This window comes from Williamsia sp. MIQD14 (assembly GCF_051025635.1).
Classification (GTDB): Bacteria; Actinomycetota; Actinomycetes; order Mycobacteriales; family Mycobacteriaceae; genus Williamsia_A.
This window is the reverse complement of the sequence record NZ_JBPFDG010000002.1, coordinates 115,344-171,797: the sequence shown is the minus strand read 5'-3', so window position 1 is coordinate 171,797 and position 56,454 is coordinate 115,344. Positions and strand designations below refer to the sequence as shown.

Genomic DNA, 56,454 nt, shown 5'->3' with positions numbered 1-56,454 from the left:
GCGTTGACGATTCCGACGACGTCGGCGACCGCGCGGGCGAGTCGCCGATCGTCGGTGGCGCGTACGTCGACGGTGAATTCCGCTGTGCCGGGAACGACGTTCACCGTTCCCTGCCCGAACGTCATTCGGCCGATCGTTATCCGGAGTTCTCGGTGCTCGTGGGCGTATTCCTCCAGCCGCAGCACCGCCTCGGCGGCCCCGGAACCCGCATCGCGCCGGTCGGCGATCGCCGAGGCGGCGTGAGCCGGAGCCCCATGCAGGGTCACGGTCATGCGGACCGCTCCGGCGATGCCGGACACCACGCCGAGCGGCTGGGCGTCGCGCTCGAGGCACCTGTCCTGCTCGATGTGCGGCTCCAGATAGAACGCAGCGTCGACACCCGACGGGGCATCCGCGAGAGCATCGGGGTCGAGGCCGAAACCCACCATCGCATCGGCGAGCGTCACGCCGTCGCGGTCGCGTAGGTCCGCCCACGCCGGATCGACGCTGCCGGCGGCGAACCTACTGGTCATCAGCGTCGCCGGGAAGCGGGCGCCTTCCTCGTCGCCGAAGGCCACGACTCGGAGCGGGTGCCGCATCATCGCGCGCAACGGCGCCATCACCTCGGCGACCTCGATCCCCAACAGCACTCCGAGGACCCCGTCGTAGCGGCCGGCGTCGGGGACGGTGTCCAGGTGTGACCCGATGACGATCGGTCGCTCGGTGGTAGGCGCGGCCGACCCGGTCTGACCCCACTGTGATCCCAGGCGGTCGCGCCACGTCGTCAAGCCCGCCTCCCGCATCCAGCGATCGACCCGGCGGTTCGCCCGGTCGTGCTCCGGCGTCAGGAACAGACGATGAATGGCGTCCGGCCGCGCCGAATCCCGCGCGAGGACGTCGCACCGGCGCATGACCCGACGGGCACGAGCGAGGTGGATCGGATCGGCCACGGCGATCACCGGTTCCGGGGGGCGGAGGCCAGGTGTCGCCCCCACCATTCGACGATGGTTGCCAGCCGCGCCACCCTGTTGACGGGATCGCCGGTGCGGGACAGCTCGTGTGTCTCACCCGCGAAGGCCACCAGCTCGACGGGCTGTCGTCGGATCCGCATCTCGAAGAGCAGTCGCCGCGCCTGCTCGAACGGACAGTGTCCGTCCTGCTCGGAGTGCATGACGAGAAGGGGGAGCGCAATGTCGTCGGCGAATGTGACGGGGCTCTGATCGGCCCATGTCGTCCGGTCCGTGCCGTACAGCGCGCAGGCGGTGTTCCATCCGTCGTCCCCTGCGGCCGCGAAGCTGTCGATGTCGTACACACCTCGCTCGCAGATGCCGGCGCGGAACAACTCCGGGGCCTTTGCCGCGAGCCAGGCGGTCATGTACCCGCCGAAGGATCCGCCCATCACACCGACGCGGCCGGGGTCGAGTCGATCGTCGGTGGCCATCGCGTACGTCACCGCGGCGAGCAGGTCTCGCTGGGTGGACTCGGCGAGCGGCCAGGCGGCCTCGCCGTGTGCCTGTCCGTAGCCGGACGTTCCGCGCGGGTTGACCAGGATCGTCGCGATGCCGGAATCGGCGTACACCTGCGCGTCGTCGAGCGCCGCCGGGCCCTGCAGTGTGTATCCGAACTGTGTGAAGGGGCCGCCTTTGATCGTCAACACCACCGGGTGCGGCCCCGGACCCTCCGGCAGCACCTTCCACCCCTCTATCTGGTAGCCGTCGACATCGGCCACGAATCGCTCGGGTTCGTAGATCGGGCATCGTGTGGTCAGAGCCGACCCGAACGCGGTGATCGCGCGCTCACCGTCGTCGTCGGCGATCACCACGTCGCCGGCCGTCGCGGGGGAGGTCACGACTGCGGCAACCCGCACTCGCCCGTCGGGGCGTGCGACGGCGAATCCGTTCACCTGCCGTCGACCGCCTATCAGCGTCGAGATCACTGCGCCGGTCTGATCGAATCGGACCAGTTCGGTGGCGCCACGGCTGTCGATGCCCGCGACGAACCCTCCCGGAACAGGCCGCTGCGTCTGGCACGAGAACCCGATGTGGTGCGGTTCGGCATCGGTCAGACGACTCACCAATCCGGACGCGACGTCGACGCTCCACACACCGAAACTCGCCGCAGCAGAGGGAACGCCGTCAGCATCGAGGACCTCGGCCGCGAACAGCACGGTCGATCCGTCCGCGGTGAATTCCGGGCCACCCTTGACGGTGTCACCGGCGACGATGACCCGGCGATCGGCGCCCGAGACATCGACGATCGCGATGGCGTTGCGCGCGTTGAGATCGCCGTCGGGCGAGGTCGATACGACGTACGCCAGCGCGCGTCCGTCGGGGCTCCAGGCGGGTGCGGTCGCGTCCTCGGTGCAGGGAGCGAGCGCCCATGGTGTCGGATTGTCGGCGAACGGCGCGACGGCCTCGATGCGCCGTGGCCGGTCGATCGTGGCACCGAAACCGTCGGCGAATCCGCCGACCCCCAGGTAGCGACGGTCGGTGGAGACGCGGCCGCCGGTGTACGCGCCCGTGAGGTCGGTGCGGGTCACATACGCGACGGCGTCGCCCTGAGGACTCCACACACCCGAGTTCACGCCGAGTTCGGCGGTGGTGATCTGTGCGTGGACCGACCCGGCGAGGTCTGCGACGAACAGCTGCGATGGCCCGCCGTCGTGTGGTGCTCGCGCGAACAGGACCCACCGGCCATCGGGGGAGACCTGGGGCGACGACCCCGACGAGTCACCGGCACAGAACAGTTCCTCGGCCTGTGCACCGTTTCGTGAGATCCACATGGTGCACCGGTAGGTGTTGCTGCTGACGTCGGCCTGCAGGACGTGGAAGACCACAACGTTTCCGAGGTCATCGATCGACGGGGTTCCCACGATCGGCATGGAGTCGATACGTTCTGCGGCCCGGGCACCGTCGAAGCGAATCCTGCTCGGCGGCGCGTCGGTGTCCGATTCGACGAGTAGAGACATCGGGTTCCTCCTGGTTGGTGATGGTTCCGACATACGGACCGCAGCCCGATTCGGTGTGGGGGATGGGGTGGCGACGGGTGTCACACGGATGCGGCGAGGGTTCGAGCGGACTCGAGCCGCTGGTCGACGTCGGCGAGGTGATAGGTCTCCGACAGGCTCACCAGGCCGGCACGTACCTGCTCGAGCAGTTCGATCACGCGGCCCCGATCGCCGCGGATGCGGGCGATGTCGGCGAGCGAATCCAGAGCCGCCAGTTGGGACTTGGTGGCACCGCAGGTCGAGGCCATGTCTGCAGCACGGGTGCAGCTGACCTCAGCCTCGTCGAGGCGTCCGAGCTCCGCCGCGTAGGACCCGACGGCGTTGAGGCAGTCGATGAGTCGAGTGTGCGAATCGCCTCGTTCGGCGGCGTCGAGTCCCAGTCGTGCCATGGCGTAGGCGCGGTCGAAACCGCCACGTTGCTCGGCACACCAGGCGTTGATGTAGTAGGCGTCGGAGAGCACGTCCGTGCGTCGACTGCGCTGCGCTTCGAGGATCGCGGTCGCACCCAGCGCACGAGCCTCGGTGTGTTGCCCGACCCGTGACAACGACTGGGCCAGGAAGCGTCGGACGATGGACCTGCACACGTAGTCCTCGAGCGACACAGACTCGACTGCCCGCCATATCGTCAGGACAGCGTCGAAGCGGCCGGCGTCGACCTCCACGGAGTTGATCGCCATCGCCACGCCGACGAGTTCGGGCTCCGACAGCCCCAGAGAGCATCCGCTCTCCATGACCCGGTCGAACAGCGCGTGACCGGCAGGCACGAGCTCTCCCAGGCGGGACAGCGAACACCGTCGTGGCAACTCGTCGGGGACCTCGAGCAGGTCGACGGGCATCGCCCAGCTCTGAGGACGGGCGCGACGGTAGACGCCGTAGGTGTGTCGGGCGAATCGCCGGCACTCGTTCGGCGATGTGACCATGAGACGTCTCACCATGTCATGACCTCCTCGGCCAACTCGATGACCGGCCGGGGATCCCGCGCCGGTGGGGTGGTGGATGATTCGGACTCGAGCCGAAAGGCACCGCGGCCCAACAACGTCGGAGGCACCGCACGCCGTACGTCTGGTGCCGAATGCGACCCCGACGAACGTCGGCGCTCGAGTTCGTGCGTGGGCAGCGAGTGATCCCAGTACCCCGCCCAGTGCGCCATGAAATCAGCACGACCGCTGGCGGCCGCAGTGGGATGCCGACGTGCCGCGGTGACGGCCGCGGCCAGGCCCATCAGGTCGGCCGCGTCCTCTCGGACGGTACGACCAGTGGTGTCACCGGTGTGGCGGGCGTACTCGCGTGACACCTGGGCCAGCCACCGCGACGGACTCCAGGGCGCACCCCCCGCCGGGTCGTCCGAGCTTCCTGCTGCGCCGTGCCGCGGGACCACGCAGTGCGCCAGCTCGTGGCCGATGACGAAGCCCAGGCGGGCGAAGTCGGCTGCAGTCGACGACTGGTACTCGCGAGCAGTGAGCAGACGTGGGGTGTCGATGAGCCCGATACCGATGTGGACGGTCAGGGTGCGGTGATCGAAGAATGCGATGTCCCACGCGGGCAGGGGTTCTCGGATGCGCGCGGTCAGACCGGCGGGATTGACTGCGCGGATGCGCTCGAACAAGGACTCCGCCGACAGGTCGGTCGTGCTCGCAATGTCGTCGTGCTGCCCCAGGTGCGTGGTGGTGGCCAGCGTGGTCGCCTCGAGTCGTTGCGCGATCTTCTCGGTCCCGCCGGTCGGGTCCATGGCGCGAACGAGGTCGGCCATCGCGGACCGAATCGACCCGAACATGTTCTGCACCACGTCGTCGGGTGCCGCCGCGTGTCGTTCGCGGAGTTCGGCGGCGATTTCAGAGGTGAATGCTCGCTTGCAGAAGCCGGTGGCCCGATGTGCCGGTGTCCGCGGGATCACCGCTCCGGATGCCTGGCTGTGGTAACCGAAGTTCAGCGCCGACAGGGCCGGGACGAACGGAGCGCTGTGGTGAACCGCGCCCCACGTGAGGAGATCCTGGAGAACCGGTAGTGGGGTGGATTCCAGCCAGTTGCACACGCCATCATCAGCAGTCGTCTCGATCGCCCGGAAGGATGCACCCGCGCGGCGTAGTGCGGCTGTTCCGACCGCTGTGAGAACGGGGTGGGTGCAGCGCTGTGTGGCAACGGATGTGGCGCGAGATCGTGCGTCGAGGAACTCGAAGTCGACGACGCTCGGCGCGACATCTGTCTCGACGCCACATGCGGTCAGCAGAGCCAGCACATGGGTGCCGAAGCGTTCGCGCTCGGCGTGTGTCGATTGAACTCCCCGGCCGTGTGTCGGACTGCTGAACCCGATGTGCAGGCGTGCCAGTCCTCGTGACAACCCACCCTGCAGCGTGACCGCGATGGGATAGCCGAATCCGTCGGCGCTGGCTCTGCCCATCTCCTCGAGCAGCCCACGCCGGTCGGCGCACGCGACGCGCGTGGTTCTCCACGCGACAATCCGTTCGGTCGTGGTCTCGATCGGCTCCCCGCGGACGAGGTCCGCGTGAAGCTCGGCGATCGACTGCGAGCGGGCGGGGTTGCTGACCCACGAGTGCGGGTCGGTGAGAATCGCGGTCAGCTGATCGTCGATGTCGGCGGCGCTTCGACCCAGCGACGACTCGTGCCACTCGCTGACGCTGCCGTTGATGGTGGGTGCCGACATCACGCGCTCATCTGTTGCTGGTGCCGCGTCGTGGATCCGCCGGCCGTCCGAAGCAGAGGGGAGGAGACCACCGCGAGTGTGCCGAGCACCAGGACGGCTGCGACGAGAAAGCCGGTCCGGGGTGTGACGACCGACAACAATGCTCCACCGACGAGCATGCCGAAGGCGGGGCCGCTGTTGGACACCATTCCCAGTGCGGCAAACGCCCGCCCTCGAAACTCCTCCGGCACAGAGGTGTTGAGGTACACGTGGGTCGCGGTGGCGCCCGCCCCGTTCCCGAGGCCGCCGATGAAGTAGAAGGGGAGCAGAACCCAGACTGTGGGGGACATACCGGCGCCCAGGATGCCGAGGCCCACGAGCGCGAACGATGCGAGCAATAGGCGTTCCGGACTCGCTTTGACCCGCCCCACGAGCAATGCGCCTGGGATGAGTCCCGCCATCCACGCCGAACCCACGATCCCGTACGAGGTGGCCGATCCGCCCAGTGTGTCGCGGACCAGGAACACGATGTAGACGTTGATCGTGCTGGCTCCCAACATCAACACACCGTTGGCACTGAGCACCGCCACCAGCCCACGATCGGACAGGATGCGGTATCGGCGTCCCGGTTCGGCGCTGAGATCAGTCGATGTCGCTGTCGTCTTCGACCTCTGCCCGGAGGCTCGCCCCACCGGTTCACGTAGGAGGACGGCCCCGAGGACGACGACTGCGAACGAGGCGGTGTTGACGCCGAACGCGGCCACGACGCCGAACTGACCGAAGAGCAGCGCTCCCAGAGCCGGCGCGCACAGCATGCCCGCCATCGCCGACATCTGGGACAGAGAAGCTGCTTTGGCCTGTTGGTCGGAACGCATCAGCGTTCCGGGCAGCGAGCCGAACACTGGGTGGGAGAAGGCGACACCTGCTCCGAGACCAGCAATGATCGCTGTCCAGACAAACCTGTCCGAGGTGAAGAGCATCGCGGCCGACAGCACGAGTTGGAACAGGGCTGTGGTCATGAGCACGGACGTCTTCCCGAACCGATCGACCACGCGCCCGGAAATCGGACCGAGGAGCACCGGCGGCAAGGTCGCGGCCAACAGGACGCTGGCGATGGTGAACCCGCCGTAGCCCCGTGACTGCAGCGAGAGTTCGACTGCGGTGGCCGCGGTGATGTCACCGAGGAAGGTGAGCCCACGCATGGTCGCCACCACGCGCATGGCATGCCAATCGCCGGCGTGCGGCGTGGGTTCGGCGATCGGGGTGTCTGTCTCAGGGCTGGAGCTGATGGTCATGATGTCCTCTCGTTGGACCGGCGTTCGAGGATGCCTGCGCGTATCAGGGTCAGGGCGGCCGCACGATTGCGGTCACGGCCGCTGTGCGGCAGGAGAGTTGCCACGTCGATCGAGGTGTCGGTGGGCAGCGCGTCGAGATCTGCGGCCAGTGCGGCACTGACCGCGGTTGTGCCGCGCCGCCCGATCAACCGGACGCGTCCCGCGCCGTCGGCGGTCGCATGAAAGCGTGTGGAGCTGGGTAGGACGACGGCGTCGTCGTCGTCGACGGTGATCAGTGAGGCAAACGTCGGCGCATCAGGGTGGTGTGCGGCCGCAGGCACGACAGAGTCGTTCAGATGCGCGAGCACGGTCTCGACGACGCGTGACGGTGTGCGGGTTCGTGCGTCGAGATCCACGCCGGCGTCGCGGGCTGCGGATTCGATGATGGAGACGAGCAGATCGCGTACCGACGGGCGGTTCACCATGATCGACAGGTGCACCGACCCTGCCTGGGGCACGGCCAGAGCGCGATGGGGTGTGCCGGCCGGCACGAACATGACCGCACCGACGCCGAGTACGTGCGACCGGGTGGGGTCGATGCCGGCCAGCTCGGTCTCTAAGGTCCGCGCCGTGAGTGCACCGTCATCGGCCGAGGTACCGTCCCAGAGGTCCCAGCGTTTCGCGCCGGCCAGCTGTATGACCACCACGTCCACGTCGTCGACGTGCACGGGAAGTCCGGAGTGGCCGTTGGGAGTGGCGAAGAGCGCCATGTCCACACTCGTGACCGCCAGCTCTCTACCCAGTGTCCGAGTCAATTCGGCCAACGCCGGCTGTGCGCGGGCGACGTTGTCGATGATGACCGTCGCCCCGGCCGCGAACAGGTCGACGACCTTGGCAGTCGAGACCTGCTCGCGGACATGGCCGGTGGCGTCACGCGCTGCGGTCGTGTACGCCCGTGGGTGCACCGGACCGCTGGTGGCGTTCAAGCGGACATCCACGGCATCGGTTGCTCCGGAACGGATCACCTCGTCGAGAAGATTCCTGTGGGTGGGGATGGCGGTGCGCAGAGCGGACTCTCCGATGTCGACCGGGATGGTCGACACGGCGGTGACCGCCCGGGCGATCTCGGCCGCGAGCCTGGTGACCGACATCGGTCAGACTGTTCCGCGCACCAGGTCGAGGCGTGCCAGCGCCTTCACCATCGCGAGTCGACGTCCCGAATCATCGGAGGGCAGGATGATGTCGTCGAGCGGTACCGTTGCACCCGGCTCGACCGCCGACAGCAGCTCTGCGACGGAGCTGGGCATCGCGATCCGGCTGCCGTTGACCGACACCGTTGCCCGGCCGTCGATCACGTCGAGAACGGTGATACCGACACCGGTCCGCACCAGCGACTGGGCTGTGTGAAGTGCGTCGGCCGCGACGACCGACTCGAAGGTCGACCGGCGCCCGTGGCCTCCCTGTGACGCGGGCAGCGCGCGGAGTCGGTCGAGCTCGGACGTGGAGATCCGGTCGGTCAAGGCTTCGGTGAGATGCGTGGTGAGCTCGGTCAGCTGTGCGAGCATCTCGCCGGACTTCGACCGGGCGAGCGACGGATAGACGTTGTAGCGGTTGTCGGAGGCAACGATGTCCTTGACGAGGTCGAGGATCAATTCCGACCACATCCGGGGTCGCATCATCACCGAGAGGTGCAGCGAGGTCTCGTCTTCGGCGGCAGCGGCATGGGGTGTGCCGTAGGGAAGGTACAGAACATCTCCGGGGGCCATCACGAACTCGTCGCTGGGAGCGCCGAGTTTCTCCAGCGTGTACGACTCGTTGTCGCCTTTGCGGGGCTCAGGCAGGTCCCAGAGCTTCCACCGCTTGGTCCCGGACAGCTGCACGATGAACAGGTCGACCGGATCATGATGCGGCGGATAGCCTTTGCGTCCCGCCGGGGTGAGGAATGCGACGGGGTCGGTGCGCACCGACAGCTTGTCGTTCACGACGTCGGCGAGCCGGCGCATCGTGGGGAGGATGTGGTTGAGCGAACACCAGGTGACCGTCGCGCCGGCCTTGAACAGCTCATAGACCTTGTCGGCGACCACCGTGTCGGTCACGTTCACGCCCTGTACCACGACACTTCGGGTGTAGCCCTTCTCGGGCACGCCGGACCCGTTGAGGTTCACCTTGATGTACGGGGGGCGAATCGACTCCAGGCTCAACAGGTCATCGAGGTCCCGTGCGCTCAAGAGCGCGGTCGGGTCGTCGACCGCCCCGCGGCGTAGCAGCGTGCGTCGGCCGAAGTACTCCTCGTGGAATCGTGTCTCGTCGCCGACCAGGTCTTCGAATGTGATCATGTCGCTCTTCCGTCGCTGAAGTTGTGCGTTGATATCGATTCTTGCAAGTCTCGAAACGTATTCCAGGTGGCACCCAGAAAATGATTTCCTGGGTGCCACCTGGAAAATGATGTCACTGATTCAGGAAATGAGTCACTGAATGTTGACGTAGTACGAGGTGGCGAGAAGCTCCGGCGACGCCTCGATGAATTCGATGTCCGCGAAATCCATTGCCTCGTTCATGGTGATTCCCTTCTTTGGTGGATATCGCCGATTGGCGATGAACTGAAGCTACCCACGGCTGCGGGGGTGAGGGAGGGCCAGGCGACCTTCGGAAACAACCCTTTATCGAAGGTCATGTTTACGTAACCTAACGAATAGGCGCGTAACCTGCCGGTGAGGTTTGGCGTTACCTGTCACGTCGGCAAGCCCGCTAGCAGCACTGTTTCGGTTCGTATGTCGCAACGTGATCCGGCGTACGTGACTCCGGCGGTCCGGGGCGGGTCGGCAGGTACTCGTCGAGGACGCCGTCGCCGATTGTGAGCGGGTGTGGCGGTCGGGTCGGTCTGCGGACCGGTCATGAATCGTCGACATGGTTGTGCGAGTTCTTCGACGGCGCTGGGCGCAGCTGTCGGCGACGGGCGACAGCTGCCGTGGTCGGTGTATTCTCCAGCAGATGAACAACCACGAGAATGGGTCCGACGCCGTGGCCGGTAGTGATTCTTTCCGGAGTCTTGATGCCGCGATCGCGTATGGCTTCGACGCGCGTGATCGAGAGAACATGGCGCCGACCATCGAATACTTTTCTCGACTGCTCGACGATTATCCCGGCCATCCCGACGTGTTGTATGAATTGGGCGGATCGTATGACACAGCGGGCGACGGCGCGCGAGCCGAGAAGCTGTATCGAGACGCCATGGCGGCCGGCCTGGCTGGAGATCGGCTGCGTCGCTGCCTGCTGCAATACGGGAGCACACTGCGCAATCTGGAGCGCACCACGGAATCGGTGGTGGTCTTCGACGACGCATGTGAGAGGTTTCCGCGGTCTCCGGCGCTGAAGGTGTTCCGGGCGCTGAGCCTGTTCGCCGACGGTCGGGGTGCCACGGCGCTGGCAAGCCTTCTGGTGCTCATCGCCGATGACCTCGACAGTGACGACATTCGCCGATACGAGGCGGCAATCAGAGGTAACGCCGAGTATCTGAAGACCATCGACACCGACGCGACCGCGCAATAGCGCGGCGCCGATCGCGGTGGTTCAGTCGGACTTGGGCACCACGATCATCGGTGCGGTGGTGTTGCGCAGGATGCGAGCCGCCGTCGAACCGAGGAACGCGCGACTCGGCGGTCCCAGTCGCGCCGAACCGACCGCGACCAGATCACCCTCACCCCAGCGGAGACCGTCCAGTGCCTCGGAGAGGGTGTCGCCGTCGGCGACCACCGACTCGACCGCCAGCGTCGACGGCGCGCGCCGCGTCGCCTCGTCGAGGATCTCGGTCGCCGCGGCGATGTGACGCGCACGGGTCTGCGCCGACGTCTCGACGTCGAGATCGCCCGCGTCGTCGAGGGACACCAGCGACACCAGGCGCAGTGCCAGCTGTGCCCGTTCGGCGAGGGCCACCGCGAACGGGAGTGGGTTGTCGCTGCGACCGGTGGTCGGCACCGCGACGGTGAGTGAGTCGAGCGTGACCTCGCCCCGCTCGGCGTATCCCCGGGGTGCCAGGGCGACCGGCAACGGCGACCAGTGCACGAGTTCGGAGCTGATGGAGCCGAGCGTGTGTCGCCCCAGCAGCCCGTCCCGCGTCCCGCCGACCACGATCAGGCGTGCGCCCGAGTAATCGGCGAAGTCGATCAACCCCTCTGTGAACGACTCCGCGACCGGTGTGTGGACATCGACGGTGAGGTCGGCCGGCACGAGTTCCGCACCGGCGGTGACCCATTCGCGGGCGCGACGGATCAACATGTCCTGGTACGCGGCTCGGCCCGGCGTCCCGTCGGGCTCCTCCGACCGCACCACGCACACGAGATCGATGCAGGCGCCGGTGGCGCGAGCCAGGGCGACGGCGAGTGCGACACCGTCGTCGCCCGACGCGGTGGCCAGATAGCCGACGGTGATGCGTGCAGGTGTCGCCTGCGTGTCGACGGAGTTCGTTGCGTCAGTAGACATCGGGGACCTTCACCTCCGTGTCGGCGTTGAGCGAGCGGCCGCTGAAGAACTCCCGGCCGCCGGCCACGCACAGCAACATCAGGGGGATGCCGAGCACCAGCATCCCGACGCCCAGGATGAACACACCGCCGATGCCACCGAACGACGTCGACCCGTAGTCGGGCTCGATCATGTCGATGGCGCTCTGCACGAACGCCCACGTCATGGCGAGTGCTCCGAGCAGCGGGAACAGTCCGCGCATCAGGAAGTTCCGCAGCGAGGCGAACAGGGTCCGCCGGAAGTACCAGACGCAGGCGTAGGCGGTGATGCCGTAGTAGAACGCGACCGCCAGCCCCAGCGAGGACACCGAATCGCCGAGTGTGTCCTCACTGGCCAGGGCGAGTACGAGATAGAAGAACAGCGCCGCGCCGCCCATGACCGCGGTACCGAACGCGGGCGTCATGTACTTCGGGTGGATACGGGCAAAACGTTGCGGCAGAGCCTGATAGACCGCCATCGACAGGGTGCCACGCGCCGTCGGCAGGATCGTCGACTGCGTGGACGACAACGCCGAGATCGACACCGTCAGCAGCAGCAGGGACGACATGACCACTCCGGCAACGGGATCGCCGAGGATGGTCAGGACGTCGTCGGCGTTGTCGGGGTTGTTCAGGCCGATACCGGTCTCGCCGAAACCGGCGAACGACTGCACCGCGTAGGCGACGAGTACGTAGGTGCACACCAGGATCAGCGTCGTGAGGACGGCCGCACGGCCGGGGGTCTTCGTGGAGTCCTTCGTCTCCTCGCCCACGGCGAGGCAGGCGTCCCACCCCCAATAGATGAAGATGCACAGGATGATCGCGGCCGCGAGTTGTGACGAGGTGACCCCGCTGGGCCACAGCCAGTCCCAGCTCGGCGAGATCGCCTGCGGTCCGGCCTTGTCGAAGCCCACCTTCACCAGCGCGATGACGCTGGCCACGATGAGCACCCCGAACTGGACCGCGATGAGGACGTTCTGCATCCGCTCACTGATGAGGATTCCGCGGATGCTGACCCAGGTCATCGCGATGATGAAGAAGCAGCCGACGCCGACCTTCACGAGCAGGTTGTCGGCCAACGACTCGAGGCCGAGGAACTTGAAGAGGTAGATCGCGGCGATCTCGGCGACGTTTGCCAACACGATGATCGCCGACACGGCCAGGCCCCAACCGCCCATCCACCCGATCCACGGACCGAACGCCTTCGTGGCCCAGGTGAACGTGGTGCCACAGTCGGGGGTGTCCTCGCCGAGTTCACGGTAGGCGAACGCGATGAGCAGCATCGGGATGAAGGCGAGGACGAACATGGCCGGCGCTTTCGTGCCGACCTCGGCGACCACGTAGCCCAATGTCGCGGCGAGGCTGTAGGCCGGCGCCACGGCGGAGAGTCCGATGACGACGTTGCCGACGAGCCCCAGTGAACCGGCGCGCAGGCCCTTGTCGGACGCGGGTGCCGGGAGCATGGGCGACGGCTTCGATACTGCCATGTGGGCACAGTACGGTTTCGGTCGAGATCACGCGTGACAACGACGGATTTGTTTTCTGTGCGGTAACACAACGACTGATTCAGTCGTCTCACGACCTGTGACCAACGGTTCCGTCCGCCGCATCCCGGCGCGGCTACTGTCTATGGGTGATCGATGCACTCGTCGAATGGCTGCTCGACCTCCCTCCGTGGGTGGCGCTCGGCATGGCCTTCCTGTTCCCCGCCCTCGAGGCATCGATCTTCGTCGGCGTCGTTGTGCCCGGGGAGATCGCCGTGCTCATCGCCGGGGTCATCGCCAACGGTGGTCGACTCGAACTGTGGGAGGTGCTCGTCGCAGCCACCGCAGGAGCGATCATCGGCGACTTCATCGGGTTCGAGGTGGGTCGCCGATGGGGCACCACCCTGCTCGCGAAGCTGCCCGAACGACTCGTGAAACCCGAGCACGTGGAGCGCGGTCGGGAGGCGTTGCGCAAGCGTGGCGCCGTCGCGGTGCTGTTCGGTCGATGGATCGCGGCTCTCCGGGCTCTCATCCCGGGGCTGGCGGGCATGAGCGAGGTCCGACTGCGCACCTTCGTGATCGCCAACGCCATCGGCGGGACCATCTGGGCGTGCGTGGTCGGATCGCTCGGCTACATCGCAGGCAAGTCCTACAAGACGGTCGAGAAGGACCTCGGGTACACCTCGTACGTCTTCATCGCGCTGTTCGTCGTCGCCGCCGTCGCCCTGTACGTCCGGCACCGGATGCGTGCCCGCCGCGCGCCGCGGTCCAGTGGGAGCGCACCCGATCAGTCGAAGAGTATGACCTGACGGATCGCCGTCCCGTCGGCGAGTGCGTCCATTGCGGAGTTGATGTCGCCCAGACGGATTCGCGAGGAGATCAGCTTCTCGACCGGTAGTCGCCCCTCACGCCACAGCTGCTCGTACACCGGGATGTCCCGCGCGGGGACCGCCGACCCGAGGTAGCTGCCGACGATGGTGCGCGCACCGGCGACCAGGCCGAGGGGAGCGATCGACGACCTCGCATCGGGCGACGGAAGGCCCACGGTGACGGTGATACCGCCGGGGGCGGTCGCGGCCACGGCCGTCTCGAACGCCCTCGCGTTACCCGCCGCCTCGATGACGATCGGCGCGGTGATGCCCTGCTCGGCGACCTCGGCGGGAGAGTAGACGGCGGCGGCACCGGCGGCGGTGGCGGCGGCCAACTTCTCGGGCAGCGAGTCGACGGCGATCACGTCGCCGGTGTCCAGCGACAGCGCGGTCAGCACCGCGGCCATGCCGACGCCGCCGAGCCCGACCACCATCACCGACTGGCCCGGCTCGGGTTTGCCTGCGTTGATGACGGCGCCGCCTCCGGTGAGCACGGCGCATCCGAGGACGGCGGCGATCTCGGCGGGTACATCGGAGCCCACGACGACCGCGGATCGGCGATCGACCACCGCGTGGGTCGCGAAACCGGAGACCCCGAGGTGGTGGTGCACCGTCGACTCGGGATCGTGGGGGTCGTGGAGGCGGCGGTCGCCCTCGAGGAGGGTGCCGGCGTTGTTGGCCGCCGAACCCGGTCCGCAGGGCAACCGGCCATCGGTCGCGCACTCGGCGCAGTCCCCACAGCGGGGCAGGAACGCCATGACCACCCGGTCGCCGATCGCGACGTCGTCGACGCCGTCGCCCAGGGACTCCACGATGCCCGCGGCCTCGTGTCCCAACGCCATGGGCAGGGGACGCAGGCGGTTGCCGTCGACGACCGACAGATCCGAGTGGCAGACGCCCGCCGCTTCGATGCGGACACCGATCTCCCCGGGCCCCGGGTCGTCGAGGTCGAGTTCGCGGACCACCATCGGGGTCGAGTCGGCGTAGGGCCGCGATCGGCCCGACTCCACCAGAACCGCTGCGTCGATCTTCATCGGTCGTCCCTGCCTCGTGCGTCGGAGTTGTCAGGAGTCGTCGTGCGTCCGCTGATGTCGGCGGTGGCCAACAGCTCGCGGATGTCGTCGGGGATGGGCACGGGTCGACGGGTGGTGGTGTCCACGTACACGTGCACCCACCGCCCGCGTGCGGCGATCGTCGGTGACGCGCCGTCCGTCGGTCCGGCGACGAGCCCGAGATCGTAGGTCACGCTCGACGATCCGAGGCGGGCCACGGCGATCGCGACGGTCACCGGTTCGGGGAACTGCACCGACTCGAAGTAGCGGCAGCCGGATTCGACGACCACGCCCTGTGCTGCCGACGCGATCGGGTCGGTACCGGTGGACTCGATGATCCAGGCGTTGATGGCGGTGTCGAAGAGTTGGTAGTAGACGGCGTTGTTCAGGTGGCCGTACATGTCGTTGTCGGCCCACCGCGTCGTCATCGGTCGCGTGACGGGGAAGTGGTCGAGTGTGGGCCTGTCGTCGCTCGTCACCTGTCGCGCTCCTCGTCCCCGCTGCGGTCGTTCTCGGCCAACCCGATTTCCACCCGGTCGGTGCCGGTGGGACGATATGCCGTGATGAACCCGCCACCGACACCCGCCGCCGATCTCGAACCCGAGGATATCGGTTCCCGGATCGACCCCGTGCTCGCCCGCAGCTGGCTGCTGGTCAACGGGATCGCCGCCGACCGATTCCAGGCCGCCTCGCATTCCCGCGCCGACATCGTCGTGCTCGACATCGAGGACGCCGTCGCGCCCAAGGACAAGGTCGCCGCGCGGGAGAACGTGATCAGGTGGCTCGACTCCGGTAATCGCGACTGGGTTCGGGTCAACGGGTTCGGCACCCAGTGGTGGGAGGCCGATCTCGCGGCGCTGCACGGCGTCGGCGACAACCTCGGGGGCGTCATGCTCGCGATGGTCGAATCGGTCGACCATGTCACCGAGACCGCGAAGAGGCTGCCCGGCATCCCGATCGTGGCGCTGGTGGAGACCGCCCGCGGCCTCGAGCGGATCGGGGAGATCGCCTCGGCGAAGGGCACGTTCCGGCTCGCGTTCGGGATCGGTGACTTCCGGCGCGACACCGGCTTCGGGGAGCACCCGGCCACCCTCGCCTATGCGCGTTCGCGTTTCACCATCGCGGCGAAGGCCGCGCATCTCCCGAGCGCCATCGACGGGCCCACGGTCGGGTCGTCGGCGTTGAGGCTCAGCGAGGCCACCGCTGTCAGTCGAGAGTTCGGCATGACCGGCAAGATCTGCCTCAGCCCCGATCAGTGCGCCTCGGTGAACGAGGGACTGTCACCCTCGCAGGAGGAGATCGCCTGGGCGCGTGAATTCTTCAGCGAGTTCGACCGTGACGGTGGCGAGATCCGGAACGGCTCTGACCTGCCGCGCATCGCACGTGCGACGAAGATCGTCGACCTGGCGCGGTCGTACGGCATCGAGGTGCACGCCGAGTACGACGACCCCGATCACGCCCCGGCGCCGTCGGACACCTACCACTACTGATTCTCGCCGATCGCGTTCGTGCGCATCGGCATCCGCCGGTGGGATCTCACCGGAACCGCATCACCGCGGTGTCGCCGCCTGCGACGGTCACGCGGACCGGTGCACCCGCATCGGCGATCTGTCGGCCGGTCCAGAGGTCGGTGACCGACCCCTGCGTTCCGATGACAGTGCGATCGATGACCACCGTCCGGGCGTCGGCGGACGGGTTCGTGATCGACACGACCGTCGAGCCGTCGGACATCCGCCGGGTGCGCGTCCAGCCGTCGACCGACACCGCTCGCGCCGCAGCGCTCGGGTCCTGATCGACCGCGAGGATGCCGGGCGACGCGAGCAGTGATCGTGTCGCGGAGCCCATGCGGGTCAGGTCGTTCCCGGCGATCAGGGGTGAGCCTGCCATCGCCCACAGCGCGAGATGCGAGCGCTGCTGGGCCTCGGTGAGGGTGGTGCCCACGCCGATCTCGAGCATGTCGAGGTCGAGCCACCGACCCGCCCGGACCTCGGCCGATGCGCTCGCCGACGCCGCGGCGATGTCGAGGACACCCTGATATCCCGCGACGCCGGCGGCGGTGCTCCACTGCGCGGTGATGTCGTTGGTGAGGCGCGTCATCGTCGCGACACCACCCCAGTCGTACGCCGCCCCGGGCACCGCGGCGGCACCGGCCTCGGCGGGCAACCCGATCCCGCTGTTGGGGTTGATGCTGTAGACCATCGGCCGCCCGGTCGCGCGGATCGCGTCGCGCATGGCGACGAAGGCGCGGCGCTGATCGTTCGTGTCGGACTCCGACGAGCACCAGTCGTATTTCACGTAGTCGACGCCCCACGACGCGAAGGTCGCGGCGTCAGTCGTCTCGTGGCCGCGGCTGCCGGTGGCGCCGGGATAGGTTCCCGACAACTGCGCGCACGTGCGGTCGCTCGCGCCGGCGTAGATGCCGAATGCGAGACCTCGAGCGTGCAGATAGGCACCGAGGGCGGCCATGCCCGACGGGAAACGCGTCGACGAGGCCGTCAGCCGACCACCCGCGTCACGGGTCGGGGTGTACCAGCAGTCGTCGACGACGACGTAGCGATACCCCGCCGCGGCGAGTCCCGACGAGATCAGGGCATCGGCCTGCGCGCGGATCGTCGTCTCGTCGATGTCGCACCCGAAGGTGTTCCAACTGTTCCAGCCCATCGGTGGTGTGGTCGCGACGCCGGCGATGGCGGGTTCGGCGCCGCCGAGATCGTGGGGGAGTGCGGTCGCGCATCCGGACAGGACCGCCGCCGACATCAGTGCCGTCGAGACGGCGCGACGGGTGCGGTGGGTGGTCATCGACGGCGAGTGTAGGGAGCCGACCTGGCAACCGACTGCGATGCGACTGTGGGGCCTCTTATAGCGTGGTCATGTCCACGGCGGATCGGCACTGCAGACGAGGGGTGGGAGTGTTCAAACGGCTCGACGCCCTGCAACGCCGCAACCGCGGAGTGGGCTTCGTCTTCGCGGTGATCTACAAGTTCGTCGACGACCAGGGCGGGTATCTCGCGGCGCTGGTCACCTACTACGCCTTCCTCTCGCTGTTCCCGCTGCTACTGCTGTCGACGACCATCCTCGGCTTCCTCCTCGCCGGCGATCCCGGACTCCAGGAGCGGTTGCTCAACTCGGCGCTGGGCGAGTTCCCCATCATCGGCGACCAGCTCGGCGAGCCGCGTCGCCTGGGCGGCGGTTCGACCGGCGTGATCATCGGTGTGATCGGTGCCCTCTACGGCGCCTCGGGGATCGGCCAGGCGACGCAGAACGCGATGAACACCGTGTGGGCGGTGCCGCGCAACAGTCGCCCCAACCCGTTCCTCGCCCGCATCCGCAGTGTGCGGTTGCTGCTGGTGCTGATCGTCGCCCTCGCCGGGACGACGACATTGTCGTTGCTGGGCAACATCTTCGACTCGTTCGGATCGCTGTGGACGGCCGTCTCGGTGGTCGCGGCCGTCGTCATCAACGCCGTGGTGTTCGCCTACGGATATCGCATCGGGACATCGCGTGATCTGTCGATGCTTCAGGTGTTCCCGGGTGCGGCGGTCATGGCCGTCATGTGGCAGCTCCTGCAGACGTTCGGCGCCTACTACGTCGAGCGGGTGGTCCGGAACGCCAGTGCCACCAACAGCGTCTTCGCGGTGGTGCTGGGCCTCATGGCGTTCCTGTATCTCACCGCCATCTCGGTGGTGTTCACCGCCGAGATCAACAGCGTGCGCGTCGACAGGCTCTACCCCCGAGCCCTGCTCACCCCGTTCACCGACGACGTCGTGCTCACCCGCGGCGACCGCCGCGCCTACACCAACCAGGCCAAGGCCCAGCGCGCCAAGGGTTTCGAACAGATCGACGTCACCTTCGACAAGCGCCTCCCGCCAGAAGACCCCGACGACGACACCCCCGGGGCCTGACCGGCGGTGTCGTGGGCGTCGGAAACACACGATCCCGGCGACCTGAACGGTCGCCGGGATCGGGTGGGAGAACTCGAGTCGTCTAGCGCGAGAACATCAGTGCGCGCTTGACCTCTTGGATTGCCTGGGTGACCTGGATGCCACGGGGGCACGCGTCGGTGCAGTTGAAGGTGGTGCGGCAGCGCCACACGCCGTCGACGTCGTTGAGGATGTCGAGACGTTCGGCGGCACCCTCGTCGCGGCTGTCGAAGATGAACCGGTGTGCGTTGACGATGGCGGCCGGCCCGAAGTAGCTGCCCTCGTTCCAGAACACCGGGCAGCTCGTGGTGCAGCACGCACACAGGATGCATTTGGTGGTGTCGTCGAAACGCGCGCGATCGGTCTGGCTCTGGATGCGCTCACGGGTCGGCTCGTTGCCACTGGTCATCAGGAACGGCTTCACGGCGCGGTACGCGTCGAAGAACGGCTCCATGTCGACGATGAGGTCCTTCTCGACCGGCAGGCCACGGATCGGCTCGACGGTGATGGTGACCTCTTTGCCCTCCTTGAAGGCGCCATCTTTGTCGGTCGGCAGCATGTCCTTCATCAGGAGCTTGCAGGCGAGTCGGTTCACGCCGTTGATGCGCATCGCGTCACTGCCGCAGACGCCGTGGGCGCAGCTACGACGGAACGTCAGCGTGCCGTCGAGGTACCCCTTCACATACAGCAGGAGGTTGAGCATGCGGTCGGTCGGCAGTGCCGGCACGCGGAAGCTCTCCCAACCGTGCGCATCCGGGTTCTCCGGATCGAAGCGGGCGATCTTCAGGGTCACCATCGTCGCCTCGTCGGGGACGGACGGCAACGGCGGATCATCGGATGCGGGGGTCTTCGAGACCTCGGGTGCGATGGTCATCAGTACTTGCGCTCCATCGGTTCGTAGCGGGTCTGCACCACGGGCTTCCAGCCCAGTTCGATGTCCGAGAGCAGCTCGCTGCCCTTCTTGTAGGCCATCGTGTGGCGCATGTAGTTGGTGTCGTCGCGATCGGGGTAGTCCTCGCGGGCGTGTCCGCCGCGCGATTCCTTGCGGTTGAGCGCACCGACGACGGTGACCTCGGCCATCTCCAGCAGGAACCCGAGCTCGATGGCCTCGAGGAGGTCGCTGTTGTAGCGGGTGCCCTTGTCGTGCACCCGGATGTGGTTGTACCGCTCCTTGAGACCGTGGATGTCGGTCAACGCCTGCTTGAGCGTCTCCTCGGTGCGGAACACCGACGCGTTGGCGTCCATCGACGCCTGGAGCTCGGTGCGGATGTCGGCGACACGCTCGTGGCCGTGCTCGGACAGCACCAGCTCGAGCCAGTTGTCGACCATCGAGGTGGGGTTCTCCGGCAGCGCGACGAACTCCGCGTTCTCGGCGTACTCCGAGGCGTAGATGCCGGCGCGACGACCGAACACGTTGATGTCGAGCAGCGAGTTGGTGCCGAGACGGTTGGCGCCGTGCACCGACACGCAGGCACACTCACCCGCGGCGTACAGACCCTTGACCACGGTGTCGGCGTCGGAGAGAACCTCGCCGCGGATGTTGGTCGGGATGCCGCCCATGGCGTAGTGGCACGTCGGGAAGACGGGGACGTACTCGGTGACCGGGTCGACACCCAGGTAGGTCCGGGCGAACTCGGTGATGTCGGGGAGCTTCTCCTCGAGCACCTCGGCACCGAGGTGGGTCACGTCGATGTAGACGTAGTCCTTGTTCGGTCCGGCGCCGCGTCCCTCGAGCACCTCCAGGACCATCGACCGCGCGACGATGTCGCGGGGCGCGAGGTCCTTGATGGTGGGGGCGTAGCGCTCCATGAACCGCTCGCCGTCGGCGTTGCGGAGGATTCCGCCCTCGCCGCGGACGGCCTCGGAGATGAGAATGCCCAGACCCGCGAGACCTGTCGGATGGAACTGGTGGAACTCCATGTCCTCGAGCGGGAGGCCCTTGCGGAAGACGATGCCCATGCCGTCACCGGTGAGGGTGTGGGCGTTCGACGTCGTCTTGTACATGCGGCCCGAACCGCCGGTGGCGAGGATGACCGACTTCGCGTGGAACACGTGGATCTCGCCGGTGGCCAGCTCGTAGGCGACGACACCGGTGGCGACCTGCTCGCCGGCCTCGTTCTCCGACAGGCACAGGTCCAATGCATAGAACTCGTTGAAGAACTCGACGTCGTTCTTGACGCAGTTCTGGTACAGCGTCTGCAGGATCATGTGGCCGGTGCGGTCGGCGGCGTAGCAGGAGCGGCGGACCGGGCTCTTGCCGTGGTCACGGGTGTGCCCACCGAAGCGACGCTGGTCGATCTTGCCCTCGGGGGTGCGGTTGAACGGCAGCCCCATCTTCTCGAGGTCGAGGACGGCGTCGATCGCCTCCTTGCACATGATCTCCACGGCATCCTGGTCGGCGATGTAGTCGCCGCCCTTGACGGTGTCGAACGTGTGCCACTCCCAGTTGTCCTCCTCGACGTTGGCCAGTGCGGCACACATGCCGCCCTGAGCCGCGCCGGTGTGGCTGCGGGTGGGATAGAGCTTGGTGAGGACGGCGGTCCGAGCGCGAGGGCCGGCCTCGATGGCTGCGCGCATACCCGCGCCACCGGCACCGACGATCAGGACGTCGTAGCGATGTTCTTGCATGATGGGTTCCCCTCTGGAGCCTATGGCTGGTGGGTGGAGGTTCGAGTCGCTAGACCGAGCTCGCGTCGAAGGTCAGGATCGCGTACGTGCCGAGTCCGACGGTCAGGATCATCGACAGCGCGAGGACCACGTTCAGCCAGAAGCGGGTCGAGTCCTTGCGCGAGTAGTCGGCGATCACCGTGCGGACGCCGTTGCCGCCGTGCAGCTGGGCGAGCCACAGCATGCTGAGGTCCCAGATCTGCCAGAACGGCTGGCTCCACCGCTGGGCGACGAACGAGGCGTCGATGCGATGCACGCCGCTGTCGAGCGTGAGCATGATCGTCATGTGGCCGAGCGTCAGGAAGATGAGCGCGATGCCCGAGAAGCGCATGAACAGCCACGCGTTCTTCTCGAAGTTGCCGCTCTTCGGTCGCCGAGGCGACCGCGGGTTGTCGAGGCTGGCGGGGCGGTCGTGGGCGGTGCCGACCGTCTTGGCGAGCTTGGGAGCTTCTGAGGTGGTCATCGTTGTCCTCCCCTCCTATGCGTGATCGATCAGGATCGCGAGCAGCCGGACTGCGGCTGCGGCGAAGACGACGAAGAAGATGCCGAGGATCGTCCACAGCATCTGGCGCTGGTACTTCGGGCCCTTCGACCAGAAGTCGACCAGGATGATCCGCACGCCGTTGAGTGCGTGGTAGAGCACGCAGGCCACGAGCCCGATCTCCATGAGACCGATGATCGGCGACTTGTAGGTGTCGATGATCTGCGTGTAGGTGTCCGGGTTGACGCGGATCATCGCGGTGTCCAGGACGTGGACGAAGAGGAAGAAGAAGATCGAGACGCCGGTGATGCGGTGCAGCACCCAGGACCACATCCCTGGATCGCCGCGGTACAGGGAGCGGCGGCGGACCGGCTCCGGCGCGACCTCGGTGTGAGTACTCATCGAAAAAATGGCCTCCAACATCGGCGGTGGATGCGATGAACCCGGCATGCTCCGGCTCTATCGACGACCTACCTCATCGACTTTAAACCTAAGCTGACGGCGGTAAGAATCGGTATGAGTCGAAGCGCGAACAGCGATGTTGGCGAATAAGGCTTGCCTTACTTGAATTTCGGCGCCGGGAGTCGCCCCGGACGCCCCGCGAAGGCCGGACGGGGAGGGCCCACGGTGACCGCAGAAATCGACTGGAACCTGTTGCGTAGCAAGGCGACAGAGGTCATGCACACGGCATACGCCCCGTATTCGGACTATCCGGTCGGGGCGGCCGCACTCACCTCCGACGGACGGTTCGTCGTCGGATGCAATGTGGAGAATGTCTCATACGGTCTCGGTATCTGCGCGGAGTGTTCCCTGGCCGCGGACCTGCATCGAACCGGAGGCGGGCGTCTGAGAGCGGTCAGCGTCGCCGATGGGCGTGGTCAGATCCTGATGCCCTGCGGTCGTTGCCGACAGATCCTGTTCGAACACGGCGGGGGCGAGCTCCTCGTCGACCACCGCGCAGGGCCACGTCCGCTCGCGGCCCTGCTGCCCGACGCGTTCGGCCCCGACGACCTGTCGGCCGGTCGCGCGACCGACCCCGCCTCCACCGACCCGGCGACCGACGCATGACGGCCCCCGACGCCGTGTCGGTGATCGCGGCCAAGCGCGACGGCCACGTACTGACCGACACGCAGATCGACTGGGTCGTCGACGCCTTCACGAGAGGCGAGGTCGCCGGCGAACAGATGTCGGCGCTCGCCATGGCGATCCTGTTGCGCGGGATGGAACGCCGGGAGGTCGCACGGTGGACCGCGGCGATGATCGCCTCCGGCGAACGGATGGACTTCTCCGGTCTACGGCGGGGCGACCGGGCGTTGGCGACCGTGGACAAGCACTCGACCGGCGGTGTCGGGGACAAGATCACGCTCCCGCTCGCGCCGTTGGTCGCCTCGTACGGGGTGGCGGTGCCACAGCTGTCCGGCCGGGGTCTGGGCCACACCGGCGGCACGCTCGACAAGCTGGAGTCCATACCGGGCTGGCGGGCGGACCTCACCACCGACGAGATGATGACCCAGCTGCGTGACGTCGGGGCGGTCGTCTGCGCGGCGGGATCGGGACTCGCGCCCGCCGACAAGAAGCTCTACGCGTTGCGCGACGTCACGGGGACCGTCGAGTCCATCCCGCTGATCGCCTCGTCGATCATGAGCAAGAAGATCGCCGAGGGCACCGGCGCACTGGTCCTCGACGTGAAGGTCGGGACCGGTGCGTTCATGAAGACCCTCGACGACGCACGCGAGCTCGCCCGGACCATGGTCGAACTCGGCGCCGACTCGGGCGTGACGACAGTCGCGTTGCTGACCGCGATGTCGACACCGCTGGGCCGGACCGCCGGCAATGCTCTCGAGATCGAGGAGTCCCTCGAGGTGCTCGCCGGCGGCGGACCCGCGGACGTCGTGGAGCTGACGGTCACCCTGGCACGCGAGATGCTCGCGGCGGTCGGCGTCGACGCGGATCCCGCCGAGCATCTGCGCGACGGCCGGGCGATGGACACCTGGCGGTCGATGATCGCCGCGCAGCACGGCGATCCCGATGCCGCGCTGCCGACCGCGCGCCACACCGAGGACGTGCTCGCCGACGCCGACGGCGTCGTGACACGACTCGACGCGATGGCCGTCGGGGTAGCGGCCTGGCGACTCGGGGCCGGGCGCGCACGCCAGGGTGCGCCGGTGCAGGCCGAAGCCGGTGTCCGGTGGCATGTGGTGCCGGGTGACCGTGTCCGGCGCGGCCAGCCGCTCATGACGATGGCGACCCAGACCCCCGAGCGATTCGACGCCGCCCGAGCGGCTCTGGCCGACGCCGTCGACGTCGGGTCCGTGCCCACCGCCGACGGTGCGATGTCGGCCACGATCGGCGGGCCCCTGATCATCGAGCGGGTTACCGTCGGATCATGACCGCCGCCGCAGATCCGTCGTTCTCACCCACCCCCGCCGCGCTGGATCTGTCGTCGGTGGCGTTGGCACCGAAAGTGCTGCTGCACGACCACCTCGACGGCGGCCTGCGCCCGGCCACGGTCCTGGAACTCGCCCGGGAGGTCGGGTACACCGAGCTGCCCGCCGACGACGCCGACGGGCTCGCCCGCTGGTTCCGTGAGTCGGCCGACAGCGGGTCGCTGGTGCGCTATCTCGAGACGTTCACCCACACGGTCGCGGTGATGCAGACCGCCCCTGCGCTGGCGCGGGTGGCGCGCGAGTGCGCACTCGATCTCGCCATGGACGGCGTCGTGTACGCCGAGATCCGCTTCGCCCCCGAGCAACATCTGACGACCGGGCTGAGTCTCGACGAGGTCGTCGAGGCCGTCCTCGAGGGCTTCGCCGAGGGCGCCGCGCAGGCCACCGAGGCGGGACGCCGCATCGAGGTCCGCTGCCTCGTCACCGCGATGCGTCACGCCGCGCGGTCCCGCGAGATCGCCGAGCTGGCCGTGCGGTTCCGCGACCGCGGGGTGGTCGGCTTCGACATCGCCGGCGCCGAGGCCGGATACCCGCCGAGCCGACACCTCGACGCCTTCGAGTACATGCGGGCCAACAACGCGCCCTTCACGATCCACGCCGGCGAGGCGTTCGGACTGCCCTCGATCCACGAGGCGATCAGCTTCTGCGGCACCGATCGTCTGGGACACGGGGTGCGGGTCATCGACGACATCACCCTGCCCACCGGGACCGATCTCGCCGCCCACCAGTTCGGTGGCGCGGAGCTGGGCGTGGTCGCGAACTACGTGCGCGACAAGCGCATCCCGCTGGAGCTGTGTCCGAGTTCGAACGTGCAGACCGGTGCGGTGGCGAGTATGGCCGAGCACCCGTTCAACGTGCTGGCGCGTCTGCGGTTCCGCGTCACCGTGAACACCGACAACCGACTGATGAGCGACACGTCGATGAGCAAGGAGTTCATCACGCTGCACAACCAGTTCGGTTACGGCTGGGCCGATTTCGAGCGGTTCACCGTCAACGCGATGAAATCCGCGTTCGTGCACTTCGACGAGCGTCTCGCGCTGATCGACGACGTGATCAAGCCCGGTTACGCCGTGCTGATCGGCTGATCGATCCCGGTGACGGGACCCGTCACTTGACGGTGAGGCGGTCCTCGAGCTCGTGCACCAGCGCACGCCACGCCTCGGACTCGTTGTCGAACGGGCCGCTGGGGGCCAGTCGCTTCGGGTCGGGGTTGATCGCGTAGTTGACGAACCACCCCAGCGGCGTGGTGGACCCCAGGGCCTCGGACACCGAGTCGTCGTCGGCGAAGTCGGCTGCGTCGTTGAGGAGTTCGACGGCGAGCTCGAGCTGCTTGCGATCGATGCGTCGCGGCCCGTCGGTGATGTCCTCGGCCAGCCCGGGGAGCACGTAGACGTTCTCGTCGAATACGTCGACCTCGAGGGAGCCGTCGGTGGCGGCGACCTGGATCTCGGGGTACGTGCTCACCTCCGACAGCTCGTGGTCGTCGTTGTCGGCGAGGTACCGCACGAGGGCACGCTCGGAGGTGAACACGTAGATCGATCCGTCCTTGCCCAGGAAGATCGGGTCGTCACCGAGGTAGCACCGCAGCGTGTAGTACTCGGAGGCGTCGGTGACGATGCGGATCGGGTCGATACCGACCCCGCTCCAGAAGTCGTCCTCGAGGTCCTGCTCGTCGGCGTCGGCGTCGTCGTCATCGTCGTCGGCGGCAGCCACATGGCGGCCGCGCGACGCCGTCGTGTCCGGATCCTCACCGGGGGCGACGATCTCGACGTCGTCGTCACCGGGCTCGTCCTCGTCCTCGGCGCTCGCCGCGGCCTCGAGCTCTGCTTCGGCGACCGACACCGCCGACGCGTCGACGTCGGGAGTGGAGATCACGTCGTCGATGGCGTCGACCACGTCGTCCCAGTGCTTGTCGATGAGGCCGCCGATGCGCCCCCAGAGCTCCTGGCCCTCCTTGCCGATGAAGTTGCGTGTGCCGGTGGTGACCGCACCGAGGATCGGGTTGCCGTTGAAGAACTTGGTCACGGTGGTGAGTTCGCAGACCTCACCGATGATCCGCACGATCTCGAGGACATCCTCGAGCTCGGCGATCACCTCGGGGGAGGGATCCTCGGACGCGAGCTCGGGCACACCGATCAGGTCGTAGGACTTGTCCTCGGCGGGAACCAGTTCCTCGGCCTGCAGTCCCACGACGGTCTCCCAGGCGGGGTGCTCGACGAGGTCGTTGTCGTCGTTGGTCCGGATGAACGCCACCAGATGGGCGACATCGGCGAAGCCGTAGAGGTCCTCGTCGAGCCCCAGGAAGGCCTCCCACTCGTCGTCACCCTCACGCCACCGAGGCGCCCACAGGGTGAAGGCGTTCCCGTCGGTCAATCCGAGTTCGATCGGTACGATGTCTCCGGCCATGGGAACGAAGCCTAGCCACCGATTCTGATGAGCGGCCACGTGCCCTGGTGAACATCGCGTGTGCGTCTCGTTCGCGCCCTGTGACCGGTCATCGCGGACGGTAGAAGCCCTCGAAGGTCTGATCGAGGTTCGTGGTCCGGATCGCCGACACCTGCACGGGGTCGCCCGCCTCGATCATCTGGTTGTTGCCGACGATCATCGCGACATGTCCCGACCAGACGGCCAGATCGCCCGGGAGCAGCTCGGAGCGGTCCACCCGGAACCCGGCCGTGTCCTGGTCCTGGGCGAGTCGGGGCAGCTCGACCCCCGCCTGCCGATAGGCGTACTGGGTGAGCGCGCTGCAGTCCAGTCCGCGACCCGGCGTGGTGCCGCCCCAGGCGTAGGGGACACCGCGCTGACCCAGCGCAGCGCGAACGGCCGTGGCGGCACGCTGGTTCGGGGCCCAGGCCACCGATCCGTCCGGGAGGGTGATGGGTACCGCGCCCGGTGTGGGTGGGCGTCCGGCGGCAGCGGACGGATGTCGATCGCCGGCCGACGCCGAGTGGGTGGAGGCGCCCGAGGTGGCGGTGGGACGGTCGGACTTCGGGGACGGTCGCGACGACGACCGCCCCGCGGTGGCGCCGGCTCGTTTCATCAGTGCGGTCAGATCGGGTGTCGATGCCGGTGCGGCCCGGCGCCCGAGGCGCTGCGCCCGACGGGCCAGCACAGCGAGCCGGTCGTGGGTGCGTCGCACCACTGCGAGCGCACGGTGCAGATGCTCCACGGCGACCGGGATCAGGGCAGCGACACCGTTCGGTGTGTACACCGACGGCCCGAGAGCATTGGCTGCGGTGACGAACGAGTCGAGAACGGTGCGGAGCTCCCGGGCGGCTGCGGCGACCTCGGCGCGGCCCTCGTCGATGAGGTCGGCCGCGTCGGCGCTGTCGTCGGCGAGTCGCCGGCCGTGACGGCGGTGTACGGAGATCGTCTGCTCGGCGGCGTCTGCAGCCTGTGACCGCCACTGCGGCAACGCCTTCTGTGTCGCGTCCTCGAGTCCTCGTGAGGACTCGTCGAGGCGGCAGCAGCAGTCGCGCAACTCCGTGGCCGGGTCGGTCCCGGGCAGTTCGCCCGTGCCGACCGAGGCCAACAGTGTGCGGATCGGCGTGGCCAGGAGATCGATCGGGCTGGTCATGCGGAGGTCCCGTCGATGGCGACGGCCGCATCGGAGTCGGCGCGCACGTAGTGCACCCGCGTCGCCTCGACGGCCGCGGCGATCAGTTCGAGGCGGCGACCGTGGTCGGCCACCGATGTCGTGTGACGGGTGGCGGTGTCGCGTATGGCCTCGAGGAAGTCGGCCCCGATCGGGCCGACGGTCGCGGCGAGCGGTGCCATCGCGGCGACCGCGGCATGCGGGGCGACGACGGATGCGGCGAGCGCGGTGACGGTGTGATGCAACTGCGACAGGGCATCCGGGGTGACCGATACGGAGTTCATGCCCTCTACGACGGGACGATGACGCGGGTGGTTCCCGTGGATCTGGGTTCGTCGCCGCGACGGCTCTAGGATCGCCCCATGGATGTGACGGTCGTCGACCACCCACTGGCCCGAGCTCGACTCACCACGCTGCGCGACCGACGCACCGACAACGCGTCGTTCCGAGGGGCGCTCGCCGATCTCACCCAGATGCTGATCTACGAGGCGCTGGCGTCGGCCGAGGTGGCCGACGTCTCCATCACCACGCCGGTCGCCGACACCGTCGGCGCCCGACTGGCGAGTCCGCCGCTGTTGGTGCCGGTGCTGCGGGCGGGCCTGGGCATGGTGGAGCAGGCGCACGCGATGGTGCCCGAGTCCAACGTCGGCTTCGTCGGCATCGCCCGCGACGAGACGACGCATCAGCCCGTCCCGTATCTGGAGTCATTGCCCGCCGACCTCTCGGCCACGCCGGTGTTCGTGCTCGACCCCATGTTGGCGACCGGCGGCTCGATGCTGCACACGATCGACCTGCTGCGGCAGCGCGGCGCGGCCGACGTGACCGCGGTGTGCGTCGTCGCCGCGCCCGAAGGCGTTGCCACGCTGGAGGAGTCGGGGCATCCGATCCGGCTCGTCACCGCGGCCGTCGACGACGGCCTCAACGGCGACGCCTACATCGTGCCGGGCCTGGGCGACGCCGGCGATCGTCAGTTCGGCCCGCGCTGACCCGGTGAGGTGGCCGACCACCGTCCGTCGGTGCGCCGCAACTCGACCGGGTGCGCGAAGCACGCGGTGATCGTGGCCGACGTCAAAGAGTCCTCGACCGGCCCCTGCACCACGCAGCGGCCGTCGCGCAGGAGCAGTGCGTGCGACGTCGACGTCGGGAGGTCCTCGAGGTGGTGGGTGACGAGGATGCTCGCCAGGTCGGCGACCTGGGAACGGAGCTGGTCGATCCCGGCGAGGAGTTGTTCGCGGGCGGCGAGATCGAGTCCGGTGGCCGGCTCGTCGAGCAGCAGCAGTGACGGTTGCGCCATGAGGGCGCGGGCGACCAGTGTGCGTCCCCGCTCGCCCTGGCTCATCGTGGTCCACCGCAACTCTCGGCGATCGGCCATGCCGAGGATGGCGAGCAGGTCGTCGGCGCGTTCGTGGTCGGCGGGGGTGTAGGTGCGGCGTGGATCGAGTTCGGGGGTGTTCGTGAGCCCGGTGAGCACGACGTCGTGGACCGGCAGCGGCAGGTCGAGCCGATGTCGCGGGTCGACGTGACCGATGTGGGTGCGCAACTCGCGCATGTCGACACGTCCGAGTCGGGCCCCGAGCACGTCGACCGTGCCGCGGGTGGGATGACCGACGGCGCCCAGGATGTGCAGCAGGGTCGATTTGCCCGCACCGTTCGGTCCCAGCAGCGCCCAGTGTTCCCCGGCGGAGACCTCGAGGGAGATGTCCTGCAACAGGAATCGCCCCCCGCGGACCACGTCGACACCCGACACCGCGACGACCGGCCCGGTCATCGCAGCTCGCCCAGTTCGCCGGCCGCGTCGCGCAGATCGCCGAGCAGGGTGTCGGCGCGATGTTTGTCGGCGTCGAGATGTCCGTGCCCGCCCGCCGCGACGACGACCTCGAGGTAGAACTTCACCTTGGGTTCGGTGCCCGACGGTCGGACGATGACGCGCAGATCGTGGTCGTCGGCGTGACCGACGAACTCGACGGCGTCGGTCTGCAGATGGTCGGTGCGCGTGGCGAAGTCGGTGCGCGTGACGTCGGTGCCGCAGAGCGTCGCCGGGGGCCGAGTGCGCAACCGGGTCATGATGGCGGTGATGTCGTCGGCGGTGTCGGTGCGGATCGACACCTGGCCGGTGCGGTGGACGCCGTGGCGCGCGAACACCTCGTCGAGGGCCGCGCCGAGACCGTTCCCGGCGGCCTTGCGCTCGTGGGCGAGCACCGCGAGGGACACCGCTGCGCTGATGCCGTCCTTGTCGCGCACGGCATCGGGGTCGACGCAGTGGCCGATCGCCTCCTCGTAGGCGTAGCGCAGGCCCTCGCCCGCTCGTACGAGCCATTTGAAGCCGGTCAGGGTCCGTGTGTGTCGCGCGCCGGCGGCCTCGGCGACCCGGCCGAGCAGTGTGCTCGACACGATGGTCGTGGCGACCAAAGGCCGTTCGTCGGCGACGTCGTTCGGTGAATCACGATGCGACAGTGCGGCTGTCGCGAGCAGCGCTCCTGTCTCGTCGCCGGTCAGCATCCGCCACCGACCGTCGACGACAGCTCCCACGGCGCATCGATCGGCGTCCGGATCGAGCGCGATGGCGATGTCGGCGTCGACCCGCCGGGCCAGGGCCAGGAGCAGATCGGCCGCACCGGGTTCCTCGGGGTTCGGGAAGGCGACGGTGGGGAAGTCCGGGTCGGGCGCGAACTGTTCGTCGACGACCACGACGTCGTCGACGCCCGCGGCGGCGAGCGCACGCAGCGCGAGATCGCCACCGACGCCGTGCATCGGCGTCAACGCCACCCGGAGGTTCGATGGGCGCCAACCGCATCGGTCGTGCACCCGCGACAGGTAGGCCTCGACCGCGTCGAGGGCGCGCGGGTCCGGTGCCGACGCCGACGTGGTGGGCACCGACAGCGACCCCACACCGATCCGAGCGATGCGCTCCTCGATCTCGGCGTCGACGGGCGGGATGATTTGCGCCCCCGCGTCCATCGGCCCGCCGCCCAGGTAGACCTTGTAGCCGTTGTCGGCGGGCGGGTTGTGCGACGCGGTGATCATCACGCCGGCGACCGCGGCGTGTCGGCGGGTCGTGAACGCGACGACGGGGGTGGGAACCGGTGTCGCGAAGCCGATCACGTCGAATCCGTGGTCACCGAGCACCCCGGCTGCGTCGGCGGCGAAGGACGACGAGCCGTGGCGGGCATCGTGTCCGACGACGACCACCCCGCCGGCGTGACCGGCGTCGATCAGCCATCCCGCGAGAGCGGTGGTGGTGTGGATGACCACGAGGCGGTTCATCCCGTCCGGTCCGCCGCGCACCGGTCCGCGCAGTCCTGCGGTCCCGAAATGCAGACGGTCGGCAAAGCGCCGGCGAAGTGACGACGGATCGAGACCGGCGAGTTCGGCGCGTGTCAACGGGTCGGGATCGGCGGCGATCCATTCCTCGACGGCCACGGTGTGCTCGGTGTTCACGGGTGCTCGGGGGTCACAGGCGCTCGATCACCTGCGCCAGCAGGGCACCCATCTCGCCTGCCGACCGGCGACCGACGTCGAGGACCTCGGTGTGGTCGAGCGGATCGCCGGTGATGCCGGCGGCCAGGTTCGTCACCAGCGACATACCGAGCACCTCCATGCCCGCGGCGCGGGCGGCGATGGTCTCGTGCACCGTCGACATGCCCACCAGATCAGCACCCATCGTGCGCAGCATCCTGATTTCGGCGGGGGTCTCGTAATGCGGGCCGGGCAGTCCCGCGTACACGCCGTCGGCGAGGTCGGAGCGCACGCCGCGGGCGATCTCGCGCAACCGCGGCGAGTAGGCGTCGACGAGATCGACGAACTGTGCGCCGACGAGCGGTGATCGCGCGGTGAGGTTCAGATGGTCGCTGATCAGGACCGGTTGTCCGACCGACATGTCGGCGCGCAACCCGCCGGCGGCATTGGTGAGGACGACGGTCCCGACACCGGTGGCGGCCGCTGTGCGCACCGCGTGCACGACGCGCGCCGGTGGATTGCCCTCGTAGGCGTGGGTACGCCCGAGAAGGACGAGCACCGATCGGGAGCCGATGCGCACCGAGTGGACGAGGCCGGAGTGGCCGGCCGCGCTCGGCGTCGTGAAGCCCGGCAACTCGGCCATGGCCAGGGTCGCGACAGGGGAACCGAGGGCATCGGCGGCCGGCGCCCACCCCGAACCCAGCACCACGGCGACGTCGTGTCGAGGTACGCCGGTCTGCTCGCCGATCACGACCGCGGCCGCGTTCGCGGCGGTGGTGGGGTCCACGGTCGGGTCGGGATCGCGCGACGCGTGTCCGCTGCTCATGGGTCGAGGGTAGATCGACGCCGACCGCGGTGCTGCGGGAGGATATGGTCGTGCGATGCCGTATCTGACCCGCACCGACGACATCTGGGAGCTCTACCTGGGTGCCGAGGGATCCGAACTCGACCCGGACAACCCGGAGAACCGCTTCACCGGTTCGTGGATCACCGAGGTCCGCGGTCTGCTCGAGACCGTCGCCGACGACGCCACCGGGGCGCTGGTGATCACCGCCACTGGGAAGTTCTTCAGCAACGGACTCGAGATCGCCGAGGTCGCCGATCCGACCAAGCTCGACGGGTACATCGACTCGGTGCACGACATATACGCGCGTGTGCTCACCCTGCCGGTGGCCACGGTCTCCGCGATCAACGGCCACGCCTTCGGCGCAGGCGCCATGCTCGCGCTGTGCTCCGACCACCGCATCATGCGTACCGAACGCGGCTACTGGTCTCTTCCCGAGGTGGCGCTGGGCATGCCCTTCCCGCTCGGCATGGCGTCGCTGCTGCACGAGCGGCTGCCGGAGTCGGTCCGCACCGAGGCGATGACCACCGGACGTCGATACGGTGGGGCGGAGTCCGCGCAGCTCGGCATCGTCGAGGAGGCCGTCGACGTCGAGGAGTTGCTCACCAGGGCCCGCGCCGTGGCCGCCGAGCGCACGGCGTTCGCGGGTGCGAACCTCAACGCCATCAAGAAGGGGATGCGTCGGGCGCTGCTCGCCGACCTCGCGCCGCAGACGTCGTGATGGACCTCGTCGACGCGTGGCTCGCCACGCACGAGAGCGAGATGATCGGCTGGCGTCGGGACCTGCACGCACACCCCGAACTGTCCCGTCAGGAACACCGCACCACCGAGTTCGTGATGGCCGAACTGACCGGCGTCGGTCTGCATCCCCAACGGCTCCCGCTGGGGACCGGTGTGGTGTGCGATCTCGGACCGGCCGGTCCCCGGATCGCGTTGCGCGCCGACATGGACGCCCTGCCGATCGCCGAACGCACCGGACTCCCGTTCACCTCGACCATCGACGGTGTCTCCCACTCGTGCGGGCACGATGCGCACACCGCGATCCTGGTCGCCGTCGCGAAGATCCTGGCCGCCGCCGGTGATCTCCCGGTCGGTGTGCGACTGGTGTTCCAGGCCGCTGAGGAGGTGATGCCCGGCGGTGCCCGCGACGCCGTCGAAGCCGGTGTCACCCAGGGCATCTCACGATTCTTCGCGCTGCACTGCGACCCGAAGCTCGAGGTCGGCAGGGTCGGGCTGCGTGTCGGGCCCATCACCTCGGCCGCCGACCACATCGATCTGCAGTTGCACTCACCCGGTGGTCACACCTCACGGCCGCATCTCACCGGCGATCTGGTGCACGCCATGGGGACGGTCATCACGGGCCTCCCCGCGGTGCTGTCGCGGCGGATCGACCCACGGACCGGGACGGTGATGGTGTGGGGATCGGCTCACGCCGGCAACGCCGCGAACGCGATCCCGCAGGAGGGTCGCCTGCGCGGAACGGTACGCACCGGCGACCACGCGACCTGGGCTCTGCTGGAGCCGCTCGTGACCGAGGTGATCGCGGGTCTGCTGGCCCCGCTCGGGGTGCGTCACCAACTGAACTACCACCGCGGGGTGCCGCCGGTGGTCAACGATGCCGAGGCCACCGAGATGTTGCGGCGCAGTGCGTCAGCCGTCGGCCCCGACACCGTCGCCGACACCGCGCAGTCCGGCGGCGGCGAGGACTTCTCGTGGTACCTCGAACACGTCCCGGGATCGATGGGGCGCCTCGGCGTGTGGAGCGGTGAGGGTGCGCAGGTCGACCTGCACCAACCGAACTTCGATCTCGACGAACGTGCGATGGCCGTCGGCGTGCGCACACTCGCGGGACTGGTCCTCGGCGCCCCGGCCGCCTGAGCGGTCAGGTGTTGAAACTCTCCCCGGGTCCGGGGCCGACATTGCGTGCGTCGCGCACACGCAGTGCGTGGACGTACTCGGCGGGTGCGCCGGCGATCTCGGCCGCCTCGGCCATGACGCCGAGGTAGCGGGCCGACGGCAACCCGCCCTCGAACGCGTCGAGCACATAGAGCCACGCCAGTACCGCACCGTCAGCAGTGTCGATCCGCGCGCGGATCTTGCGGTGGATTCCGAGTTCGGATCCCTCCCAGCTGTCGAGGGAGCTCTCGTCCTCGGATGTGACGTCGTAGAGGACGACGAAGACGCGGGCGTCGGGGTCGGACTTGTCCTCGGTGACCGTGGCGAGGGCACCCTCCCAGCCGATGTCGCCGCCGCCGAAGGTGAGTCGCCACCCGTTGAGCCAGCCGGTGCCGGCCATGGGGGAGTGCGGGGCGCGTTCCATCATCTGGTCCGGATGCATGTTCGACCCGTACGCGGCGTAAATCGGCACGGCGAAAGCCTAGATGGTCCCGTCCGCACGGGACAGGGCGCGGTCGGCGAAGTCTTCACCGATCGAGCTCTCCTGCCGGATCGACTAGGTTCTGGGTCAGGGCGGGACGCCTTCGGCGTCGTGGACGACGTCGGATTCTCAGGACACAGGAGTGATGCACACGTGACGACCATCGCGATCATCGGCGGCGGACCGGCCGGTTACGAAGCAGCCCTGGTGGCCGCCGCGTACGGGGCCGAGGTCACGGTGATCGACGCCGACGGCATCGGTGGGGCGTGCGTGCTGTGGGACTGCGTCCCGTCGAAGACGTTCATCGCCTCGACCGGTATCCGCACCGAGGTGCGGCGCGCGGTCGACCTGGGCATCAATCTCCACCACGACGACGCCGTCGTCTCCCTGCCGCAGATCCACCAGCGGGTGCGTGACCTCGCCTACGCGCAGTCGGCCGACATCCGTTCGCGTCTGCTCAGCGAGGGCGTGACGGTGATCGCCGGTCGCGGTCGACTCGGCGACGCGGAGACGGGAATGTCGACCCACTCCGTCATCGTCACCCCGGTCGGCGGGGAGGAAGCGGGCGGGGACGGCGCCGAGCAGACCGTCGAGGCCGACGTCGTCCTGATCGCGACCGGTGCGTCACCGCGTGTGCTGCCCTCGGCCCAGCCCGACGGCGAACGGATCCTCACCTGGCGCCAGCTCTACGACCTGGAGGAACTGCCCGAACACCTCGTGGTCGTCGGCTCCGGCGTCACCGGCGCGGAGTTCGTCCACGCCTACACCGAGCTCGGCGTACAGGTGACCCTGGTCTCCAGCCGCGACCGCGTGCTGCCCGGCGAGGACGAGGACGCCGCACTGGTCCTCGAAGACGTCCTCGCCGAACGCGGTGTCACGCTGATCAAGCACGCTCGCGCCGACGCGGTCCAACGCAGCGACGACGGCGTCGACGTCCACCTCGCCGACGGTCGCGTCATCAGCGGGTCGCACGTGCTGATGACGGTCGGCTCGGTACCGAACACCGAGAACCTGGGACTCGACACGGTCGGGGTCGAACTCTCGGCGGGCGGCTACCTGTCCGTCGACCGGGTGTCACGCACCGGGGCGTCGGGGATCTATGCGGCCGGCGACTGCACGGGACTGTTGCCGCTCGCCTCGGTCGCCGCGATGCAGGGTCGCATCGCGATGTATCACGCGCTCGGCGAGGGTGTCGTGCCGATCAAGCTCAAGACGGTCGCCTCGGCGATCTTCACGCGGCCCGAGATCGCGACCGTCGGGGTGAGTCAGCAGGCCATCGACGACGGGGAGTACCCGGCGCGGACGGTGATGTTGCCGCTCGCGACGAACCCCCGCGCGAAGATGAGCGGGCTGCGCCGAGGTTTCGTGAAGATCTTCTGCCGACCGGCGACCGGTGTCGTGATCGGCGGTGTCGTGGTGGCACCCAACGCATCCGAGCTCATCCTGCCCATCGCACTCGCGGTGCAGAACAAGCTCCCCGTGAACGATCTCGCGCAGACGTTCTCGGTGTACCCGTCGCTCACGGGCTCGGTGACCGAGGCGGCACGCCAGCTGATCCGCCACGACGACCTCGACTGACCGATCTCACATGACGGGAAACGCATTCCATTTTCGGGACGGGTGGGCGTAGCGTCTGCGACGGGACATCCCCACCCTCTTCAGGTGACCACACGTATCACCGACACTTTTCGCCCCTGTCGGAGTTGTCGTGCCTTCCTCCTCGTTCGTCGATACACCGTCTGTCCACCCGTCGCGGTCGGCTGCCGCCGTGCCCGGGTCCGCCATCCGAGATCTGCTGCGGCTGACCGAGTCCCCCGGAGTTCTGAGCATGGCGGGCGGGCTGCCCGCGACCGAACTGATACCGGCCGAGCGGATCGCGCTGGCCACCGCCTCGGCCCTCGGTGACCGAGATCTGCTGCAGTACACCGCGAGTGCCGGACTGCGCCGGACGCGCGAATCGATCGCCCGCCACGAGACGGTGGCACCCGATCAGGTTCTCGTCACCCACGGATCCCAGCAGGCGCTGTCGCTGCTCGCCGCCGCGCTCGTCGATCCTGGCGACGTCGTCGTCGTCGACGACCCGGTCTACGTGGGCGCGATGCAGGTCTTCGCGTCGGTCGGCGCCGACATCCGGGGGTTGCCGCTGACCGACGAGGGCATCGACGTGGCCACGCTCGCGCAGTGGTGTGCCGACGGGCTGCGGCCGACGATCGTCCACACGGTCACCGCGTTCCACAACCCCGCGGGCGTGAGCGCCGCCTCGGGCCGTCGGCGTGCACTCGCCGAGCTGGCCGACCGGTACGGCTTCTGGGTCATCGATGACGATCCCTACGGCCGCCTACGGTTCGGCGGTGTCGCGCCGCCGCCGACCCGCAGCTTCGGCGAACGGGTGATCACGCTCGGCTCGGCGTCGAAGATCCTCGCGCCAGCACTCCGCGTGGGATGGCTGATCGCCCCGCCGCAGGTGGTCGCACTCGTCGAACGACTCCGGCAGAGTGCCGACCTGTGCGGCTCGGCCCTGTGTCAGGCCGTGGTGGGTGACCTCCTCGACGACACGGACTGGCTGGCCACGCACGTCGCCGGGGTCGCCGCCGCCTATGGTCGACGAGCGCACGCACTCGTCGATGCCCTGGAGGACGTCTTCGGCGACGCGATCGAGATCTCTGTGCCCGACGGCGGCATGTTCTGCTGGGCGCGACTGCCCGGCGTCGACACCACCTCGCTGCTCGACCGGGCGGTCGACCACGGCGTGGCATACGTTCCGGGACAGGCTTTCTCGGTGCAGCGTGACCTGTCCGACCGACTGCGTCTGAGTTTCGCGACGCTGACCGAGGACAACCTGCGCACGGGTGCGGTCCGGCTGCAGGCGGCCGTCGCCGCTGGTTAGAGTGAGGTGCCCGTTCGTCGTGTCGGTCGTCAGGAGCACACATGCCCGCAGTCCTCGTCACCGGAGCCGGTCGTGGCATCGGCCTCGCCACGACCCGGCACCTCGCCGGCGCGGGATGGCAGGTGTACGCCGGAGCGCGATCGGCCGACCACCTCGCGGCCCTGGGTGCGATCGCGAACGTGCACCCGATCCGCCTCGACGTCACCGATTCCGGTGACGTCGGCGCTCTGACCGACGCGTTGCCGGATCGCCTCGACGCCGTGGTGAACAACGCGGGCATCGTGGTGCAGGGACCGGTGGAGGGGGTCGCCCCCGCCGACATCGCGCGGCAACTCGACGTGAACGTCACCGGCCAGATGGCCGTCACCCAGGCGGTGCTGCCGCTCCTGCGGGCGAGCAAGGGCCGGATCGTGTTCATCTCCTCGGTCAGCGGGCGCGTCACGACACCGGGCACCGGGGTCTACAGCGCGTCGAAGTACGCGCTGGAGTCGCTGGCCGACGCCCTGCGCATCGAGCTGCGGCCCTGGAAGATCGGGGTGAGTCTCGTCGAGCCGGGCACCACGCACACCGACATCTGGACCGGCATGCTCGACGATTTCGACGCCATGGTGGCCGGCCTCAGCGACGATCATCGCCGCCTCTACGCCTCACAGAACGCGGGCATGCGCCGACTGCTCCCGCGGCTGCAGAAGACCGCCGTTCCGCCGGAGAAGGTGGCGACCGCGGTCGACAAGGCGCTCACCGACCGCCGCCCGAAGCCGCGCTATCTCTGCGACGCGCCGAGCCGCGCCCAGGTCGCACTGAGTGCCGTGACCCCGACGCGAGTCACCGATCTCGTCCTGTCGGTCGCGACGCGGGCGCGGGCATGACGCGGTTGACGATCGATGTCGATCTCGACGCGGTGCAGGGCGACGTCGCCGGCAAGGTCGGGCGCATCTTGCGCTACTGGGCGGGTGCCGTCGGTCAGATCCCGCTCGATGAGCCGGTCGCCCATGAGCTGATGGACTCCCACCACCGCGCGGTCGGGACACTCCGGATCGAGTGACCCGGCGTCGTCGTCAGGGGGTGGGCCAGGATGTGCCGGTCTCGGTCTCGGCGATCTGCCAGAGGCGTTGCGCGAGTGCGTAGTCGCTCGCATGCGCGGTGCGGCCGGCGAGCGTCGGACCACCCTTGAGTCCGAGGCGACTGTCGATGCCGACGTAGCTGCCCGGCGGGATCGGTTCGGTCATGCAGTACAGCGTGGGCGCCGCGCCGGCGTCGGTGTCGTTGGCCAGGGTCTTCGCGATCGTCTGCGTGACGGTGTGGAACGCCGACATCAGCGGCGCGTCGGAGACGTTCGAGAGGTTCGACGCGACCCACCCGGGGTGGGTCAGCGCGGTGGTGACCGCGGAGCCGGACTCCCGCAGACGACGGTCGAGCTCGAGACCCCAGAGCATGACGGCGAGCTTCGATCGACCGTAGGCGCCCATCGGGTTCCACCGCGACCGGGTGAGATGCAGATCGTCGAGATCGAGTGTCGCGAACTTGTGCGCGTCGGAACCGACGTTGACGATCTGTGAGCGGACGCGCGGCGCCACGAGGTTCGTCAGTGCGAACGGCCCGAGGAAATTGGTCCCGATCGACATCTCGAATCCGTCGGTGGTCTTCTCACGCTTCTGCGCGACCAGACCGGCGTTGTTGACCAGGACGTCGACGTCCTCGGTGAGCCGGTCGGCAAACGCGTGCACTGACGCGAGATGGGACAGATCCACGTGCGATACCTCGGTGGAACCGCCGATCTCCGCGGCCCGTCGCTCGCCGAGGTCGACGTTGCGCACCGCGAGGATGACGTGGGCGCCGGCCCGGGCCAGGGCGTGCGCCGTCGCGAGCCCGATCCCGTTCGTCGCGCCGGTGACGATCACCCGCTGACCGCTCCGGTCGCCGAGTCGTGCCGGAGTCCACTGCTGATCGGTTGCCATGCGATCCACAGTAGAGGCGTCACGATCTCCGGGGAGTCAGCTCACCCAGGGCCCGACCCCGCCGACCTTGTCGATGCGGATGCGCGTGATGTAGCCGGGAGGTGTGTCGGGCGGTGGGAACGCGGTCCCGTGCGGGGCGAGGGTCGCGGCGAGTTCCGTCAGCAGTTCCGGTGCCCCGCCCTCGAGGATGTCCGCGGTGCCGTTGATCGAAAGTAGGGCGTCATCATCGACCCCGGGTCGGACCCGAGGATGGTCAGCGCGACCCGCCCGTCGCGACGGACGTTGCGCACCTTGCGGTACACACCGAGGTGGGCGGTGTGCAGTTCGTCGCCGTCCGGTGTGCGCCGCAGCGCCACCCACACCAGCGAGACCTGCGGGCTGCCGTCGGGGTCGATCGTCGCCAGCGTCGCATCGGCGCCCGCGCCGATCAGGGCGCGAGCCGATTCGTGGAGTTCCATGCCGAAATCAACGCCTGGGTGTCTCGTGCATTCCGGGCGCGCTCACCGGTCAGGTCTGGCAGGTCGTGCAGTGGTAGAGCACGCGGTCGGTGTCGGAGAAGCCGTCGGGTTCGCCGAGGAAGTCGCGGCTCACCGGGGTGCCGCACCGGAAGCAGGGCCGCCCGCCGCGCCCGTAGACAAAGTACCGCCTCCCGTTGACCGTGACCCCGGTGGTCGTCCGGACGCGATTCGTGCGATTGGCCTGCAGAAGCCGATGACACAGATCCACCATCGCGGGGACGTCGACGTCACCGACCGGACGACGCGGATCGACGCCCTGCAGAAAGCAGGCCTCGCATCGGAAGACGTTGCCCACCCCGGCCATGAGGTGTTGATCGAGCAGGGTCAGTCCGACGGGCCGTGCCGGGTCGGCGGAGATCATCGCGACGGCGCGTTCGGCGTCCCAGCCGGGTCCGAGCAGGTCGGGGCCGAGATAGGCCAACGCCGCGTCGGGTGCGGCCAACATCTCGCATGTCCCCAGGTCGAAGCCGACCGCCTCCGCGGACTCGGTGCGCAGCACGATGCGCGCCGCGAACCCCGGCTTGCGCCACCGGGTCCCGATGCGGTGCACGTGCCACGCGCCCTCCATCTTGAGATGGGAGTGGATCGCGAGGTCGTCGCCGACGTCGATGAGCAGATGCTTGCCGATCGATCGCACCGATTCGACCGTTCTCCCGGTGAGGTCGACCGTCGCGTAGCGCGGCACGCGGAACTGCGTGTACGCCAGCGTCTTCCCCTCGAAGGCACGTCGAATGCGTGCTGCCGCCTGATAGACGGTGTCACCCTCGGGCACGTCAGCGAGCCATGTGTCGAATTCGTATTCCGCGTGGCGTGGCGGTGAAACCGGACTCGACGAACGCCGACGCGATCTCGGTGCCGTGGACCGCCTCACCGTCGACGCGTTCGATCTGCAGTTTGCTGACGCGCCCGGCCCGCACCACCTCGGCCAGGGCGGCGGCGGCGGGGGCCACGCGGTCGGAGGAGTCGCCGAAGGTGAGTACGGTCTTCCCGCCGCGCTCGACGAACAACGTGAGATGGCCGTCGACGATCACCACGAGCGCACCGGGTTTGCGACCCGGACGGTGCCCGCTGCCCTCGGTCTGCGTCGCCTCGGGCCAGGCGAGGGCGGCACCGAACGGGTTCGCCGGATCGGTCGAGGCGAGGACGACTGCGACCGGGGGCTCGGAACGGTCGTCGGTCGTGTCCACGGAGTGCTCGCGCAGCGCATCGACGGTACCGACCGCGGCGAACTGCGCACCGCCGAGGCCGTCGATGTAGTAGCCGCGGCGGACCTTGCCGCTGTCCTCGAAACCGCTGAGCGCCTTGTAGACCCGGGCGAAACCGCCGGGGACCTCCTCGCCGGTCACCGATCCCTTCGTGACCACCCCGTAGCGCTCGAGGAGTTGTTCGCAGGTGCCGTGGACCGCCACCGTCGCATCGTCGATGCGCCCGGGCAGGACGAACCACCGGCCGGCCACCGTGGGTGGGGTGGTGCGGGTACCGAGCTGGTTCTCGGTGAGGTAGCGCGTGGTCAGGCGATGGGCCCGTAGCCGTGGTGCGCGTCCGCGACTACGGTGCGTCGGGTTGCCGCGGGGGGCGCCGCCGACGCGCCGCGGGCTGAGCAGCGCGCGTACGGCTCCGAACGAATCGGTGCTGACGTGCCCGGCCCATACCAGATCCCACAGCGACCGCTCGACGTCGTCGTCGGTCGGGGCGGTGACCGCCTGCGGGGGATCGGTGTCGGTGGGGGCCGAAGCGGGGGCCGTCGGTGCCGAGGGGATCGTCGCCAGCTGGCGGAACTGGTAGGCCCCTCCGCGGGCCAGTGTCTCGATGATCGCCTCGTGGGTGGCGCTGGTGTCGATGTCGACGGGGTCGGGCAGGGTGACCGGGGCGAGATCGGTGGGGTGCAGGCTGATCCACCCGTCGGAGGTGCCGAGACGACCGTGACCGGCCCACGCGATCTCACCGGAGGCGAACAACTCGTCGAGCATCGCCGGTTGGTAGTCCACCACCCGGCTGGGCAGCACCAGCGATTCCAGGGCCGAGGCCGGGATCGGTAGTCCGGCGAGCTGATCGACGGCCGTGGCGACACCGTCGATACCGCGCAGACGGGACTTCGCGTTGGGGTCCACGTGTTGCCAGTCGAGCAGGAAGCGGGCGAATGCGTCGACTGACACCGGGGCGATCTCGGCTCGGCTCGCGGCGAGCGAGCCACGTCGGATCTGCGCCAACACATCGGTGTTGCACCACTGCTGCGAATCGCCGCCGGTCCCCGCGGGTTCGGGGCGGAAGTCGCCCTCGATGACGCGGCGGGCGACCGCGAGGCGGGCCAGTGTGTCGCGCACCACGGCGACGGGCAGGCCGGTCGAGGTGCTCGCCTCCGCCACGGTGAACGGGGCGTGGGTACGGGCGTAGCGGGCGACGATGTCACCGACCGGGTCGTCGACAGGTTCGGTGAACGCGGCCGGGATACCCAGCGGCGCAGGGATACCCAACGCGTCGCGCAGACGCGCGGTGTCCTCGACCGCCGCCCACAGCACCCGCCCGCCGTGGTTGACCGAGATGATGCGCCCGGTGGTCTGCAGGGTCGCGAGCAGCGGTGTCGGATCGGGAGGTGTGTGGACACCGTCGATGTCGTCGGGTTCGGATTCGCCCGCCGGATCGGAGAAGCGGTCGGCGATCTCGGCGTCGGTGAGCGGACCGAGCCACCGCAGGAGATCGGCGATCCCCTCGATGTCGTGTGCGCGTCGATCGGGATGCGTGCGTTGCAGTTTCGCCTCGACGTCGGCGATGACGCCGGGATCGAGCAACTCGCGCAGATCGATCCGTCCGAGGAGTTGCGCGAGCAGGGCGGTGTCGAGTGACAGGGCTGCGGCCCGTCGCTCCGCCAACGGCGCATCGTCGGCGTACATGAACGCGCCCACGTAACCGAAGAGCAGCGACGCCGCCAGCGGCGACGGCGTCGTCGTCTCGGTCTCGACGATGCGGATGGTGCGCGAGGAGATGCCGGTGAGCAGCTCGGTCAGAGCGGGGAGGTCGTAGACGTCCTGGAGGCATTCGCGCAGCGTCTCGAGGATGATGGGGAACTGCGGGTACCTCGCGGCGACCTGCAACAGGGCCGCGCTGCGCTGGCGCTGCTGCCACAGCGGTGCGCGGCGACCGGGATTGCGGCGGGGCAGCAGGAGCGCACGCGCCGCGCACTCACGGAACCGACTGGCGAACAACGACGACCCGCCGAGCTCGTCGGTGACAAGCTGCTCCACCTCGTCGGGGTCGATGGTGAACATCGCGGTGCCCGGCGGCTCGTCGTCGGTGTCGGGCAGGCGCACGATGATGCCGTCGTCGGACGCGGTCACCACCCCGTCGAGACCGAGACGCTCGCGCAGGCGCGCCCCGATGGCGCTGGCCCACGGCGCGTGCACCCGTAACCCGTAGGGCGAGTGCAGGATCACGCGCCAGTCGCCCAGCTCGTCGCGGAACCGCTCGATGACGAGGGTCTTGTCGGTGGGCAGGTGGCCGGTGGCGTCCTTCTGTTCGGCGATCAGTGTCGCGAGGTTGTCGCGGGCGTAGGCGGTGAGCCCCAGCTCGCGGGCGCGGGCGTCGAGAGCGCTGGACGACGCGACGGTCAGACCGTCGGAACCCTCGCCGCGCGCGCCGACGCCGCCGAGCCCCTGACCGATCTCGCCCACGAATTTGCCGATGGCCTCGCCGAGCTCGCTCGGGCGACCGACGGCGTCGCCGATCCAGAACGGCAGGCGACCCGGTGACCCCGCGGCGGGGGAGACCAGGACGCGGTCGTGGGTGATGTCCTCGATCCGCCAGCTCGATGCGCCCAGGGCGAAGATGTCGCCGACGCGGGACTCGTAGACCATCTCCTCGTCGAGTTCGCCGACACGCGTGCCCTTCTCGCCGACCATGAACACCCCGAACAGCCCGCGATCGGGGATGGACCCACCGGAGGTGACGGCGAGGCGCTGGGCGCCGGGTCGGCCGGTGATGGTGCCGGCGTCGCGGTCCCACACCACGCGGGGACGCAGCTCGGCGAACTCGTCGGACGGGTAGCGGCCGGCGAGCAGGTCGAGGGTGGCGTCGTAGGCGGAGCGGGGGAGCGTCGCGTAGGGCGCCGCACGCCGCACGGTGGTGTACCACCGTTCGACGTCGAGGTCGTCGACGGCCGACGCGGCCACGGTCTGCTGGGCGAGGATGTCGAGGGGGTTGGCGGGAACCCGGATCTCCTCGATGAGTCCGTCCTTCATACGCGACACCGCCACGGTCGCGTGGATGAGATCGGCACGGTGCTTGGGGAACAGCACACCGCGGCTGATCTCGCCGACCTGATGGCCCGCACGACCGATCCGCTGCAGACCGCTGGCGACCGACGGCGGCGTCTCGACCTGGATCACGAGATCGACGGCACCCATGTCGATGCCGAGTTCCAGCGAGCTCGTGGCCACGACGCAGCGCAGCCGGCCGGCCTTGAGGTCGTCCTCGATGAGCGCGCGCTGCTCCTTGCTCACCGAGCCGTGGTGGGCGCGGGCGAGCACCGGCTCGGCACCCTGGCTCGCGCCGCTGGCCATCACGTGCGCCGGTGCGCCCCCGGGGACGGCGTCGTTCGGTCCGTGGTCGTCGGTGGCGCCGATGCGTTCGGCATGGATCTCGTTGAGGCGGGCGGTCAACCGCTCCGAGAGCCGGCGGGAGTTGGCGAACACGATCGTCGACCGGTTCTTCTCGACGAGGTCGACGATGCTCGACTCGACGAACGGCCACAACGATCCCGCCGTGGGAGCCGCCTCGTCGTCGAACTCGTCGGGACCCGGTGGCGCAGGGATGTTGGCCATGTCGGGGACCGGAACGTCGACGGTGAGGTCGAACGTCTTCGCCGCCGGCGGCGAGACGATGGTGCACGGAGCCGAACCGGCCAGGAAACCGGCCACCCGCTCGGCGGGCCGCACCGTGGCCGACAGACCGATCCGCTGCGCGGGTGCCGTGAGCAGGTCGTCGAGACGTTCCAACGACAACGCCAGATGCGTGCCTCGTTTCGTGCTCGCCACGGCGTGCACCTCGTCGATGATCACGGTGTGCACCGACGTCAGCGTCTCGCGCGCCGACGAGGTCAACATCAGGAACAGCGATTCGGGTGTGGTGATGAGGATGTCGGGCGGCGTCTTCAGCAGCAGTCGACGTTGTGCGGTGGGGGTGTCGCCGGACCGGACGCCGACGGTGATCTCGGGGACCGGGAGACCGAGGGCCGCGGCCGATCGCGTGATCCCCGCCAACGGCGCGCGCAGGTTGCGCTCGACATCGACGGCGAGGGCCTTCAGCGGCGAGATGTAGAGGACGCTCGTCTGCCGCTTGGCGGGCACGTCCTTCGTGGACCTCGTGGGTTCGGCGGGTGTCGTCGTCGCACCGGGCTCACGGGCGAGTCGGTCGAGAGCCCACAGAAACGCCGAGAGCGTCTTCCCCGAACCGGTGGGCGCGACCACGAGGGTGTGTGACCCGTCGGCGATCGCGCTCCAGGCCCCCGACTGGGCCGGGGTGGGCTCGCGGAAGGCGCCGGTGAACCAGTCACGGGTCGGCGCGCTGAAGCGTTCCAGCACGTCGATGTCCGTGGAGGTGGTCATCGGTCCATGATCCACCACGGGTCCGACAGTGTGGATCGGCTGTCTCCGACAGCGGCAGATCGGCTGTCTCCGACAGCGTCCGACAGGGCTGCTGTTGACCGGTGCTGATCGCCGCCCATACAGTTCACCCAGCCGAGTACACGGAGAATCCGGTGACATTCCGGAACGGTCGCGCCACTGTGTGGTCCCCTGCAGGTCAGAGGGCTGAAGTCAGATATCCGATGCCCGGTCATCCCATCCACACCACGCGGGACGCGTCATCCCGCGAGAGGAGATCCATGTCCACCACATCCGTCGCCACCCGCAGGGCCTCGGGCCCGCTGGTCCTCGACACCCCTGATGTCTCGGTGATCAACACCGCGCTGTGGCTCACCGCAACCACCGCGGTCGCCGCGCTCGCCTACTACTTCCTGGGTTACGACCAGGGAGCGGTCTCGGTCTTCGGCGCCGACACCCACGTCCACGAGTTCGTCCACGACGCCCGTCATTTCCTCGGCTTCCCCTGCCACTGATCCCCCTCCCGGTCGCAGAGAAGGAAACCGACAACTCCATGGAGAAGAAATTCATCGGCGCCGGCCTGATCTCGGGTCTGGTCGCCGGATTGTTCGCGTTCGTGTTCGCCCGCATCTTCATCGAACCCCAGGTGGCGAAGGCCATCGACTACGAGTCGGGCCGCAGCCACGCCGAGGAGATGCTCGCAGGCGAGCACGGTGCCCACGAGCACGGTGAGGTGTTCACCCGGTCGGTGCAGGAGAACATCGGTGCCGGCGTCGGCTCGATCGTCTTCGGCCTGGCCATGGGTGCGATCTTCGCGGTCGTGTTCACCGTGCTGTGGGCCTACGTCGGCCGGAGGTACCCCCTCGTGGACCCGCGTCTGGTCGCCGGCCTGCTGACGTTCGGCGGCTTCGTCGCGGTGTACCTCGTGCCGTTCGGCAAGTACCCGGCGAACCCGCCCGCGGTCGGCGACGACGACACCATCGGTGCCCGCAGCGGTTCGTATCTCACCATGACCCTGGTGTCGCTCGCCGTCGCGATCGCCGCCGTCGTCCTGGCGTTCTGGTTGCTGCCACGCATCGGCGGTCTGTATGCGCTCATCGTGTCCGCGCTCGGCTACCTGGCCGCGGTGGGTGTCGCGATGGCGGTGCTGCCCGGCTTCGACGAGGTGCCCACCGCACTGAGGTCGCCCGACGGTGCGATCGTCTACCCGGGCTTCCCCGGTGACGTGGTCGGGACGTTCCGGTTCTACTCGTTGGCGAATCAGATGATCCTGTGGACGGTGCTGGGTCTCGTGTTCGCCGTCGTCCTGACCCGCCTGGCCCGTCGGGCCACCGGCGCGCAGGCCACCCGGCCCGATACCGCGCAGGTCCGCTGACCGTCCGGCTCGTCGCAGCTGCTCGCTCCGCACCGAATCGCGCCCTGCGGTTCGGTGCGGAGTCGTCTGGGCTCGACGACCGGGGCAGGCGGGATGCGCAGGCCCTGGGCGAGACCCTCGGCGACCGCACCGACGCGATCCTCAGCGGACCCGAGGCGTCGGTCCTCCAGACCGCCCACGCTCTCGGCGGGGGCGTGAACATGGTGCCCGAGCTGCGCTCCATCGATCTCGGGTCGTGGACGGGTCGCGCCCCCGAGGAGATCCCCGCCGGCGAGCTCGCCCTCTGGTTCGGCGATGTCGAGAGCGTCCCTCACGGAGGTGAGAGCGTGGCGGCCTTCGTCGCCCGGATCGCGCTGTGGTTCGCCCCGCGGATCGGGGCGTCCGCGTCCGCTCCGTCGGTGCACTCTGCGCCGGCGGCCGTCGTCGTGGTCGCCAAACCCGTCGTACAGGCGGTCGTCGCCCACCTGGGGACGGCAGGGGTGGCGGGGTACTTCTCGGTCGACATCCGGCCCGCCTCGGTGCACACCCTGACCGACGGGTCCGTGCGTCCCGGGTTGTAGACATCCGCGGATGTAACTGTCACTCTGGTGGACGGAACTGAAACAGAATTCATTTTTTGTGTCGTCTGCGGCACGAGGAGGAGTGGGCATGTACGAGTGGTCCGACGAGGATCTGATGATCCGCGACGCTCTGCGGGGCTTCATCGACAAGGAGGTGCGCCCGCATCTCGACGAACTCGAGACCGGGGTGCTGCCGCCCTACGACATCGCGCGCAAGCTGTACACCACCTTCGGCGTCGACCAGATGGCCCGCGAGGGGTTGGAGAAGGAACTCGAGTCCGAGGCCACCGGTGAGGCCAAGCCCGGTGCCGTCAGCGGCGGCATGGGCGACAGCACCTTCATGCTGCTCAACACCGAGCTCGCCGGCGTCAGCCTCGGCATCATCGCGTCACTGGGTGTCTGTCAGCTCACCGTCGGCACGATCCGCTCCAAGGGCACGCTCGCGCAGAAGAAGCGCTGGCTGCCGGAGCTGGTGACCCTCGAGAAGATCGGTGCATGGGCCATCACCGAGCCCGACTCCGGCTCGGATGCGTTGGGCGGCATGAAGACCTCCGTCAAGCGCGACGGCGACGACTACATCCTCAAGGGCCAGAAGACCTTCATCACCAACGGCCCCTACGCCGACACGATCGTCGTGTTCGCGAAGCTCGACGAGGGTGACGGCACCCCGATCCGCGACCGCAAGGTGCTGTCGTTCGTGCTCGACAAGGGCATGGAGGGCCTCACCCAGGGCAAGCCGTTCAAGAAGATGGGCATGATGAGCTCGCCCACCGGCGAGCTGTTCTTCGACAACGTCCGTGTGTCGCCGGACCGTCTCCTCGGCGAGACCGAGGACACCGGCGCGGACACGCGCGGCGGCGAGGGCGCGAAGGCCGGTTTCACCATGGAGCGTGTCGGTATCGCCGCGCTGTCGCTGGGCATCATCAACGAATGCCTGCGCCTGTCGGTCGACTACGCCCGCAACCGCACGCTGTGGGGTAAGAACATCGGGCAGTTCCAGCTCATCCAGCTCAAGCTCGCGGAGATGGAGATCGCGCGTATCAACGTGCAGAACATGATCTTCAGCGCGCTCGAGCGCGGCAAGGACCGCAAGTCCATCAGCCTGTCGGAGGCGTCGGCGATGAAGCTGTACTCGTCGAAGGCCGCCACCGACGTCGCCATGGAGGCGGTGCAGCTGTTCGGCGGCAACGGCTACATGGCCGAGTACCGCGTCGAGCAGCTCGCCCGTGACGCCAAGTCACTGATGATCTACGCGGGCAGCAACGAGATCCAGGTGACCCACGTCGCGAAGGGGCTGCTCGCGGCGAACTAGTGCCCCTCGACGAGAACGACCGCCGAGCCCTCGAGGCCCGGCGGTCGTTGTCGTCTGTGAGGAGAGTTCGTCAGGCGCCGATGGCGCGGGCGAGCTGCGGCCACGAGCGGTGCAGTTCGTCCTCCCAGTAACCCCACGAGTGGGTGCCGGTGCCCGGGAAATGGAACGTGGCGGGGATCTTCAACGCCGCGAGGCGGTCGCGCAGCTGCTGGCTGCACCCGTCGGTCGCGGCCTCGATCGGGCCACCGAGAATGATCTGCGACGCGAGGTCGTTGCCCGGTCGGACCCCGGCCGGGTTCTCGTACTTACCCGGGATGCCGCTGCCGGCCGACACGTAGAGGCTGGTGCCCCGCAGCTTCGCCGCGTTGAGCACGGCGTCGTGATCACGCCAACCCTGGCCGGTGTACGGGCCCCACATGTTGGTGGCGGTGGTGCCACCGCGGGTCTCGACGACCAGACGCACGTAGGCCTGGCCGAGCGGGCTCGACGTGGCGGCGCAGCCGCTGTAGGAGCCGACGGCCTTGAAGACGCCGGGGTGTTCGATGGCGAGGTCGAGGACCGCGGACCCCGACGACGAGATGCCCGCGATGGCGTTGCGTCCGCTGGTCGCGAAGGCCTTGTCGAAGACCTGCGGCAGTTCGATGCCGAGGAACGTGGACCACTTGTTGCGACCGAGCACCGGATCGTCACGCTGCCAGTCGGTGTAGTAGCTGTACGCGCCCGAGTTGGGGGTCACCACGTAGGCGTTCTTGTCGGAGAAGAACTTCACCACGTCGGTCTGGCGTTCCCAGGTGGCCGCGTCCTCGCCACCGCCGGCGCCGTTGAGCAGGTACAGCGTCGGGCGCGCCACGGAGCGATCGGCCGGGAGGATCACCGAGAGCGGCACGACGCGGTTCATGGCCGCCGAGCGCACCTCGATCGTGAGCTGACGGTCGTTGATCGGGGTCACCGACACCAGCGATGATCCGTCGGCCGACGTTACGCCGGGCGCGGGCAGGTCGGCGGGCGCGGCCGACGCCGCGGAGAGGGGGGTGAGCAGGCCGACCGCGAGCGCGGCGGTCACCACGGCGACGCGCAGCGGCGCGATGCGCACACGGGGAGTCCTCGAGAACACTGATGGGCCTTTCGATCGTCGCGCGGATGCACGTCGGAGCGGTGTCGCAGCACGTGGGACGGGTGTCACCCCACGTCGTCGAGTCGATCGTACGATGCGGAGCCGACTCGTGGCCCCGCCGCGGTGATCACGGTATCGGGGGCAACCGGTGTCGTTCAGGTATCGGGGTTCTCGTCGCTCGCGTTTCCGGCGTCGTCGACCTCGAGTCCCAGCGCCCCGGCGACGAACCGGGTCACCACGGTGACGCCTGTGGCCAGCGCGTCGTCGTGTCCCGGGCGCGCCGAGCCGCCCACTGTCGCCCGCGCGTCGTCGATCGGATCGGCCCACACCGCGGCCACGAGTTCACCGGTGGTCGGTTCGCAGACCGCCCACACGAAGCGCGACTCGTCGGCCCAGGTGGTGGCGGCGTCGGCGACGAACTGCGCGGGTGCTGTGTCGTCGTCCCAGTCGATGGCGGTGTCGCGCAGGGCGTACACGTCGCTCACCCGGTCGTCGTCACGCAGCCCACGCAGATACCAGGCGCCCGCGTTGATCTCGACGGTCTCCATGGTGTCGGTCGGACCTCGTCGGTCGACGGGATGGGCTACTTGATCTCGAGAAGGACGGTGCCCTGGGTGACCGCGGAGCCCGGCTCGACCGACAGGCCGGTCACGACGCCGTCCTTGTGGGCGGTGACCGGGTTCTCCATCTTCATGGCCTCGAGGACCACGACCAGCTCACCGGCGGTGACCTCCTGGCCCTCGGTGACGGCGACCTTCACGACAGTGCCCTGCATGGGCGCGGCGATCGCATCGCCCGACACCGCGACGTTGCCGCCCTTGGTGCGGGTACGCGACTTGGGCTTCTTGCGGATGGCGCCGTTGCTCGAGCCGTTCGAGCCCGCCAGCGCGAGATCGCCGGGCAGCGAGACCTCGACACGACGGCCACCGACCTCCACGATCACGTTCTGGCGCGGGGCGACCTCGTCGTCCTCGATCGGCTGACCACCGGTGTACGGCTCGATCGGGTTGTCCCAGTCGGTCTCGATCCACTTCGTGTAGACGTCGAACTTCTCCCCGTCACCGATGAACGCGGGGTTCGAGACGATGTGGCGGTGGAACGGCAGGACGGTGGCGAGGCCCTCGACCTGGAACTCCTCGAGCGCACGTCGTGACCGCTCGAGCGCCTGCTCGCGGGTCTCGCCGGTGACGATCAGCTTGGCGAGCATCGAGTCGAAGCCGCCGCCGATGACGTCGCCCTCGACCACACCGGAGTCGACACGCACACCGGGGCCCGTGGGCTCCTTGTAGACCGAGATCGGTCCGGGGGCGGGCAGGAAGCCACGACCGGCGTCCTCGCCGTTGATGCGGAACTCGAACGAGTGCCCGCGCGGGGTGGGGTCCTCGGTGATCGTGAGCTCGAGCCCGGCGGCGATGCGGAACTGCTGGCGCACCAGGTCGATTCCCGAGGTCTCCTCGGTGACGGGGTGCTCGACCTGCAGACGGGTGTTCACCTCGAGGAACGAGACCAGTCCGTCGGAACCGACGAGGAACTCGACGGTGCCCGCACCGTAGTAGCCGGCCTCGCGGCAGATGGCCTTGGCCGAGGAATGGATCTTGGCGCGCTGCTCGTCGGTGAGGAACGGGGCGGGGGCCTCCTCGACCAGCTTCTGGAAGCGGCGCTGCAGCGAGCAGTCACGGGTGCCTGCGACGACGACGTTGCCGTGCTGGTCGGCGATGACCTGGGCCTCGACGTGGCGGGCCTTGTCGAGGTAGCGCTCGACGAAGCACTCACCGCGACCGAACGCGGCGACGGCCTCACGCGTGGCGGAGTCGAACAGTTCGGGGATCTCGGCGATCGTGTACGCGACCTTCATGCCGCGGCCACCGCCACCGAACGCCGCCTTGATCGCGACGGGCACGCCGTGCTCCTCGGCGAACGCCACGATCTCGGAGGCGTCCTTCACGGGGTCCTTGGTGCCCGGGGCCATCGGCGCGTTCGCCTTGAGCGCGATGTGGCGGGCGGTGACCTTGTCGCCGAGGTCGCGGATCGACTGCGGTGACGGGCCGATCCAGGTGATGCCCGCGTCGATGACGGCCTGGGCGAAGTCGGCGTTCTCCGACAGGAAGCCGTAGCCGGGGTGGATCGCGTCGGCACCGGACTTCGCCGCCGCGTCGAGGATCTTGTCGAACACCAGGTACGACTCGGCCGAGGTCTGCCCACCCAGCGCGAAGGCCTCGTCGGCCAGCTTGACGAACAGCGCGTCGGCGTCGGGCTCGGCGTAGACCGCGACACTTCCCAGTCCCGCGTCACGCGCCGCGCGGATCACGCGGACGGCGATCTCGCCCCGGTTGGCGACGAGGACTTTGCTGATCACCGAGCTGGCATGACTGGGCACTGGTTCTCCTGTTACGTACTGGGCGTCTACGTGTCGGGCGTCTGTGAGGCTTCCTGGCGCACCCCGAAGAGCACCCTAACGCACCGAGCGATTGATCGGTCCTGTCAGTCCTCGCGTTGCGCGAAGGTGCTGCGATCGCCGACTTCACGGACCACCCTGCCGAACTCGATGAGGAATCGACTCACCTCGGAATGTGTGCGACCGACGGCGGGGAACCGCGCCGAGATGCGCACACCCGACGGTGTCCGGTTGACCCAGATGAACACCTCGTCGTCGGCATAGCTGTGCGAGCGGAGGACCCTCGCCGCCCCGGCGTCGGCAGCGGCGGCGTTGGGGGCGTGACGGGTGTCGATGAACGACACGACGAACTTGGGATCGCCGGTGTAACCGAGCAGCTCGGCCACCCGCAAAAACGGGAGTCCGGCGGCGGTGCGGGTGGCGCGCAGTTCCGCGGTGGCCCGGGCGACCAACTGATCGAAGGCCACGACGCCGGAGGTGTCGAGGCGGAGCGGGGTGGTGGAGACGAACCAACCCAGCGCCCCCAGCCAGCGCCCCTCGTCGCGGGTGTGACGCGGGGTGATCGCGCGGAACACGCCGCCGCCGCACTCGCGGTAGGCGGTGGCGAGTGCGGCCAGGATGCCCGCGAAGAGGTTGCCCCCCGCCGCCGAGCACACGGCGGTGAAGCGGTTGGCCTCGTCGTCGTCGAGCAACTCCATCGTGACCGACGACTGCGGTGGCCCCGTCGCGTCGCCCGGGTCCTCGGCGGTCGCCGTCCCCTCCTCTGGAGGGGTGGCGACGCCGGCGTCCGGCGCGGGCGGGACGCGCAGCTCAACAGAGACGTCGAATCGCGGCATCTCGTTGTCGTTGTCGGCGAGATAGTCGCGCCACGCCGCGACCGCGGGGTGATCGGCGTCGGCTTCGTCGGCCACGCGACGTTCGTGCGCGCTGAAGTCGACGTAGCTCCCGACCGGTCCGAGTCGGTCGTCGCGCCGCTCGCGGGCGGCGCGGTAGAGCTCGATGAGTTCGTGCTGGGCGAGGATCAGCGAGTAGCCGTCGAGCAGGGAGTGGTCGCCGGCGAACAGCAGGGTGAAGGTCTTCTCCCGCGCCACCGTCGCGAAGAGATACGCGGGCCACTGCAGAGGGGCGGTGGCCCGGTCGAAGGCGCCGGCGAGCTGGTCGAGCAGCGGACCCGCCTCGGTGTACCAGCCGACCCGCCCCATCTTCAGCGTCACCGATCCCGGCGGCGTCGACAACCGTTGCATCCCGGTGTGTTTCACCACCACGTGGCTGCGCAGGACCTCGTGACGATCGATCCACCGGGTGAGGGCGGCACGGATCGCCGGCACCGACATCGGCTCGTCGAACTCGATGGCCAGGCCCAGCCACGACTCACGACCACCCTCACGGCGGGTGCGCCAGCGGTACTCCAGGGCCGAGCGCAGGTGCAGCTCGTGATTGTGGGAGGTGGGCCGCGGATCGGCGTGCCAGGTGGCGAAACCGCCAGGGGTCTGTGCCGACCACTCGACGAGGCCGCCGGGTTCGACCGGCTGGTCCATCATCTGGGTGAACTTCACTCCGGCGGCGCCCCGGAGCTAGGCGGGGTCGGTCGCGGTGTGCGACACCGCGGTCTGCGCGGCGACCTGGCTCTTGATGCGCGCCAGCATCCCGGCCATGCCGCGCAGCCGCAGCGGACTCACCACGGTGTCGAGGTGGAGGTCGGTGTAGAAGTCGCCGGGCACCGCGACGATGTCGGACGCTGCCGCCCCGTCGAGGCCCTGGTGCAGGATCGACGCGAACCCGCGGGTGGTCGGCGCCTCGCGGGGGGCGCTGAAGTACAGCCGCACGGCGGCGGCATCGGAGGCGTCGACCGACAGGAACACCGGCGACTGACATTCCGGCACGGGCTCCATCGCCTCGGTCTGCAGGTGTTCGGGCAGGTCGGGCAGCTCGTTCGCGAACTCGAGCAGCATGGTGACGCGATCGGACTCGGCGAGCGCCCCGAAATCGTCGACGATCTCCGCGAGCGCCGGGGGCAGCGTCACCGGGTCCCCGGTTCGGGGCCGGTCACGATCGGCGCGCGGACCGCGTTGCCCCACTCCGTCCAGGAACCGTCGTAGTTGCGGACCCTGGTGAAGCCGAGCAGGTGCGTGAGCACGAACCACGTGTGCGAGGACCGTTCACCGATGCGGCAGTAGGCGATCGTCGGCTGATCGGGCGCGAACTCGCCGTAGATCTCCTCGAGTTCGGCGCGAGCGCGGAACCGTCCGTCGGGTGCGGCCGCCTTCGCCCACGGGATCGACACCGCGGTCGGGATGTGGCCTCCGCGCAGCGCACCCTCCTGGGGGTACTCGGGCATGTGGGTGCGTTCGCCGGTGTACTCCTGCGGGGACCGCACGTCGATGAGCGGTTCGGTGCCCAGCACGTCGCGGACCTGATCGGCGAAGGCGCGGATCGTCGAGTCGTCGCGCTCCACGACGGGGTAGTCCGACCGGGGCAGCTCGGGGACGTCGAAGCTGGTCTCGCGGTCCTCGGCGAACCAGGCCTGACGGCCACCGTCGAGAAGGCGCACGTCGGCGTGGCCGAACAGGGTGAACACCCACAGGGCGTAGGCCGCCCACCAGTTGCTCTTGTCGCCGTAGACGACGATCGTGTCGTCGCGCCGGATGCCCTTGCTGCGCATGAGTTCGGCGAACTGCTCACCGTCGATGTAGTCGCGCGTCACCGGATCGTTGAGGTGCAGGTGCCAGTCGATCTTCTGGGCGGTGGGGATGTGGCCGATGTCGTAGAGCAACACGTCCTCGTCGGACTCCACCACCTTGAGACCCTCGGTCCCGATGTGGGCGCTGAGCCACTCGGTGCTCACCAGCCGTTCGGGGTGGGCGTAGGCGGCGAAGCCGGGATGGGGATCGGTGGGGACTGTCACTGCGAGGCTCCCGCGGTCTAGAAGATGATCGAGCGCTGCTTGCCGTCGAGCCTAGTGGTCGCCGCAGTCGGTCGTCACACGCCCGCGACGCGAGTCGCCCGCCACAGCCGACACATGTCGCCCCACACCGTCGAGGAACGCGGCCATCGTGGCCCGCGCGACGGCGGTGTCGGGGTGGCGGGTGCGCAGTGCGAGTCCGCCGTCGGTGCGGGAGATCCAGAACTGGGCGTCGTCGGCGGTGGTCACGGTGGAGATGTGGTGGGCGTCGACGAGGTCGTGCGCGTGCGCGCCGGGCAGCCGACGGTAATCGACGTAGGAGACCATGAAGATGTCGGTCCGGCCGGGCCGGAGACCGCCGATGGCCTCGAGCACCCGGGGGAGTGGGACCTCGCCGAGTGCGACGGCCTCACGGACCGCCGGCCCGGCCCGGGCGATCGTCGCGCGTAGGTCCACGTCGACGGCGATCGTGACCGGCGCGTTGGTGGTGAACCAGCCGACCGCGTTCTCCCACCGCCGGGACCGACGGGTGTGCATGGGGAACAGCACGGGCATCTCCGCACCCCCGCCGAGGTCGTTCACCGTGTGCGCCATGGCGGCCAGGATCCCGGCGTACACGCTCGACCCGGCCTCCGCGCACCTCTCTGCGAAGGCGGCGGTCTCGCGCGGCCCCAGCAGCCCGCGCACGTCGACGGCCTGGCGCGCCCGCGCACGCGGTGCGACCCCGAGGTCGAGCGGGAACTGCGGGGGTCGGCGGTCGTGACGGTCGAAGAACGCCGTCCAGCGGTCCAGTCCGGGGTGACTCGAGAAATCTTGGTCGTCGCCGGCCTCGTCGGCGCAGTAGTCGACGAAGCTCGCCGCCGGCGGCAGGACGCGGGGGTCGAACGCGCCCGGCTCGGCGCGGTATCCCTCGTAGAGACGCGCCAGGTCGTCGACGACGATCGCCATCGAGTAGGCGTCGACGTGCGCGTGGTCGAAGCCGCAGAGGATCGTCGAACGGTCCGGGCGATCGATGGCGGCCAGATGGCAGCTGGGATCGCCGAACGGCGTGCAGTCGCGGCGCAATCCGTGCCAGAGGGCGTCGCGCACCGCCGTCGTGGTGGCCAGCGATCTCGGTGGTGCGGCGACCACCTGCAGGGCTGCGGGGTCGTGCAGATGGCGGATGACGCGACCGCCGTCGCGGACGAATCCGCTGTGCAGGGTGCCGTGCCGGGTGACGAGTGCGAGGAAGGCGCGCTCGATCGCCT

51 protein-coding genes and 1 pseudogene (2 of these 52 running past the window's edge) are annotated in these 56,454 nt (G+C 68.8%); 18 read left to right on the top strand and 34 right to left on the bottom strand.

Features of this window, described 5'->3' with window-relative positions; translation table 11 throughout:
• The 7 genes from ACQ7HM_RS08305 to ACQ7HM_RS08275 form a co-directional block, all read right to left on the bottom strand.
• Window positions 1-929, bottom strand: partial view of a Zn-dependent hydrolase gene (locus ACQ7HM_RS08305; RefSeq protein ID WP_434215797.1) — the 5' portion only. The gene continues 334 nt to the left of window position 1, outside the view; only the first 929 of its 1,263 coding nucleotides appear in the window; its start codon is at window positions 927-929; its stop codon lies beyond the left edge, outside the window.
• A gap of 5 nt (window positions 930-934) precedes the next feature.
• Window positions 935-2,947, bottom strand: a complete 2,013-nt coding sequence (locus ACQ7HM_RS08300; protein ID WP_434215796.1) for a S9 family peptidase — start codon at window positions 2,945-2,947, stop codon at window positions 935-937.
• A gap of 80 nt (window positions 2,948-3,027) precedes the next feature.
• The gene (locus tag ACQ7HM_RS08295) at window positions 3,028-3,921 is read right to left on the bottom strand and encodes a hypothetical protein (RefSeq protein WP_434215795.1); all 894 of its coding nucleotides are present in this window, start codon (window positions 3,919-3,921) and stop codon (window positions 3,028-3,030) included.
• Window positions 3,915-5,648 carry a hypothetical protein gene (locus ACQ7HM_RS08290; protein ID WP_434215794.1) on the bottom strand — a complete coding sequence of 578 codons (1,734 nt, stop codon included), beginning with the start codon at window positions 5,646-5,648 and terminating at the stop codon, window positions 3,915-3,917. Before ACQ7HM_RS08290 ends, ACQ7HM_RS08295 begins: the two co-directional genes overlap by 7 nt.
• A complete protein-coding gene (locus ACQ7HM_RS08285; RefSeq protein WP_434215793.1) occupies window positions 5,648-6,922 on the bottom strand; it encodes an MFS transporter in 1,275 nt (424 codons plus the stop codon). Before ACQ7HM_RS08285 ends, ACQ7HM_RS08290 begins: the two co-directional genes overlap by 1 nt.
• A complete protein-coding gene (locus tag ACQ7HM_RS08280; RefSeq protein WP_434215792.1) occupies window positions 6,919-8,052 on the bottom strand; it encodes a JmjC domain-containing protein in 1,134 nt (377 codons plus the stop codon). Before ACQ7HM_RS08280 ends, ACQ7HM_RS08285 begins: the two co-directional genes overlap by 4 nt.
• Before the next feature lie 3 nt (window positions 8,053-8,055).
• The gene (locus tag ACQ7HM_RS08275; RefSeq protein WP_434215791.1) at window positions 8,056-9,237 is read right to left on the bottom strand and encodes a cupin domain-containing protein; all 1,182 of its coding nucleotides are present in this window, start codon (window positions 9,235-9,237) and stop codon (window positions 8,056-8,058) included.
• A 655-nt stretch (window positions 9,238-9,892) separates the two neighbouring features.
• On the opposite strand from ACQ7HM_RS08275, the gene ACQ7HM_RS08270 reads away from it, so the two are divergent.
• The gene (locus ACQ7HM_RS08270) at window positions 9,893-10,450 is read left to right on the top strand and encodes a tetratricopeptide repeat protein (protein ID WP_434215790.1); all 558 of its coding nucleotides are present in this window, start codon (window positions 9,893-9,895) and stop codon (window positions 10,448-10,450) included.
• 21 nt (window positions 10,451-10,471) lie between these two features.
• Here ACQ7HM_RS08270 and ACQ7HM_RS08265 read toward each other — a convergent pair whose 3' ends face one another.
• Both ACQ7HM_RS08265 and ACQ7HM_RS08260 read right to left on the bottom strand, forming a co-directional pair.
• Window positions 10,472-11,380: a universal stress protein gene (locus ACQ7HM_RS08265; protein ID WP_434215789.1), complete on the bottom strand. Its 909-nt coding sequence runs from the start codon at window positions 11,378-11,380 to the stop codon at window positions 10,472-10,474.
• On the bottom strand, window positions 11,370-12,884 hold the full coding sequence (locus ACQ7HM_RS08260; RefSeq protein WP_434215788.1) for an APC family permease: 1,515 nt from the start codon (window positions 12,882-12,884) through the stop codon (window positions 11,370-11,372). Before ACQ7HM_RS08260 ends, ACQ7HM_RS08265 begins: the two co-directional genes overlap by 11 nt.
• A 146-nt stretch (window positions 12,885-13,030) precedes the next feature.
• Here ACQ7HM_RS08260 and ACQ7HM_RS08255 point away from each other — a divergent pair, with 146 nt between their 5' ends.
• On the top strand, window positions 13,031-13,690 hold the full coding sequence (locus ACQ7HM_RS08255; protein ID WP_434215787.1) for a DedA family protein: 660 nt from the start codon (window positions 13,031-13,033) through the stop codon (window positions 13,688-13,690).
• Here ACQ7HM_RS08255 and ACQ7HM_RS08250 read toward each other — a convergent pair.
• The gene (locus ACQ7HM_RS08250; protein WP_434215786.1) at window positions 13,669-14,784 is read right to left on the bottom strand and encodes an alcohol dehydrogenase catalytic domain-containing protein; all 1,116 of its coding nucleotides are present in this window, start codon (window positions 14,782-14,784) and stop codon (window positions 13,669-13,671) included. The genes ACQ7HM_RS08255 and ACQ7HM_RS08250 overlap by 22 nt on opposite strands.
• Window positions 14,781-15,230, bottom strand: coding sequence for an acyl-CoA thioesterase (locus tag ACQ7HM_RS08245; protein WP_434216385.1), 450 nt, complete (start codon window positions 15,228-15,230; stop codon window positions 14,781-14,783). Before ACQ7HM_RS08245 ends, ACQ7HM_RS08250 begins: the two co-directional genes overlap by 4 nt.
• Before the next feature lie 135 nt (window positions 15,231-15,365).
• Between ACQ7HM_RS08245 and ACQ7HM_RS08240 the strand changes: the two genes are divergently transcribed.
• Window positions 15,366-16,292 carry an HpcH/HpaI aldolase/citrate lyase family protein gene (locus ACQ7HM_RS08240; RefSeq protein WP_434215785.1) on the top strand — a complete coding sequence of 309 codons (927 nt, stop codon included), beginning with the start codon at window positions 15,366-15,368 and terminating at the stop codon, window positions 16,290-16,292.
• Between the two features lie 46 nt (window positions 16,293-16,338).
• Here the strand turns inward: ACQ7HM_RS08240 and ACQ7HM_RS08235 are convergent, their stop codons facing one another.
• Window positions 16,339-17,601 carry a glycoside hydrolase family 27 protein gene (locus ACQ7HM_RS08235; RefSeq protein ID WP_434215784.1) on the bottom strand — a complete coding sequence of 421 codons (1,263 nt, stop codon included), beginning with the start codon at window positions 17,599-17,601 and terminating at the stop codon, window positions 16,339-16,341.
• A gap of 104 nt (window positions 17,602-17,705) precedes the next feature.
• Here ACQ7HM_RS08235 and ACQ7HM_RS08230 point away from each other — a divergent pair, with 104 nt between their 5' ends.
• Window positions 17,706-18,704, top strand: a complete 999-nt coding sequence (locus tag ACQ7HM_RS08230) for a YihY/virulence factor BrkB family protein (protein WP_434215783.1) — start codon at window positions 17,706-17,708, stop codon at window positions 18,702-18,704.
• Window positions 18,705-18,786: 82 nt separating this feature from the next.
• Here ACQ7HM_RS08230 and ACQ7HM_RS08225 read toward each other — a convergent pair whose 3' ends face one another.
• The 4 genes from ACQ7HM_RS08225 to sdhC are packed head-to-tail and all read right to left on the bottom strand — an operon-like array spanning window position 18,787 to window position 22,272.
• Window positions 18,787-19,596 (bottom strand): succinate dehydrogenase iron-sulfur subunit, encoded by an 810-nt coding sequence (locus ACQ7HM_RS08225; RefSeq protein ID WP_434215782.1) that lies wholly within the window; start codon window positions 19,594-19,596, stop codon window positions 18,787-18,789.
• A complete protein-coding gene (gene sdhA / locus ACQ7HM_RS08220) occupies window positions 19,596-21,350 on the bottom strand; it encodes a succinate dehydrogenase flavoprotein subunit (RefSeq protein WP_434215781.1) in 1,755 nt (584 codons plus the stop codon). The genes ACQ7HM_RS08225 and sdhA overlap by 1 nt, the downstream gene beginning before the upstream one ends.
• Window positions 21,351-21,399: 49 nt before the next feature.
• Window positions 21,400-21,852 (bottom strand): succinate dehydrogenase hydrophobic membrane anchor subunit, encoded by a 453-nt coding sequence (locus ACQ7HM_RS08215; protein WP_434215780.1) that lies wholly within the window; start codon window positions 21,850-21,852, stop codon window positions 21,400-21,402.
• A gap of 15 nt (window positions 21,853-21,867) precedes the next feature.
• Window positions 21,868-22,272 carry a succinate dehydrogenase, cytochrome b556 subunit gene (gene sdhC / locus ACQ7HM_RS08210; protein WP_434215779.1) on the bottom strand — a complete coding sequence of 135 codons (405 nt, stop codon included), beginning with the start codon at window positions 22,270-22,272 and terminating at the stop codon, window positions 21,868-21,870.
• Window positions 22,273-22,497: 225 nt separating this feature from the next.
• Here sdhC and ACQ7HM_RS08205 point away from each other — a divergent pair, with 225 nt between their 5' ends.
• The 3 genes from ACQ7HM_RS08205 to ACQ7HM_RS08195 are packed head-to-tail and all read left to right on the top strand — an operon-like array spanning window position 22,498 to window position 25,402.
• A complete protein-coding gene (locus tag ACQ7HM_RS08205; RefSeq protein WP_434215778.1) occupies window positions 22,498-22,938 on the top strand; it encodes a cytidine deaminase in 441 nt (146 codons plus the stop codon).
• Window positions 22,935-24,260, top strand: a complete 1,326-nt coding sequence (locus ACQ7HM_RS08200) for a thymidine phosphorylase (protein ID WP_434215777.1) — start codon at window positions 22,935-22,937, stop codon at window positions 24,258-24,260. Before ACQ7HM_RS08205 ends, ACQ7HM_RS08200 begins: the two co-directional genes overlap by 4 nt.
• A complete protein-coding gene (locus tag ACQ7HM_RS08195; protein WP_434215776.1) occupies window positions 24,257-25,402 on the top strand; it encodes an adenosine deaminase in 1,146 nt (381 codons plus the stop codon). Before ACQ7HM_RS08200 ends, ACQ7HM_RS08195 begins: the two co-directional genes overlap by 4 nt.
• Window positions 25,403-25,424: 22 nt before the next feature.
• Here ACQ7HM_RS08195 and ACQ7HM_RS08190 read toward each other — a convergent pair whose 3' ends face one another.
• The 3 genes from ACQ7HM_RS08190 to ACQ7HM_RS08180 form a co-directional block, all read right to left on the bottom strand.
• Window positions 25,425-26,723, bottom strand: coding sequence for a primosomal protein (locus tag ACQ7HM_RS08190; RefSeq protein WP_434215775.1), 1,299 nt, complete (start codon window positions 26,721-26,723; stop codon window positions 25,425-25,427).
• 88 nt (window positions 26,724-26,811) lie between these two features.
• Complete coding sequence (locus ACQ7HM_RS08185; RefSeq protein ID WP_434215774.1) at window positions 26,812-27,894, bottom strand: C40 family peptidase; 1,083 nt, start codon at window positions 27,892-27,894, stop codon at window positions 26,812-26,814.
• A complete protein-coding gene (locus tag ACQ7HM_RS08180) occupies window positions 27,891-28,196 on the bottom strand; it encodes a type VII secretion target (protein ID WP_434215773.1) in 306 nt (101 codons plus the stop codon). The genes ACQ7HM_RS08185 and ACQ7HM_RS08180 overlap by 4 nt, the downstream gene beginning before the upstream one ends.
• A 78-nt stretch (window positions 28,197-28,274) precedes the next feature.
• Here ACQ7HM_RS08180 and upp point away from each other — a divergent pair, with 78 nt between their 5' ends.
• Window positions 28,275-28,898 carry a uracil phosphoribosyltransferase gene (gene upp, locus ACQ7HM_RS08175; protein WP_434215772.1) on the top strand — a complete coding sequence of 208 codons (624 nt, stop codon included), beginning with the start codon at window positions 28,275-28,277 and terminating at the stop codon, window positions 28,896-28,898.
• Here the strand turns inward: upp and ACQ7HM_RS08170 are convergent.
• Genes ACQ7HM_RS08170 through ACQ7HM_RS08160 form a run of 3 tightly spaced genes read right to left on the bottom strand, consistent with a single transcriptional unit; the run spans window position 28,880 to window position 32,194 of the window.
• A complete protein-coding gene (locus tag ACQ7HM_RS08170) occupies window positions 28,880-29,680 on the bottom strand; it encodes an ABC transporter ATP-binding protein (protein ID WP_434215771.1) in 801 nt (266 codons plus the stop codon). The genes upp and ACQ7HM_RS08170 overlap by 19 nt on opposite strands.
• Window positions 29,677-31,350, bottom strand: a complete 1,674-nt coding sequence (locus ACQ7HM_RS08165) for a phospho-sugar mutase (RefSeq protein WP_434215770.1) — start codon at window positions 31,348-31,350, stop codon at window positions 29,677-29,679. The genes ACQ7HM_RS08170 and ACQ7HM_RS08165 overlap by 4 nt, the downstream gene beginning before the upstream one ends.
• Before the next feature lie 13 nt (window positions 31,351-31,363).
• Window positions 31,364-32,194 (bottom strand): purine-nucleoside phosphorylase, encoded by an 831-nt coding sequence (locus ACQ7HM_RS08160; protein WP_434215769.1) that lies wholly within the window; start codon window positions 32,192-32,194, stop codon window positions 31,364-31,366.
• Window positions 32,195-32,249: 55 nt separating this feature from the next.
• Between ACQ7HM_RS08160 and ACQ7HM_RS08155 the strand changes: the two genes are divergently transcribed.
• The gene (locus ACQ7HM_RS08155) at window positions 32,250-32,933 is read left to right on the top strand and encodes an enoyl-CoA hydratase/isomerase family protein (protein WP_434215768.1); all 684 of its coding nucleotides are present in this window, start codon (window positions 32,250-32,252) and stop codon (window positions 32,931-32,933) included.
• On the top strand, window positions 32,933-34,090 hold the full coding sequence (locus ACQ7HM_RS08150) for an amidohydrolase (RefSeq protein WP_434215767.1): 1,158 nt from the start codon (window positions 32,933-32,935) through the stop codon (window positions 34,088-34,090). The genes ACQ7HM_RS08155 and ACQ7HM_RS08150 overlap by 1 nt, the downstream gene beginning before the upstream one ends.
• 4 nt (window positions 34,091-34,094) lie before the next feature.
• Here ACQ7HM_RS08150 and ACQ7HM_RS08145 read toward each other — a convergent pair whose 3' ends face one another.
• Complete coding sequence (locus ACQ7HM_RS08145) at window positions 34,095-34,580, bottom strand: gamma-glutamylcyclotransferase (RefSeq protein WP_434215766.1); 486 nt, start codon at window positions 34,578-34,580, stop codon at window positions 34,095-34,097.
• A 162-nt stretch (window positions 34,581-34,742) separates the two neighbouring features.
• On the opposite strand from ACQ7HM_RS08145, the gene ACQ7HM_RS08140 reads away from it, so the two are divergent.
• From ACQ7HM_RS08140 to ACQ7HM_RS08125, 4 genes are all read left to right on the top strand, one after another.
• On the top strand, window positions 34,743-36,167 hold the full coding sequence (locus tag ACQ7HM_RS08140) for an NAD(P)H-quinone dehydrogenase (RefSeq protein WP_434215765.1): 1,425 nt from the start codon (window positions 34,743-34,745) through the stop codon (window positions 36,165-36,167).
• A gap of 190 nt (window positions 36,168-36,357) precedes the next feature.
• Window positions 36,358-37,476 carry a PLP-dependent aminotransferase family protein gene (locus ACQ7HM_RS08135; protein WP_434215764.1) on the top strand — a complete coding sequence of 373 codons (1,119 nt, stop codon included), beginning with the start codon at window positions 36,358-36,360 and terminating at the stop codon, window positions 37,474-37,476.
• A gap of 41 nt (window positions 37,477-37,517) precedes the next feature.
• Entirely contained in the window at window positions 37,518-38,345 is an 828-nt protein-coding gene (locus tag ACQ7HM_RS08130) for an SDR family oxidoreductase (RefSeq protein WP_434215763.1), read from the top strand.
• Window positions 38,342-38,521 carry a hypothetical protein gene (locus ACQ7HM_RS08125; protein ID WP_434215762.1) on the top strand — a complete coding sequence of 60 codons (180 nt, stop codon included), beginning with the start codon at window positions 38,342-38,344 and terminating at the stop codon, window positions 38,519-38,521. Before ACQ7HM_RS08130 ends, ACQ7HM_RS08125 begins: the two co-directional genes overlap by 4 nt.
• Window positions 38,522-38,534: 13 nt before the next feature.
• Here ACQ7HM_RS08125 and ACQ7HM_RS08120 read toward each other — a convergent pair whose 3' ends face one another.
• The 4 genes and pseudogenes from ACQ7HM_RS08120 to ACQ7HM_RS08105 form a co-directional block, all read right to left on the bottom strand.
• On the bottom strand, window positions 38,535-39,434 hold the full coding sequence (locus ACQ7HM_RS08120) for an SDR family NAD(P)-dependent oxidoreductase (RefSeq protein WP_434215761.1): 900 nt from the start codon (window positions 39,432-39,434) through the stop codon (window positions 38,535-38,537).
• Window positions 39,435-39,470: 36 nt separating this feature from the next.
• A pseudogene (locus tag ACQ7HM_RS08115) lies at window positions 39,471-39,892 on the bottom strand (TIGR03618 family F420-dependent PPOX class oxidoreductase).
• 49 nt (window positions 39,893-39,941) lie between these two features.
• Entirely contained in the window at window positions 39,942-40,724 is a 783-nt protein-coding gene (locus tag ACQ7HM_RS08110; protein ID WP_434215760.1) for a DNA-formamidopyrimidine glycosylase family protein, read from the bottom strand.
• A gap of 1 nt (window position 40,725) precedes the next feature.
• A complete protein-coding gene (locus tag ACQ7HM_RS08105; protein WP_434215759.1) occupies window positions 40,726-45,552 on the bottom strand; it encodes an ATP-dependent helicase in 4,827 nt (1,608 codons plus the stop codon).
• A 278-nt stretch (window positions 45,553-45,830) separates the two neighbouring features.
• Between ACQ7HM_RS08105 and ACQ7HM_RS08100 the strand changes: the two genes are divergently transcribed.
• The 4 genes from ACQ7HM_RS08100 (at window position 45,831) to ACQ7HM_RS08085 (ending at window position 48,796) form a co-directional block, all read left to right on the top strand.
• Entirely contained in the window at window positions 45,831-46,064 is a 234-nt protein-coding gene (locus ACQ7HM_RS08100; RefSeq protein ID WP_045822276.1) for a CbtB domain-containing protein, read from the top strand.
• 38 nt (window positions 46,065-46,102) lie between these two features.
• Entirely contained in the window at window positions 46,103-46,924 is an 822-nt protein-coding gene (locus ACQ7HM_RS08095) for a CbtA family protein (protein ID WP_434215758.1), read from the top strand.
• Window positions 46,822-47,484: a histidine phosphatase family protein gene (locus ACQ7HM_RS08090; protein ID WP_434215757.1), complete on the top strand. Its 663-nt coding sequence runs from the start codon at window positions 46,822-46,824 to the stop codon at window positions 47,482-47,484. The genes ACQ7HM_RS08095 and ACQ7HM_RS08090 overlap by 103 nt, the downstream gene beginning before the upstream one ends.
• An 88-nt stretch (window positions 47,485-47,572) precedes the next feature.
• Window positions 47,573-48,796 (top strand): acyl-CoA dehydrogenase family protein, encoded by a 1,224-nt coding sequence (locus ACQ7HM_RS08085; RefSeq protein ID WP_434215756.1) that lies wholly within the window; start codon window positions 47,573-47,575, stop codon window positions 48,794-48,796.
• A 70-nt stretch (window positions 48,797-48,866) separates the two neighbouring features.
• On the opposite strand, the gene ACQ7HM_RS08080 is transcribed toward ACQ7HM_RS08085, so the two are convergent.
• From ACQ7HM_RS08080 to ACQ7HM_RS08050, 7 genes are all read right to left on the bottom strand, one after another.
• Complete coding sequence (locus ACQ7HM_RS08080; protein WP_434215755.1) at window positions 48,867-49,889, bottom strand: alpha/beta hydrolase; 1,023 nt, start codon at window positions 49,887-49,889, stop codon at window positions 48,867-48,869.
• Window positions 49,890-50,065: 176 nt separating this feature from the next.
• A complete protein-coding gene (locus tag ACQ7HM_RS08075; RefSeq protein WP_434215754.1) occupies window positions 50,066-50,458 on the bottom strand; it encodes a hypothetical protein in 393 nt (130 codons plus the stop codon).
• A gap of 35 nt (window positions 50,459-50,493) precedes the next feature.
• The gene (locus ACQ7HM_RS08070; RefSeq protein ID WP_434215753.1) at window positions 50,494-52,287 is read right to left on the bottom strand and encodes an acetyl/propionyl/methylcrotonyl-CoA carboxylase subunit alpha; all 1,794 of its coding nucleotides are present in this window, start codon (window positions 52,285-52,287) and stop codon (window positions 50,494-50,496) included.
• Between the two features lie 104 nt (window positions 52,288-52,391).
• Window positions 52,392-53,861 (bottom strand): condensation domain-containing protein, encoded by a 1,470-nt coding sequence (locus tag ACQ7HM_RS08065; protein WP_434215752.1) that lies wholly within the window; start codon window positions 53,859-53,861, stop codon window positions 52,392-52,394.
• Window positions 53,862-53,879: 18 nt separating this feature from the next.
• A complete protein-coding gene (locus ACQ7HM_RS08060; RefSeq protein WP_434215751.1) occupies window positions 53,880-54,329 on the bottom strand; it encodes a SufE family protein in 450 nt (149 codons plus the stop codon).
• Complete coding sequence (locus tag ACQ7HM_RS08055; protein ID WP_434215750.1) at window positions 54,326-55,210, bottom strand: sulfurtransferase; 885 nt, start codon at window positions 55,208-55,210, stop codon at window positions 54,326-54,328. Before ACQ7HM_RS08055 ends, ACQ7HM_RS08060 begins: the two co-directional genes overlap by 4 nt.
• 51 nt (window positions 55,211-55,261) lie before the next feature.
• Window positions 55,262-56,454: the 3' portion of a condensation domain-containing protein gene (locus tag ACQ7HM_RS08050; RefSeq protein ID WP_434215749.1), read on the bottom strand. Its footprint extends 208 nt past the window's final position; only the last 1,193 of its 1,401 coding nucleotides appear in the window; its start codon lies off the right edge, out of view; its stop codon occupies window positions 55,262-55,264.

Bases quoted from the DNA above. Each gene is read 5' to 3' on its own strand.
- ACQ7HM_RS08300 (WP_434215796.1), bottom strand. From the start codon at position 2,947: ATGTCTCTACTCGTCGAATCGGACACCGACGCGCCGCCGAGCAGGATT.
- ACQ7HM_RS08295 (WP_434215795.1), bottom strand. From the start codon at position 3,921: ATGGTGAGACGTCTCATGGTCACATCGCCGAACGAGTGCCGGCGATTC.
- ACQ7HM_RS08290 (WP_434215794.1), bottom strand. From the start codon at position 5,648: ATGTCGGCACCCACCATCAACGGCAGCGTCAGCGAGTGGCACGAGTCG.
- ACQ7HM_RS08285 (WP_434215793.1), bottom strand. From the start codon at position 6,922: ATGACCATCAGCTCCAGCCCTGAGACAGACACCCCGATCGCCGAACCC.
- ACQ7HM_RS08280 (WP_434215792.1), bottom strand. From the start codon at position 8,052: ATGTCGGTCACCAGGCTCGCGGCCGAGATCGCCCGGGCGGTCACCGCC.
- ACQ7HM_RS08275 (WP_434215791.1), bottom strand. From the start codon at position 9,237: ATGATCACATTCGAAGACCTGGTCGGCGACGAGACACGATTCCACGAG.
- ACQ7HM_RS08270 (WP_434215790.1), top strand. From the start codon at position 9,893: ATGAACAACCACGAGAATGGGTCCGACGCCGTGGCCGGTAGTGATTCT.
- ACQ7HM_RS08265 (WP_434215789.1), bottom strand. From the start codon at position 11,380: ATGTCTACTGACGCAACGAACTCCGTCGACACGCAGGCGACACCTGCA.
- ACQ7HM_RS08260 (WP_434215788.1), bottom strand. From the start codon at position 12,884: ATGGCAGTATCGAAGCCGTCGCCCATGCTCCCGGCACCCGCGTCCGAC.
- ACQ7HM_RS08250 (WP_434215786.1), bottom strand. From the start codon at position 14,784: ATGAAGATCGACGCAGCGGTTCTGGTGGAGTCGGGCCGATCGCGGCCC.
- ACQ7HM_RS08245 (WP_434216385.1), bottom strand. From the start codon at position 15,230: ATGACGACGCGGTGGGCCGACAACGACATGTACGGCCACCTGAACAAC.
- ACQ7HM_RS08240 (WP_434215785.1), top strand. From the start codon at position 15,366: ATGAACCCGCCACCGACACCCGCCGCCGATCTCGAACCCGAGGATATC.
- ACQ7HM_RS08235 (WP_434215784.1), bottom strand. From the start codon at position 17,601: ATGACCACCCACCGCACCCGTCGCGCCGTCTCGACGGCACTGATGTCG.
- ACQ7HM_RS08225 (WP_434215782.1), bottom strand. From the start codon at position 19,596: ATGACCATCGCACCCGAGGTCTCGAAGACCCCCGCATCCGATGATCCG.
- sdhA (WP_434215781.1), bottom strand. From the start codon at position 21,350: ATGCAAGAACATCGCTACGACGTCCTGATCGTCGGTGCCGGTGGCGCG.
- ACQ7HM_RS08215 (WP_434215780.1), bottom strand. From the start codon at position 21,852: ATGACCACCTCAGAAGCTCCCAAGCTCGCCAAGACGGTCGGCACCGCC.
- sdhC (WP_434215779.1), bottom strand. From the start codon at position 22,272: ATGAGTACTCACACCGAGGTCGCGCCGGAGCCGGTCCGCCGCCGCTCC.
- ACQ7HM_RS08200 (WP_434215777.1), top strand. From the start codon at position 22,935: ATGACGGCCCCCGACGCCGTGTCGGTGATCGCGGCCAAGCGCGACGGC.
- ACQ7HM_RS08195 (WP_434215776.1), top strand. From the start codon at position 24,257: ATGACCGCCGCCGCAGATCCGTCGTTCTCACCCACCCCCGCCGCGCTG.
- ACQ7HM_RS08190 (WP_434215775.1), bottom strand. From the start codon at position 26,723: ATGGCCGGAGACATCGTACCGATCGAACTCGGATTGACCGACGGGAAC.
- ACQ7HM_RS08185 (WP_434215774.1), bottom strand. From the start codon at position 27,894: ATGACCAGCCCGATCGATCTCCTGGCCACGCCGATCCGCACACTGTTG.
- ACQ7HM_RS08180 (WP_434215773.1), bottom strand. From the start codon at position 28,196: ATGAACTCCGTATCGGTCACCCCGGATGCCCTGTCGCAGTTGCATCAC.
- upp (WP_434215772.1), top strand. From the start codon at position 28,275: ATGGATGTGACGGTCGTCGACCACCCACTGGCCCGAGCTCGACTCACC.
- ACQ7HM_RS08170 (WP_434215771.1), bottom strand. From the start codon at position 29,680: ATGACCGGGCCGGTCGTCGCGGTGTCGGGTGTCGACGTGGTCCGCGGG.
- ACQ7HM_RS08160 (WP_434215769.1), bottom strand. From the start codon at position 32,194: ATGAGCAGCGGACACGCGTCGCGCGATCCCGACCCGACCGTGGACCCC.
- ACQ7HM_RS08155 (WP_434215768.1), top strand. From the start codon at position 32,250: ATGCCGTATCTGACCCGCACCGACGACATCTGGGAGCTCTACCTGGGT.
- ACQ7HM_RS08150 (WP_434215767.1), top strand. From the start codon at position 32,933: ATGGACCTCGTCGACGCGTGGCTCGCCACGCACGAGAGCGAGATGATC.
- ACQ7HM_RS08130 (WP_434215763.1), top strand. From the start codon at position 37,518: ATGCCCGCAGTCCTCGTCACCGGAGCCGGTCGTGGCATCGGCCTCGCC.
- ACQ7HM_RS08125 (WP_434215762.1), top strand. From the start codon at position 38,342: ATGACGCGGTTGACGATCGATGTCGATCTCGACGCGGTGCAGGGCGAC.
- ACQ7HM_RS08120 (WP_434215761.1), bottom strand. From the start codon at position 39,434: ATGGCAACCGATCAGCAGTGGACTCCGGCACGACTCGGCGACCGGAGC.
- ACQ7HM_RS08105 (WP_434215759.1), bottom strand. From the start codon at position 45,552: ATGACCACCTCCACGGACATCGACGTGCTGGAACGCTTCAGCGCGCCG.
- ACQ7HM_RS08100 (WP_045822276.1), top strand. From the start codon at position 45,831: ATGTCCACCACATCCGTCGCCACCCGCAGGGCCTCGGGCCCGCTGGTC.
- ACQ7HM_RS08095 (WP_434215758.1), top strand. From the start codon at position 46,103: ATGGAGAAGAAATTCATCGGCGCCGGCCTGATCTCGGGTCTGGTCGCC.
- ACQ7HM_RS08085 (WP_434215756.1), top strand. From the start codon at position 47,573: ATGTACGAGTGGTCCGACGAGGATCTGATGATCCGCGACGCTCTGCGG.
- ACQ7HM_RS08075 (WP_434215754.1), bottom strand. From the start codon at position 50,458: ATGGAGACCGTCGAGATCAACGCGGGCGCCTGGTATCTGCGTGGGCTG.